The organism is Bacillus cereus group sp. BceL291 (genome assembly GCF_051776705.1).
Classification (GTDB): Bacteria; Bacillota; Bacilli; order Bacillales; family Bacillaceae_G; genus Bacillus_A; species Bacillus_A cereus.
Genome location: NZ_JBPWAP010000002.1, coordinates 114,107 through 170,698, shown reverse-complemented (window position 1 = coordinate 170,698; position 56,592 = coordinate 114,107). Strand labels below are relative to the sequence as shown.

Genomic DNA, 56,592 nt, shown 5'->3' with positions numbered 1-56,592 from the left:
GAATTTCAGTAAATATTTCACAACACCGACTTTAGTTCAGTCTTTACAAAATACGGTATGGATTTCGGGCGCAACAACAATTATTTCAGTTTCAATTGCATTCGTTTACGCATATGCAATTGCCCGTACGAATGTTTTTGGAAAGCGTGTATTTCAGTATGTAGCGTTATTACCATTGTTTGCACCAACGATGATGCACGGTATAGCACTTACATATTTATTTGGTAATCAAGGGCTAGTAACGAAAGGAATGTTTGGGTTATTTGAAGGTATACAAATCCCTTTATATGGACCAGTAGGAATTGTAATAGCTGAAGTTATGTATACATTTCCGCAAGCCTTTCTCATATTACTAATTGCCTTTCAAGGATCCGATTATCGTTTATATGAAGCTTCTAATATGCTAGGGGCGAGTAAAACAAAACAATTTTTCACGGTTACTTTACCTAGTGTAAAGTACGGATTAATTAGTGCAATGTTTGTTGTGTTTACACTTAGTTTCACTGATTTTGGGGCACCAAAAATTGTTGGTGGACAATATAATGTGCTTGCTACTGACGTATACAAACAAGTAATTGGACAGCAAAATATGTCGATGGGTGCAACAGTTGGAATGATTTTATTAATCCCAGCTATATTCGCATTTGCAGTTGATCGTATTACGCAAAGAAAGCAGGCGAATTTCTTATCTTCAAAAGCAGTACCATACAGAATAATAGCTAATAAGAAAAGAGATGTCATCTCATTCATATACTGTAGTGTGATTACATTTATGATCATTCTGTTATTTGTGGCAGTTGGTATTGCTGCAAGTGTGAAAGTATGGCCATATAATATGAGTTTTACATTTGAGCATTTTAATTTTTCGAGTTTAACAGGAGATGGACTTGAAGCATTTAAAAATAGCGTAATTGTTTCAGCAGTTACAGCAGTTATTGGGGCGATTTTAACATTTGTATTTGCATATGCAATTGAGAAAATAGACCAGCTACAATTCTTCCGAAAAACAGGTTACTTTTTCTCTATCGTTCCTTTAGCCATACCAGGTTTAGTACTCGGATTAGGATATGTCTTTTTCTTTAGTCAACCAACGATTCAAATTTTGGGACTATCAGTAACGAACCCGTTTCATTCTTTATACGGAACAATCGCTGTGTTAGTACTAGTAAATATCATTCATTTTTATTCTGTAACATTTGTCACGGCAACGACTGCTTTAAAGAAATTAGATCGAGAGTTTGAGCTTGTTTCACAGTCGATGGGTATTCCGTTTTATAAAACATTCTTTAGAGTAACGGTACCAATGTGTTTACCAGCAATTTTAGAAATGGTAATGTACTACTTCGTAAATTCAATGGTAACTGTATCGGCAGTTGTATTCCTATATGCAGCTGATTTTAAACTAGCTGCCGTATCAATCGTAAATATGGATGATGCAGGAAATGTGGCGCCAGCAGCTGCAATGAGTGTGCTTATTGTTGTTACAAATATTGTAGTAAGAGTTGTATATGAATGGGGAACGAAAGCACTTCGTAACCGAACTTCACAATGGCAAAAAAGATAAGTAAGAAAGGTGATGGACAGAATGAAAATTGAAGCAGTTATTTTTGATTGGGCAGGGACAACAGTTGATTACGGATGTTTTGCACCACTAGAAGTATTCATGGAGATTTTTCATAAACGGGGTGTAGCAATTACAGCAGAAGAAGCTCGTAAGCCAATGGGGTTATTAAAAATAGATCATGTAAGGGCACTTACTGAGATGCCTCGTATTGCGAGTGAGTGGAATCGTGTTTTCCGACAATTACCAACAGAAGCAGACATTCAGGAGATGTATGAAGAATTTGAAGAGATTCTCTTCGCTATTTTACCGCGCTATGCTTCGCCGATTAATGGAGTAAAAGAAGTGATTGCTTCTTTACGTGAAAGAGGAATTAAAATTGGTTCAACGACTGGTTATACGAGAGAAATGATGGATATTGTAGCAAAGGAAGCAGCGTTACAAGGATATAAACCTGATTTTCTTGTTACGCCAGATGATGTTCCAGCAGGCCGTCCATATCCATGGATGTGCTATAAAAATGCAATGGAACTTGGTGTGTATCCGATGAACCATATGATAAAAGTTGGGGACACAGTATCAGATATGAAAGAAGGTAGAAATGCTGGAATGTGGACAGTTGGTGTAATTCTTGGCAGTAGCGAGCTCGGTTTAACGGAAGAAGAAGTGGAGAATATGGATTCGGTAGAACTTCGTGAAAAAATAGAAGTAGTTCGCAATCGTTTCGTTGAAAATGGGGCGCACTTTACGATAGAAACGATGCAGGAACTCGAAAGCGTAATGGAACATATCGAGAAACAAGAACTTATTATTTCATAAAAGGGGAATAGGATCATGACTGAAAATCACTACTTATTATTAACACCAGGACCATTAACGACAACAAAATCAGTAAAAGAAGTTATGCTATACGATTGGTGTACGTGGGATGATGAATATAATACGATGGTGCAAGAAGTAAGAGCTAAACTTGTATCGTTAGCGACGAAGGAAGAAGAGAAATATACAACAGTGTTAATGCAAGGAAGCGGTACGTTTTCAGTTGAAGCAGTAATTGGTTCTGTTATTCCGGCAAATGGGAAGATTCTCGTTTGTACAAATGGTGCGTACGGTAAGCGCATTGTGCAAATGGCAGAGATGTTACAGATTGATGTAGTGGTCAGTCAAACAGAAGAGTGGGAACCTACTAATATTGTAGAAGTAGAGAAGTTATTGCAAGAAGATAAAGAGATTACGCATATTGCAGTTGTTCATTGCGAAACGACGACAGGCATTATAAATCCAATTGTAGATGTATGTAAATTAGGAAAACAGTATGGAAAGGTTACAATTGTTGATGCGATGAGTAGTTTCGGCGGGATTGAAATAGACATTGCTGATTTACAAATTGATTTTTTAATTAGTAGTGCGAATAAGTGTATTCAAGGGGTTCCTGGATTCGGATTTGTAATCGCAAAACGTGATGAATTATTGAAGTGTAAAGGGCAAGGACGCTCTTTATCTCTTGATTTATATGATCAATGGGAAACGATGGAAAAACAAAATGGGAAATGGCGTTTTACTTCACCTACACATGTTGTACATGCTTTTTATCAAGCACTACTTGAACTAGAAAAAGAGGGAGGAGTAAGAGCGCGTTACAATCGATATTACAACAATCAAAAACTACTAGTAAATAGAATGGGAGAAATCGGATTTAAGCCACTAGTAGATGAGGAATACCAATCTCCTATTATTACATCTTTCATTTATCCAAAAGAGGGATTCGAGTTTCAACAGTTATATAACGAATTAAAGCGTTATGGATTTGTTATTTACCCTGGGAAAATTTCGAAAGTAGATACGTTCCGCATTGGAAATATCGGTGATGTACATGAACAAGATATTAATCGCTTAGTTGATAGTATTGCTAAAGGAGCTGTTATTGGGTGAAAGTGTTTTGCTTAGGTGGAGCAGGTAAAATTTGTCGCGAAGCTATTTTGGATTTAGTTCAATTTTCATCTTTTGAGACAATTACAGTAGCTGATTTTAACGAGGTAGAGGGCCGTAAAGTAGTAGAATGGCTCAACGACCCTCGTGTTGATTTTGTAAAAGTAGATGTAACGGATCACGAGGATACGGTTGCAAAAATGATTGGTTATGACATTGTAATGGACGGTACGACGATAAAGTTAAACAGATTGTCGACCCGCTGTATTGCAGAAGCAGGATGTCACGGTGTGAACTTAAATGGATTTGGTGAAGAAAATGAATCGCATGCTATATTTGTTGAAAATGAAAAGATATGTTTACCTGGATTTGGCATGACGCCGGGTGTAACGCAAATGATGGCAATGCATGCAGCAAATCAATTGAATACTGTAGAGTCTGTCCGTGTAAGTCACGGTTCGTATCGTCCGATTGCTTTTTCTGCATCAATTACAGAGACAACGACATATGAATATGATCCATATTTACCATCGCGTACAGTGTATGAAGATGGTGAATTTAAGCAAGTACCTCCGTTTGCGCGTCCGAGAGAAATAGAATTGCCAGAGCCTTATGGTAAGGCAACGCAGTATATCATTCCGCATTCTGAAACGATTACGCTAGCAAAGGCATTAGAAAATAAAGGTGTCAAACTGATAGAGACGAGAGGAACTTGGCCACAGCAAAATATGCAACTTGTACGTGCTTTATATGATTACGGCATATTGCGTAATGATCAGATTGAAATAAACGGGAAAGAAATAGGCATTATGGATTGTATTTCACAGTATTTATTGCAATCGAAAGAAGGGCAAGAAACAGAGCTTTATGGTTATGCACTTCATGTAGAAGTAATAGGTATGAAAAATAATGAGAAGCAAAGACATGTGTTATATCATACACATCCGTTATCTGATGGTTCTGTTGTAGGATGGGAAAAATTAAGAGCGTATACGAGAAACGTCGGTATTCCATTTGGGATTGCTGCAGAGTTAATTGCAAATGGAAATGTAAATAGGGTGGGTGTTGTTACGCCTGAAGAAGCCTTTGAAAATCCACAATTGATTTTTGATGAGCTAGCAAAGCGCGGTATTCATATTCATGAAGAAGTTTCTACTTATAAAGAAAATTATAGCTTTGTATAAGTAAGGACGTTTATAAGGGAGATATAAATGAGGTGAAGCTATGTCTGTAGTAGGAGAAGAAAGAAAGCGAACCATTCTTGAAAAGGTAGAATTTAAAGGGAAAGTAAAGGTTTCAGAATTAGCGAGAGAATTTGCTGTATCAACAGAAACGATTCGTCGATATTTAGAAGAATTAGATCGTGAAAAGAAGCTGAAAAAAGTGTATGGTGGAGCTGTTCAACTTCCAGGCGCTGGAGTAGAGGCACCAATGTTAGAAAGAGAAATGCTACATATAGAAGAGAAGAAAAGAATTGGTTATAAAGCAGCGACATTTGTAGAAGACGGTGATGTCATTGCAATTGATGATGGAAGTACACCGCTTCAAATGGTTCCATACCTTGTTCATCGTAAAAACTTAACGATTGTAACAAGTTCATTTCCAGTCGCAACACAATTAATTTCTTCTATTAATAAAAAGATGTTTCACGGTGAAGTTTTGTTTATAGGTGGAAAAGTATCTCCAAAGCATTCGCGTGTATCAGGGTCTATTTCTCAGCAAGTCATACAGCAATTTCATTTTCATAAAGCGTTCGTTTCGATTGATGGGTTATTACCTAGTTTTGGAGTTTCCAGCTTTGAATTAGAGAAAGCGAAATTGTCAGAGGCGATGATGAAATTAGCTGAGAAAACATATATTTTATGTGATCATACGAAGGTAGGCGTGAAAGGGAATTATCGTATAGCAGCAATTTCGCGTATTCAACACGTAATTTGTGATAAAAAAATGCCATATAGCTTTGAAGAAGAACTTAAGAAGCATAATATTCAGTGGACAGTTTGTTAAATACAGTGAAAGCACATAAACTCCCGCCTAATTTTTAGGAGGGAGTTTTATTATCTGTAAATCGTAAAATAAAAGATTTGCAGTTATGCAAAAAGTGGACACATTTTCTCACCTCTTTCATATAATTTACCAATACAAAAAAAGTTGGTCGAAGGAAAGAAGGGAGAACATGTCAGAACGAATATATAATAAACTTGTATTGTACGCGAATATTTTGCAAAAAATCGGTGTCATCAATGAGAAGGAAAAAAGTGAAATTCTTCATACGATAGGTAAAAAAGCCCTTTGAATAAAGGGCTTTTTTATTTTTTATCTTTAAAAATATAAATTTAATGTAATATTCTCATTGACAATGATAATGATATTCATTATCATTTATTTGTGGACAATTGATAATACTTATCAATTGTAAAGATTATATATGATAGGGGATATTATTTTGAAAAAAAATTACATGAAGGCGCTAGTAGTAGCGACAACATTAGCAATTCCATTTGCTACTTACTCTACTCCAGCATTAGCGGCATTAAAAGTTGAAGCAAATCAATCGGTAGCAGCAGCGAGTGATCGCACGTATGATACTGAGATTAAAATATATAAGGACCAAAAAGATGAGCCATCTATGGTTTCTCAATATATAAAAGATCCTAAAGTAACGATTGCAGCTGGCAAAAAAATTGTCACTGTAACAATGCAAGATAGTGATTATTTTCAATATCTTAGAATAGAAGATAGAAACCAGCCTGGTGTATTTCATGATGTGAAGGTTTTGTCAGAAGATAAGAGGAAGAATGGAACGAAAGTAGTTCAATTTGAAATTGGTGAGTTTGAGAAGAAGCACAATATGCAAATGCATATACTTATTCCAGCTATTGGATATGATCACAAATATCAAGTTCAATTTGAAATTAAAGATCCAACTGTAGGTAACAAAGAAACAGAGAAACCAGATGATAACTCTAATTCAGGCAATACGGAAACGGATAATCCAGTTGATAATCAAAATATGATAACAGATAACAAATTAAGAGAACTTGTGAATAAAAAAGTATTTAATAGAAAAGATTTAAATACACCAATTACGAAAGAAGAGTTATTACAAGTAAAGGATTTGTTTTTAAATACGAATGAGATACTTGATTATAGTGCATTAAAATATATGCCAAATTTAAAATCTTTAACAGTTGCGAATGCGAAGATAAAAGATCCGTCGTTCTTTGCGAACTTAAAGCAATTAAGTCATTTAGCTTTGCGTGGTAATGAATTTTCAGATGTAACGCCACTTGTTAAGATGGATAATTTAGAATCTCTTGATTTAAGTAATAATAAAATTACAAACGTTGCACCACTAACTGAAATGAAAAATGTAAAAAGTTTATTTCTATCAGGCAACCAAATAGAAGATGTAACAGCATTAGCGAAAATGGAACAACTAGATTACTTGAATTTAGCAAATAATAAAATTACGAACGTTGCTCCATTAAGCGCTTTGAAAAATGTAACATACTTAACTTTAGCAGGTAATCAAATTGAAGATATTAAAGCGTTATATTCATTACCTTTAACAGACTTAGTATTAACACGTAATAAAGTTAAAGATTTATCCGGCATTGAGCAAATGAAGCAATTAGAAGAATTGTGGATCGGGAAAAATGAAATAAAAGATGTTACTCCTCTAAGTAAGATGACACAGTTAAAACAATTACACTTACCTAACAATGAGTTAAAGGATATTACGCCATTATCAAGTTTAGTAAACTTACAAAAGCTTGATTTAGAAGCGAATTATATTTCAGACTTATCACCAGTTAGTAATTTGAAAAAATTAGTATTTCTAAGTTTTGTTGCAAATGAAATCCGTGATGTCCGACCAGTTATAGAACTAAGTAAGACGGCTTATATTAATGTCCAAAATCAAAAAGTATTTTTAGAGGAAACAGAAGTAAATAAAGAAGTAAAAGTACCTATATATGAAAAAGATGGTGAGGTTTCTACGAAAATCCGTCTGAAGAGCGATAACGGTACGTATAGTAATGGTGTAGTGAAATGGAGTACACCAGGTGAGAAAATATATGAATTTGGTGTGAAAGATCCATTCGCGGATACAGGAATTTTCTTTACAGGGTCTGTTATTCAAAATGTAGTAGAAAGTAAAGACGGTAATACGTCTAAAGAAGATGAGAAAACAGAAGTGGTAGAATTTAAAGATGTACCAAAGGGACATTGGTCAGAAGAAGCAATTAATTACTTAGCGAAAGAAAAATTATTTATAGGCTATGGAAATGGTGAATTTGGATTTGGTGATAACATTACTCGTGGACAAGTAGCTCTTCTAATACAAAGGTATTTAAAATTAGAAAATAATCTAGTACCAAAAACGGCATTTACAGATACGAAAGGAAATATGTATGAAACGGCTATTGATGCAGTGGTTCAAGCTGGAATTATGACAGGCTATGGAAATGGTATGTTCCGTCCAGATGGAGTATTAACTCGATATGAAATGTCAGTAGTATTACAAAGAGTATTTCAGTTAAAAGAAAATGAAAATAGTGCAGAGAATTTTAAAGATATACCAAATGACCATTGGGCGAAAGGATATGTGAAAGCTTTAGTGGATAATAAAATATCAAAAGGCGATGGGGAAGGGAATTTTTTAGGAGATAATTTCGTAACACGTGAACAATATGCACGGTTTTTATATAATGCAATAAAGAAATAAAGTGAAACTTTAATCAGTGGGGGTTTTGTTCATTCCCCACTGATTATTAGCCCTCACTAATCGGGCTGCCCGTTAATGCGGAATAAAAAATGAGGAAAATACGCTATTCTTTAATTAAAGAGTAGCGTATTTTTATGTACAAAATGAAATAGGAAATAGATAGGAGTATAGACATATGAATAGCCTATTTTAAAGAAGAACCACGAAACTATATTGACAAAAAAGCGTTCTCATGTGATAATTCAATTAATTTTTAGAATAATCAAAAAATATTCCTTTTACATAGAAAGGATTCGAACCTTATATGAATATTATGCCGGGGGTGACGAAATGTTATTTTTTCTGAAGAAATGGAATGAATTAAAAGATGTGAAATCTGAATTGGCACTTCGTGATTGGTTTTATGGTACCAAAATTAGCTTATCGCTATGTACGTCAAAAGAGCCGTTAACATTCTTAGTAAATGTTGAAGGAAGAGATAAAGGGCTATTTTCGGAAGAAGATTTTATTGTCGTAAATTGCATGTGCGAGTCAGTATTTGAAAATGAAGAAAAACCAGCTGCAGAGTCATTTATGCATGCGGATATTTATAAAAAAAGTAGTGCAGGATGTATTTTACAAGTGCAGACTGTAGATAGTCATTTAATATCAGAGTTATATGGGGAAGAAGGAGAAGTAACGTTCGATAAACGCAGTGTGGAGCGTGTTTTCGGAAAAGAAGGTATAACAGAAATGACAATTCCAATTGTAGAAGATGAAAAAAAATTCGCTGATTTATTAGAAAGGAATGTTCCGAATTTCATTGAAGGTGGAGGAGTAGTTCTTGTTCATAATTACGGCATGATTGTGTGGGGAAAAACGCCAGAAGAGGCGAAAAAATGGCTAGAGGGTATAGAATATTTAATGAACTATCATGTAAAGTTATTAATGATTAAGGGGGCAAGGAGCTCTGTTATATAAAAATGGATGTGATATAGCTACAAGTTAATAAATAAATGAAAGCGTTTTAAAAATAATTTCACTCATAAAATATAGGTCTCCTTATTATATATAGATTACATGTTGACATGTAAGGAGGAACATATTTTGCGAGTTAAATATCATTTTCTGCCAAAGCAGCAAGTAACATTTTGCAAAATAAATGATTCTGGTGAAGAGGCACTGCAAATGATGAACGAAACGGGATTTCGAGCCATCCCGGTATTAGCAGAAGATGAGAAGAAATTCACGGGGATTATTTATAAAGTAGATTTATTAGAAAAAAAATGCAATAGCGGATTAGAGCATGTAAGTGCAGGGGATATGCTCGGCGATTCCAATGCATTTATTTTTGAAAAGGATTCCTTCTTCAGAGCCTTTTATGTAATTCGTCGGCTTCCGTTTTTAGCCGTGCTAAATGATTATAATGAATTTGTCGGTATGTTAACGCATTCGAATATATTTGATGTTATTGAAGATTCATTTGGTATGCGAACAGGTGGTTATATATTAACAATTGCAACACAAGATTGTAAGGGAACGATTAAAGAGCTTGGGACATTGTTAAAAGCATATAATATCGGTGGCCTATTTACGCTAGATAACGGTGATCAATATATCCGCCGCGTTATTGTAAATATATCAGATGAGTTAGATGAAACAAAATTAAAGCAATTAATCGGAAAAATAGAGAAAAAAGGATTCAGAGTGAGTCACGTAGATTATATTTAAGTTAAAAAGAAAAGTACCTATCTGTTATATATAGATAGGTACTTTTTTGTCCCACTATTTGTGGGTAGTAAAATCCACGCCTCAAAATTTGGTGAAAGCAAAGAAGTTAGGTGGGCGGGTGTTACCTGTAAAAGCCCAATTGGTGAGGGCTGATTATATGTGAGTAATGAACTTTATTTTGAAACAGGAGGCGGGGATAATGCTAGATCAGATAAGAAAATAAAGTCTGCATGCTCACGAATTTTAGGGATAGAAGTTTCAATAACGCGTGATGTAATTTCACCTGGGGGGCCCACATGCCCGATAGCTACCATAATAGGTTTTTCTTGAATTTTTTTGATGAGTAATTGGGCTTGTTTTGAAATATGTCCTGCTGTATACACATCATCAAAAAATAGTTGGTTTTCAATAATAGGAACTCCTAATTCTTTTCCGATTTTTGGGACGACACTATTAGGATTCGTTTTACTATCTAAGTAAAATAAACCGTGTTTTTTACAAGCAGCAAGTATAAGGCGAACAATTCTTTCATCCGCTGTTACTTTTGACCCCATATGATTGTTCATTCCAATTGCATGCGGTACTTCTTGAATGGCTTGTTCAAGTCGGTTGTTTATTTCTTCATCGCTTAAATCAGTTGTAATTGCTTTCGGCCCAAGCCATTCTTTTTTACCTTTTATAGGTTCCATTGGCATATGTATAATAACTTCATGGCCTTTCTTATGGGCAGCTATTGCGTCTTCTTTTGTGGAAGGAAGAAAAGGCATAACAGCAACAGTGAGTGGAATGGGAAGTGATAACATTTGATTAGTCCCCTTCATATTATTACCGAAATCATCAATGACAATAGCAACTTTATTCGTATGAGCATTTGCTTGAATAGGAAATAAGAAAGACGGTAAAAACAAAACAATGATGAATAATGCAATCGTATATTTTCGCATATAAATATTTCCTTTCTATTGTTATCCTGCTATTTGTGGGTAGTAAGACTCCCACCTCAACATTGGGCTGGATAGGTGGGAGATTCACTGCCTACCCGATTGGTGAATGCTAATTATCAGTGGGGGCTGAACAAAAAAACACTGATTAAAGTTTCACTTTATCAATCATCATTATGTTTTGCTTTTTTATATAAATTAAACAAAAAATGTCGAAGAAAAGTAGGTGGAAAATTAAGAATCCCCGGTTTACGTAGAATTTATAAAAAAAGAAGATGAAAAAAATGTCTATTATTGCGAATGTATTTACAAAGATAGAATAATTTGTAATAATTCTCAAAGTGAGGGTAAAGATTTGTAAATTACAGGGAGAAAATGTTAAATTTTCTGATTCTTCAAATTTGCATATGATTAAGTAGTTAAAAAAAGTCAATGGAGAAGTGAAGTTAAGAGCATGGAAGTATAATAAGGGGGATATGGATGTTTACTGTAAAAAGGAAGTACACATTAGAAAAGCTTTCACGTGATATTCATATGAAACGTGAAGAAATGATTCAACTAGGATTAACAAGTGGGCTAAATAGTAGGGAGACAATTCAAGTTAGTCAAGAATTGGACAAGCTTATTTTACAATATCAATGTTATAAAGAAAAACAAACACCGAAATGGTTTTCAATTATAAAAATACCTATTTTCCAAATCGGGTATGAAGGAAAATCAAATAATTTTTGGCGAATGCTTGTGGCTGGTTTTATGAAATAAGTATAATTACCCTTATAGGATAAGGATAATTATACTATGTGTAACGGAATTTCGATATGAACTGTCGTTCCTTCATTTTCTGTACTGTCGATAAAAATATGCCCATTATACATCTCTACAATTCGTTTACATATGACAAGTCCAAGACCTGTTCCAGTATCTTTATTAGTAAAGAACGGATGAAAGAGGTGTTTTTGAATATGTTGCGGAATCCCTTTTCCAGTATCTGTAATATGCAGTTGTGCGTGTGTTTCATTGTTTTTTACTACAATGGTTAGTGTATCATTAGAAGTCATGGCCTCAATTGCATTTTTGGTAATGTTTAAAACCACTTGTTTCATATGGTCTTTCGAACAACGGATATGAACAGGATGGTCTGGCAAATGTAAATGGAATACAATGTTATGTAAATTCGCCTCAGATTGAATAATTAATGCTACCTCATTTAGAATTGTTCTTACATCATATGTTTGTTCGATGATGGCGGTTGGCTTTCCTAGAATAAGAAATTCACTTACAATTTCATTGATTCGCTCTATTTCTTGTTCAATTACGGAAAAGTAGAACTGATCTTGTTCATCTTTATATTTCTCTTTTAATAGAGCGACGAGTCCTTTAATTCCAGTAAGAGGATTACGGATTTCGTGTGCTGTACTCGCTGCAAAAGTTCCAACTAATTCAATTTTCTGTAGTTCATTTTGTTGTCTTTCAAGTTTTGTTTGACGTTTTAACAACATATATTGAGCAAGCAAAAATAAAATAGACATTAAAAATAAAGTAGCTATACACTCTATTGCAACCCACTGGTATAAGGTTTTTTGATGAATGGGTAATGGAGAAACAGAGACCTTCCAATTTAATCTTTGGAGTGGGGTAGTAAGCATATTAGAATGCGTATCACTTGTGTCGTTATTATCATCGGTTAGAAAAACTACATCATGTTTATCAGTTACCTCAAAATGGTATTGTGGTTTAATGGCATTTAAAGAAGAGGAAATGTAATCAAAGCGTAAACTAGCTAATAATAATCCTGAGAGCTCCTTCTGTTTATTAAATATGGGGGCAGCAATCATAATAGCTTTATGTCCAAGAACGCGATCAGTAATGACTGATGATACAGTGGTTTTTTTAGTTTGGAGCGCGTCTTGAATATATTTACGGTCTGAAACATCTATAGGCTTTGATTCATCTTCAGATGCGATTGTAATGACTCCTTCTGGTGTAGCGTAATATAGACCAGAAAAGCGTGCATCGTTTCCATCTGTATCATGTACAATTTGTTTAATGCCATTTATATTACCAGTCTCGGTGCCTACAACTTTTGCAAGCATGTCTAAAGCAGAAATTGCTTCACCAAGATGATGATCCAAATAATCTCTATATAAAAAGAGAACTGTATGAGCAGATAATTTGTTTTCCTGTTTCATTTTATATGTATGATACGAATAAAATGTAGCACCAATCCCTATTGTCGGTAGGATAACAAGCAATATATATATAATTATGCTTTGGAATTTGACTTTCAAATGTGGTACTCCTTCTTTTTTTATTATCATTATATATAAACTATGTTAAAATTGTCATGTTTTTATTCAAGAATGATTTTTAATATATTAGGGGAGAGGAAATGGATGAGTGAATGCTCATTCGGAATTCACATGAAGTATGAAGTGGTATTTTCTTTTTATTGCTGAGAATTTAAGTGAAGGGTTGAAAGTTGTATGACATCAAATAATGAACGAGAAGATATTTCTCAATCTTTAAAAGTATTTATTGCATTATCTCGTGTACATCGTTCTGTTATGGATACTACAAATAAATCTATACAAAGTAACGGGTTAAATCCAACTGAATTTGCTGTATTAGAACTGCTATATCATAAAGGCGGTCAACCACTCCAGCAAATTGGTGAGCGCATTTTAATAGCTAGTGGCAGCATTACATATGTTGTAGATAAGTTGGAGAAAAAGGGATTAGTAAAGAGAATCCCATGTCCGAATGACAGACGTGTTATTTACGCGCAATTAACTGAGTCTGGCGAGAACTTTATTGCTTCTATTTTTCCGGGGCATGAGAAAGTTATACATCAGTCTTTTGAAATGTTAACGAAAGATGAAAAAGATGAATTACTTGATTTATTAAAAAAAATTGGGAAGTATGAAAAATAATATGTTCCAAAGGAGCTTTGGATAAATAAATCCAAGGCTTTTTTATTTGTAATGAACTCATGGCAGTCACTGCCGAAATTTGTTGAAAATTAAGAGGGGATTCGAGAATACGTATTGAATTATAATAAAGGTATGTAATGGAGAGGAGGCTCGTTCATGTCATTTAAAGACTATGAATATAAACGCCCAAATATTGAAGAGTTAAAAGAGAAATTTACTGTTGCTTTAGAGAAGTTTGATAACGCAAAAACTGTAGAAGAACAAAAACAAGTCATTCATTCAATTAATGAGATTCGCAACGATTTTGGTACAATGGGAAACCTTTGTTACATTCGCCATTCTGTTGATACGACGGATACTTTTTATAAGGAGGAGCAGGATTTCTTTGATGAATTCTCTCCAGTTGTACAAGGATATGGTACAAAATATTATAAGGCACTCATTAATTCTCCATTTCGTGAAGAATTAGAGGCGTATTATGGAAAACAATTATTTGCTCTAGCAGAATGTGATTTAAAAACATATTCAGATGAAGTCGTGAAAGATTTACAATTAGAAAATAAATTATCATCGCAATATACACAGTTATTAGCATCTGCAAAAATTGACTTTGCTGGAGAAGAAAGAACGTTATCGCAACTGATTCCGTTTATGCAAGGAAAAGAAAGAAGCGAACGTAAAGCAGCAAGTGAAGCATACTACGGATTTTTAGCTGGAAATGAGGAAGAACTAGATCGTATTTATGATGAGCTTGTTAAAGTGAGAACGAAAATCGCAAAATCTTTAGGTTTCAAAACCTTTGTTGAACTTGGATATGCAAGAATGTACCGTACAGATTATAATGCGGAGATGGTGGCTAATTACCGTCAGCAAGTGCTAGATTATATCGTTCCCGTTACAACGGAATTAAGAAAGCGACAACAAGCACGTATCGGTGTAGAGAAGTTAGCTTATTACGACGAAAACTTTGAGTTTGCTACAGGTAACCCAACTCCAAAAGGAGATGCGGATTGGATTGTTGATCATGGAAAGACAATGTATAAAGAGTTATCGATTGAAACAGATGAATTTTTCAATTTCATGCTAGATAATGATTTATTAGATTTAGTTGCGAAAAAAGGAAAAGCTGGTGGCGGATATTGTACATATATTGAGAATTATAAAGCGCCATTTATTTTCTCAAACTTCAATGGAACATCTGGTGACATTGATGTATTAACACATGAAGCAGGTCATGCTTTCCAAGTATATGAAAGTCGTAAATTTGAAATTCCAGAATATAATTGGCCAACATATGAGGCATGTGAAATCCACTCTATGAGTATGGAATTCTTTACATGGCCATGGATGAAGCTATTCTTTGAAGAAGATGCAGATAAATATTACTTCTCTCACTTAAGTTCAGCACTTCTGTTTTTACCTTATGGTGTATCTGTTGATGAATATCAACATTATGTATATGAAAATCCTGAAGCATCACCTGAAGAGCGTAAGACAGCATGGCGTAACATAGAGAAGAAATATTTACCACATCGTGATTATGAGGATAATGATTATTTAGAGCGCGGTGGTTTTTGGCAACGTCAAGGGCATATTTATAGCTCACCGTTCTATTATATTGATTACACGCTTGCTCAAATTTGTGCGCTACAATTTTGGAAACGTGCAAGAGATAATAGACAAGAGGCTTGGGAAGATTATGTGAATCTGTGCCAACAAGGTGGAAGTAAATCGTTCTTAGAATTAGTAGAAGTTGCAAATTTAACATCACCATTTGCTGAAGGCTGTGTGAAAAGTGTTATTACAGAAATTGAAGCATGGTTACATGCGATTGACGACACAAAATTGTAAAAAACATGCGCTTTTTTTCACATGTTTAACATCGACATAATGGGAAAATGATGAGATAATAAAAGAAAATTCAGAATACTAAAGAGGTGTTTCTAATAAGGAGCACCTCTTTTCACAAACAAAAGGGGGGAACAAGTATGCTTCAATCTAATATGGATGTAAGTTTAGAAAGTTTAGTAAACTCATTACAGTCTACTCGAAGCACGCTATTATCAGAAATTGAGATGTTAAATGACACAGAAGTGAATGTAAAGCCACGCCGTGATAAATGGAGCATTATTCAAATTTTACACCACTTGCATTTAGTTGAACAATCTGTCACGTCTGCCCTTGTATATGCTTTACAAAAAAAGGAAAGAAACATGACTCCATTTAAAGACCTCCAACTTACGCTTGATCGCACACATAAACGAGAAGCTCCTCAGCAAATGCAACCAACAGAAACTTTAATGAAAAAACAGCAAGGAATTCAATTGCTAGAACATTCACGCCAAGAACTATTACACGCGCTTCATAGTGTTATAGATGAAAAAGATTTATTTGAAAATGGATTAAAGCATCCTGTTTTTAATGATCTGAATTTGTATCAATGGGTTCAATTTCTTGATTTGCATGAACAAAGACATCTTACGCAGTTAAAAGAGGCGAAACATGCAATTTTGCAACGCTAAAGTGGAAGAAGTGGGAAACCACTTCTTTTTTGATACGTGCATAGTTTTCTTTCTTATTTTGGAATACTACATGGAGAAAGAAAAGAAGGAGTTGAAAAAACATGTCTAAGAAGAAGCGAGAAGAAGAGCGCGCCTGGAAAGCACGTAAAGAAAATCAACAACCGCACGGAAAAGTGAAAGCTTTTGCTGAATTAGTTGAAGGAACAGAAAAAACGTGATGAGTATTTCATCACGTTTTTTGTATGAGTGGAAAAGTTAATAAAAAGGTTGTACCGATTCCTTTTTCACTTATAATATCAATTTTTCCATTCATAGCTTGAACAACACTGAATACGACCATCATTCCAAGTCCAGTACCTTTTTCTTTCGTTGAATAAAAAGGAGAGCCAAGACGTTTTACTTGTTCTGAATCCATACTGACTCCTGTATCTTTTATATATAACTGAATATGCTTATGATCAGGAACTAATGTGAAATAAAGATCACCGCCTTTTGGCATAGCCTCAATGCAATTTTTTAAAATATTTAATAAACATTGATTTAGTTTTTGCTTTTCACCAGCGATAAAAAAAGAAGTGCTTTGCTTTATATAATGAGTACGTACATTTGTTAAATTAGTAAGCGGTGTAATTAACGACAATGCATGTAGTAATTCTTCTTCTAACTGTAATGTTTGTTCTTTTTCAATGCTTGGTTTAGCAAAGGTTAAATAATCTGTAAGAACATGATTTGCTTGTTCGATGCCGTTAATGGCAATGTCGATATACAATTTTCGTTCCTGCTCAGTACAGGTATCTGATTGTAACAGTTGTAAAAAACCTTTCGTTGAAGTTAATGGATTGCGAATTTCATGAGAGATAGACGCTGCCATTTCACCAATTAAATGAAACTTTTCAGCATTTATAAGTTCGTTTTGGAGACGAACTTGAGTTTGTAATATGTGCAGTAAATATAAAATTAGAATCGTACCAAGCATTGAACATAACTCATACACAATAATATGCAGTATATAATCAGTCTTATTTGTAACCTTTGAAAGGAAGAAGGGTATCCAACTAAATCCGTATGTGAGACTGTAGATAATAGCAAGTGTTATTTTTATACGATTAGAAGTTTGATTAAAAAATTTATATGTTAATAGTAGAACAATAAATAGAAGAACAGAACCGATAAGAGATGGGAAAACACCTACCCCACCTAATAATAAGCGATATATGTTTAATACAACTAAGATAGAACCACCAGCAATAGGCCCTCCCGTTAATGTACCGACAATTAATACAATATGGCGCATATCAAATTGAAAACCATTATTTGTTTTTGCTGCAAATGTAATACAGAGTACGGTAGCAAGGCAACAGAGTACAATGAATATAGCTGAATTTAATTTAGGAGAGCGTTTCCCTTTTTGATTCCAAAATAAATGATATACGAGCATTGTAATCAGGATGAATAATATATTTAAAAAGAGATAAATAATAAAGGATTTCAGTGGGATGCCTCCTCTCTTCTTAGATTAAATTAATCATACTATAAAATGAAAGAAATGAAATAATAAATAGCGGAAAAATCAGAAATTTTTACGCTAGTATACAATATGTTACAATAAGCTGTGTCAATGAAAGAAGAAATTCCGTGCATCGCGCGGGAGAGGTTCGCGAACTCCCTCTATAAAAAACTATGGAAACAACAATATCCTTAGGTATTGTTTTGTTTTTTTATTGTGACAGTTCAAGAACGTTCTTTCTTCTTATTTATAGTAGAGAAGGAGAATGAGTGAAATGAAAAAAGAAAAAGCAGTTGTTGTTTTTAGTGGAGGACAAGATAGTACGACATGTTTATTTTGGGCAATAGAGCAGTTTGCAGAGGTAGAAGCTGTAACGTTTAATTACAATCAACGTCATAAGCTAGAAATTGATTGTGCAGCGGAAATTGCAAAAGAACTAGGAATAAAGCATACGGTACTAGATATGAGTCTATTAAATCAACTTGCTCCAAATGCGTTAACCAGAACGGATATGGAGATTACACATGAAGAAGGTGAATTGCCATCGACATTTGTAGATGGACGAAATTTACTCTTCTTATCATTTGCTGCTGTATTAGCAAAACAAGTTGGAGCACGTCATATTGTAACGGGTGTATGTGAAACTGATTTCAGTGGTTATCCAGACTGCCGTGACGTGTTTGTGAAATCGTTAAATGTTACTTTAAATTTATCTATGGATTACCCGTTTGTCATTCACACGCCACTTATGTGGATTGATAAGGCTGAAACATGGAAATTATCAGATGAACTTGGAGCATTTGAGTTTGTTCGAGAAAAAACATTAACATGTTATAACGGAATCATTGGTGATGGTTGCGGTGAATGTCCAGCATGTCAACTTCGTAAAGCAGGATTAGATACGTACCTACAAGAACGCGAAGGAGCGAATAACTAATGGATAACTTTTTTGGATTTCGCATCGTAGAGAATTTGCAAAAAATGGACAAGGATATTCAGCGTAAACAACTCAAATACCATAATAAAAGAGTAATGGTCAGCAAGGAATTTACATTTGATGCAGCACACCATTTACACTGTTATGAAGGGAAATGTAAAAACTTACACGGTCACACATATAAAGTTGTATTTGGAATTAGTGGATATGTAAATGAAATAGGTCTTGCAATTGACTTTGGAGATATAAAAGAAATTTGGAAAAATGAAATCGAAATTTATCTAGATCATCGTTATTTAAACGAAACGTTACCTGCAATGAATACGACTGCTGAAAATATGGTCGTTTGGATTTATGAAAAGATGGCAGAAGCACTAACAAAAGAGAATCGAGTGAACGAATATAAAGGAGCTCGCGTTGAATTTGTTCGTCTATTTGAGACGCCGACTAGTTATGCGGAAGTAAGACGGGAGTGGATGCTTGATGAGTAAAATCCCTGTCTTAGAAATATTCGGTCCGACTATTCAAGGTGAAGGAATGGTTGTAGGGCAAAAAACAATGTTTATCCGTACAGCTGGTTGTGATTATAGCTGTGCTTGGTGTGATTCTGCTTTTACGTGGGATGGATCAGCTAAAGATCAAATTAGACAGATGACACCAGAAGATATTTGGGATGAGCTTGTTGCAATTGGAGGAGAAAATTTTTCTCATGTTACGATTTCAGGTGGAAATCCGGCATTACTGAAAAATATTGAGTTTCTTCTTTCTATATTAAAAGAAAATGGAATGCGAACGGCAATTGAAACGCAAGGGAGTAAATGGCAAGATTGGTTACTTCAAATTGATGAGGTAACAATTTCTCCAAAACCACCAAGTTCAACGATGAAAACAGATTTTCATAAGTTAGATGCTATTATTCAGAAACTAGCAGGAAAAGATATTAGTTTAAAAGTAGTAGTATTCGATGATCATGATTTTGAATATGCAGTTAAGATGCACGAACGTTATCCAAAGGTACCATTTTTCTTACAAGTAGGAAACGATGATACAAAAACAGTGGATGATGCGATGCTTATAAAAAAATTATTAGATAAGTATGAATGGCTGATTGATAAAGCTGTAAATTGTAAAGAGATGAATGATGCAAAAGTATTGCCTCAGCTTCATGCGTTAGTATGGGGAAATAAGCGCGGCGTATAACGAGAAGGGATGTTTAAAATGACAGGAAGATTAGATGAAGATTTAAAAGATGTAACATTACTAGGGAATCAAAATACAAAATATTTATTTGAATATAGCCCAGAAATATTAGAGGTATTTGATAATAATCATCCAAACCGTGATTATTTTGTAAAATTCAATTGTCCTGAATTTACAAGTTTATGCCCGAAAACAGGACAACCAGATTTTGCAACAATTTATATTAGCTATATTCCAGAGCAAAAAATGGTAGAGAGTAAATCTTTAAAGTTGTATTTATTTAGTTTCCGCAATCATGGTGATTTCCACGAAGATTGCATGAACGTTATTATGAACGATTTAATTAAATTAATGGATCCGCGTTATATTGAGGTATGGGGGAAATTCACACCACGTGGTGGCATTTCAATTGATCCATACTGCAACTACGGGCGCCCAGGTACGAAGTATGAACAAATGGCTGACTACCGCATGATGAACCACGATCTATATCCGGAAACAATTGATAATCGTTAATAGAAAGAAAGGGCCTGTATAGTATACAGGCCCTTTCTTTCTATTATATTATGCATTTTGATTAATGACAGTATAGTTTTTATGACTTACAACTGTAAGAGGTTCCATATCTAGTTCTCTAAAATTCTTCATAATTGTTATATCAACAATAACAGAGTTTTGATTTACTTTTTGAACACGGCCTTGCATTCCACCTTTAAATTCGATGATATCTCCAGTTTCTGCGATCTGCATAAGCAACTCTCCTTGTTACAGTTTTCCCAAAAAAAGAATAAATTTGGGTTTTTTTATTTCCTCCTATTTTGAACCATATTTCCTACTTTGTAAATGTTTCCAAAGTAAAAATTCGAAAAATATTCACTTTTTGTAAGAAAATATGTAGAAAATCCATGTTTTTTAGAAAAAATAGCAAAAATGCGAGAATCTTTATATCGAGGTATAATGAAAAAGTAGAATAACCTGCTGAAGTGGGAGAAATTAGAGGCGGTAAAATGATGTTTGAATTTGTGGGGAGTGTTATAGCTTTAATTTTATTTTTATTTTCTTATATGCATTTAAAAAAGATTCGTCAATATGATACGAGTACATATTTTGATGGGATGGATGGTATCCATGCTTCGATAACACATGATAGTGGTGGGGAGATGTAAAGGTATATAACTTTATTTTCTTGCGTGGTATGATGTTTAGAACTAGTGCATAATAGAGTTCATAAGTGATGAATGGAGAGTGAAAAGAATGAAGATTTCTTTTATTCGTCATGGTTGTTTAAGTCGTATAAGAGAACCGATGACAATTAATTCATTTCACGAATGGATGAAACAGTATGATTCCGAGTCAATGATACAAAAAGCTAAAATGCCGATAGAAACAATAGAGGCAATTGAAGCAGCGAAATTTGTCTTAACAAGTGATCAAAGGCGTGCTGTACAATCAGCAGCTGAATTGACGGATTCTTTATCTTTTATGCAAAATTCTCTTTTTAGAGAAGCTGAAGTTCCTTCATGCTTTTTTGCTCCGAAGTGGTTGAAATGCACAATTAAGGTATGGATGTTCATTGGACGAACATTATGGATACTTGGCTACCATAAAGATGTTGAGTCTTATAAGGAAGTAAGAGAGAGGGTAAAGCAAGCGGCTTACCTGTTACATCGTTATGCTCTCGTACATGGAAGTATAGCTCTTGTAGGTCATAATTATGTGAATGTAATGATTGGTGCCGAACTGAGAGCGATGGGATGGTCTGGTTCTCCTATTTTGCACAGAGAGCCATGGGGATGTACAACATATACGTTTCACGAGGCGATGGATGGAAATATATTAAATACAAATTTAACATAAAAGCACACGATTTATATAAATCGTGTGCTTTTATGTTAAGATATAGAAATTTTGACGTTTAATGGTTTTACGAGATGAGCATAAGGTTCCCCTACTAGCATAACAATTTCATCTTTTTTATAACCTAACTTTTCGTATAGTGAATAGGCGCGTTTGTTTTCTAAATTAACAAGTAAAGCGATTTTTTTATGCCCTTTTTCAGTTGCATAGATTTCGGCAGCTTCAATTAATTTAGAACCTATACCTTTTCCGCCGTGTGCACTTGAAACTGATAATGTATCAATGTAATACTCATCAAGCTCAGCTTCTTTTTCTAACGTAATTGATTCATCTTTATGTAATGCTCTTAAGTGATGTACAATTGGTGCGTCAAGCTGTGTTGCTTCACTACCGTGATAAGCGACAATAATTCCAACTGCACTCTCGTCTTGTTCATAGACAAAACAGTTTTCGTAGCTCAGACGGTTATTTTCTTTTGAGAACCATGTCTCAAGTCCTAGTAATACTTCTGCTTCAACTGTGCTACCTGTGATTTTTTCAGCAATTTCATGCAGAGCATTATACAATAAAGGAGCTATTGCCATTGCATCTGTCTTTTTTGCTTTCCGAATCATAGTATCCCTCCTAGTTCTATTTGTATATTGTAGCATAGTGGTATGGAACTTTGCATAATTGAATGCCGAAATGTTTGATATAGAGAAGTAGCTATGTTAGTATATGATATTTAGTGGACATATAGTAAAACAATATTGTTTGCGAAATAACGAAAATAAAATCATGGCATAACAACGAGATAAAGTGAAACGTTAATCAGTAAGATTTTTTGTTCATTCTACGACTGATTAGTAGTCAACACCAATCGGACTACCTGCAAATAGCGGGATAAATTTACAGTTGTTGACCTATAGAATATAAGATAAAATAAAATATTGCAGAGAGGTGAAATACATGGATAAAGAATTAGCAAATACAATTTTAGATCAGCTAAAAAATGGTGAAATAAAGGAGTATGTTGTTACGAAAGATGTATTTTATACGTTCAGAGAAGTTGTTGTAAATAGAGAAGACTTTAAGCATTTCATTGGTAACGCACAGCGAGGCGGGCAAGTGATTTATACATATTCAGAAACGCCACGTTCATAAAGGAGAATTTTGATCAGCAGGGCATCTCTCACTGATTAGTAGCCTTCACCAAACGGACGTTTCATGCGGGATAAATAAAAGATAAAGGAGAGGGGAATTATGGGCGATTTTAAACAAGGCATTTTACCACATTGGGATTATATGTGGAAAGATAGAGCCGGCAATCGATTTATGGGAATGGTTATGTATCCAGAGAAACGAAAATGTTCAGCAAAAATGCTTCAGAAAATAAAAAGAGCATATGAAGAAGCAATAGAAATTAAAGTAACTGTACAAGTTCAACATACATATCAGTACGTAGAAGGACTGATTGTATACTTTGATGAAGAGGCTCCTGTATGTACAATGCTTGATAAAGATGAAAATCCACATCATATATTTGTAAAAGATATTTTGCGCATTGAGTACTCTGAATAAACTTTTCATAAATAAATTGAAGTTCCATAATAATAATCTTTTTCTATAATAGTTATCTTTTAGTATGTAACGAAAAACGAAAGTATATGTATAATATATTTAATAAGGTAAATTTGATAAATGTAATCGTTTTTTAGAGCAGATTATAGTTTCATATCTGTTCTTTTTTGCGTGATGCTGGAGAAATATATTTCTTCAGCATCTACCGTTTTATGACAAAATATATTGTTAACTTTTTTAAAAATAAGGTTAAATTCGTTGACAACTTTTTTGAAAAGCACTTTATTGACATGAGTTTTAGAATGTTGTTTCATAGTCATTGTATTGAAAAAAAACGGCTATCATGTCGAAAAGTAAAAGTTAAAAAAAGAAAGAATTTATACATATATCTTGTGTCTTATTTTGAAACGTAATACAATATATAGAGAAATCAAGAACAACATATAGAGAATATAGATTTGAGAGGGAGGGTCGGAAATGTTAGTTGCATATGATTCTATGACAGGAAACGTGAAGCGTTTCATTCACAAATTAAATATGCCGGCCGTTCAAATTGATGAAGATCTAGTAATAGATGAAGACTTTATTCTTATTACGTATACAACAGGTTTTGGAAATGTACCAGAACGTGTTTTAGACTTTTTAGAGCGCAATAATGAAAAATTAAAAGGCGTATCTGCAAGCGGCAATCGTAACTGGGGAGACATGTTCGGTGCAAGTGCTGACAAGATTTCTACTAAATATGAAGTGCCTATTGTATCAAAATTTGAGTTATCTGGAACAAATAACGATGTAGAATATTTTAAGGAAAGGGTGCGGGAGATTGCGACACATTGAACTGAATAATGAAATCACGCAAATGCAGGACGGTTTTTATCAGCTTCATAAAGATAAAGAGGCATTAGAAGTCTTTATGGAAGAAGCTAGAGAGAATACCGTTCCTTTTAATAGCGTGGCAGAGCGAATGGAGTATATGAAAGAACATGATTACTATTACAACGTTCTGGACGAGTATAGCTTGGAGGAAGTAGAGGAAGTATATAACATCGCTTATGGTGAAAACTTCGAGTTCCAATCTTATATGGCAGCATCTAAGTTCTACAAAGATTATGCGTTAAAAACGAATGATCAAAAACAATACTTAGAAAGCTATGAAGATCGTGTAGCAATTGTTTCATTATACTTAGGACGCGGTGATGTTTCGAAAGCAAGACAATTCGCAAGCATGATTGTAAAACAAAACTACCAACCAGCGACACCAACCTTTTTAAATGCGGGAAGAAGCAGAAGAGGAGAAATGGTGTCTTGTTTCTTGTTAGAGATGGATGATAGCTTAAATTCAATTGGCTTTAACATTAATACTGCGATGCAATTATCAAAAATCGGCGGGGGAGTAGCTTTAAACTTATCTAAGCTACGCGCACGTGGTGAGCAAATTAAAGGTATCGACAACGCTGCAAGTGGCGTAGTACCTGTTATGAAATTGCTTGAAGATTCGTTTTCATATGCGAATCAGCTTGGCCAACGAAAAGGTGCCGGTGCAGTATATTTAAACATTTTCCATTGGGATATTATTGAATTCCTTGATACAAAAAAAATAAATGCCGATGAGAAGAGCCGTATTCAGTCTCTATCAATCGGAATTATCGTTCCAAGTAAGTTCTTTGAGCTTGCTGAGAAAAACGAACCTTTCCATGTTTTCGCGCCTTATACGGTTTATAAAGAATATGGCAAGCATTTAGATGATATTGACATTGATGAAATGTACGATGAATTAATGAGCAATCCGAAAGTGAAGAAGAAGCCACTAGATATTAGTGCACGTGATATGCTTATTAAAATCGCTATGATTCAGCTTGAGTCTGGTTACCCATACTTAATGTTTAAATCAAATGCAAATAATCAACATCCATTGAAGGATATTGGAACTGTGAAGATGTCGAACTTATGTACAGAAATCTTCCAGCTTCAAGAAACTTCAGAAATAAATGATTACGGTACAGATGACATTATCCGTCGTGATATTAACTGTAACTTAGGATCGTTAAATATCGTAAACGTAATGGAAAATAAAGAAATTCGTGAAGCAGTTCATGCGGGAATGGAAGCTTTAACAGCTGTTTCTGATATGACGATTATTCCGAATGCACCAACTGTGAAAAAAGCAAATGACGAGCTTCATTCAGTTGGACTTGGAGCAATGAACTTACACGGATATTTAGCAAAAAATAAAATCGCTTATGAAAGTGCAGAAGCGAAAGAATTCGCTCGTACATTCTTTATGATGTTAAATTACTATTCTATTGAGAAAAGTATGGAAATCGCTACAGAAAAAGGCGAGACATTTAAAGACTTCGATAAATCTGATTATGCGAATGGCACATACTTCGAAAAGTATGAAACGACAGATTACAGTCCTGTAACTGAAAAAGTTCAGCAACTATTTGAAGGAATTCATATTCCGACAAAAGAAGATTGGACAAGTTTAAAAGAGCAAGTGCAGAAGAATGGTTTATACAACTCATATCGTCTTGCCATTGCTCCAACACAATCAATCAGTTACGTTCAAAATGCAACTTCAAGCGTAATGCCGATCGTAAGTCAAATCGAATCAAGAACATATGCGAATGCGACAACATATTATCCAATGCCGTATTTATCAAAAGATACGTTCTGGTACTATAAATCTTCTTACGATATGAATCAGTTTAAATTAATTGATTTAATCGCAGAAATTCAAGAACATATTGACCAAGGAATTAGTACAATTCTTTACGTTAATAGTGATATTTCAACACGTGAATTAGCACGTTACTACATCTATGCACATAAAAAAGGCTTAAAGAGTCTGTATTATACGAGAACACGTAAATTAAGCGTGGAAGAGTGTGTGGCTTGTACCGTTTAATGGCATATTGCCATACTAAATGAATAACCCAATAGTATGAGCAGGGTTATGAACCCTGCTCATACTTGGTTTGTTCTACTAAACGGTTAGCTTTTCATTGTTAGATGGAAATTTAACCGTTCAGTAGAACAATAATAGATATAGGGGTGATTCAATGCGCGCTGTTAACTGGAATAAAAAGGAAGATGATTTCAGTTTAATGTTTTGGAAGCAAAACATCGCTCAGTTTTGGACAGAAGAAGAAATCGCGGTTTCGTCTGACAAAAATACTTGGGTGCAATTATCGAAAGAAGAGCAAATTGCTTATAAGCGTGTATTAGGTGGTTTAACACTTTTAGATACGAAACAAGGTGGCGAAGGAATGCCACTTGTACTTGTTCATCTTGAAAATTTACAAGCGAAAAGTGTATTAGCTTTCATGGGAGCTATGGAAGAAGTACATGCGAAAAGTTATAGTCACATTTTCACAACATTAGCTACAGAAGAAGAAATTGATGATATTTTTGACTGGGTAGACAATCATCCGTTACTTGAGAAAAAAGCTGGTATTATTACTAGTTACTATCGTCGTTTATTAAAGCCTGAAGTAACGAAAAAAGAGTTATACATGGCAATGGTAGCAAGTGTGTTCTTAGAAAGTTACTTATTCTATAGTGGATTTTTCTATCCACTTTACTTAGCTGGTCAAGGTAAACTGACGGCAAGTGGTGAAATTATTAACCTTATTATCCGTTAACTTATGGCGGCTTTTGGTAGAGATACCAATTGAAAAACCCTTTTAATTGCTGGGACCCCCTATTGTAAATTTATCTGTATTATTATTGATGAATATATGCATTCAGGTTATTCTCTAACTATCAATAGATGGAAAGGAGAATAGCTGATAGGGCAATCAGCAGCGAAGCCTTTATCTAGCGATAACATGTACGGAATTTACTATTTAAAAATCAATGGGAAGTATTATATTGGTAAAGATGTGAACGTTTCAAATTTAAAACGAATTAGGGAACATATGTGGATGTTAAAGAGTGGTACACATTATAATAGGTATTTACAAGCAGTATACTGTAAATATGAATCCACTTTAGAATATGGAATTCTAGAGGAAATAGAATGTTCATTGGAAGAATTGAGTGAGATTGAGCAACAGTATATTTGGCTGTATGATTCTTATAATAATGGCTATAACTTGACGTTAGGCGGAGAAGGATTGGGTGGAATTAAATTCACTGAAGAACAATTAGAGAAGAAAAGGCAACGTGTTATAGGTGAAAAAAATCCACAATCAAAAATTACAGATGCACAATTTTTTGAGATTGTAGAACTACTAAAGTGCGGAAAGACAAATCCAGAAATTGCTGATATGTATAATCTTCATCCTAATTATGTATCTTTAATTCGACATAAGAAACGTTATAAATATCTTTGGGGAAAAGTGCAAAATTATATGCCGGTTAAATCTGAACACCAACTGAAAACAAGGGGACGTGTGACTCTTGAAATGTTTTTGGATATCGTTCAGATGCTACAAGCCGGTGAATCTAATGCATCCATTGAAAGAAAACATGGGTTATCGAGCGGCACAGGAAGCCGTATCAGACATCGAAAACTGTATAAACAGTGGTGGGTGCGATACGTAGATAAAGGAACGTTCAACGACTATCCCAATGGCGGTGAAATTCCGCAAGAGGAGTAGGGCCAAGCGGTGGGTGAGAATCCCTTAAATCGAAATGGAGGGCTACCTGAGAAGGTAGATGATATAGTCTCTTCTTACAGGAAACTGTAAGCTGTATAAACGGCATAGGAGTAGCGAACTTATGTGAAGGTAAAAGGATGAGTCAATTCACGGCGTATTCGTCGGTATTTTAGCACAACAAATCTTCGCAGAACTTTCTGTAGAAGAGCAACAAGAAGTGCAAAAAGAAACACAAGAGTTATTAATGGAACTATATGAAATTGAAATGGCCTATACAGAAGAAATTTACACTTCTATCGGTCTTGTAGAAGATGTAAATCGTTTCGTTCGTTACAATGCAAATAAAGGGCTTATGAACTTAGGACTTGAGCCGAAGTTTGAAGAAGAAGAAATTAACCCAATCGTTTTAAATGGTTTACGTACAGATACGAAAAACCATGATTTCTTCTCTGTAAAAGGAAATGGTTACGTAAAAGCAACGAACGTTGAAAAGTTAGCTGACGATGACTTCGTGTTTAACTTTTAATATAGGATTATAAGGAAAAGCTGTCTTATTGATTGATAAGACAGCTTTTCTTTATAATTTTGTTTACATAACACTATTATTTTTGTATAGCGATTTATATTTGGGAAGTTCTATTCGGTTAACGGATAGAACTTTTTTGTAATTAAATGGGTATTTACAAACCTTTTGTATCAGTGTATTATTTAACTAGTACACCGATACAAAAGGAGGGAAGAAATGAAAATAGAGTTTTCTCCAAATACACCAATTTACATTCAGGTAATGGAATACATAAAAAAGGAGATCGTAACAGGACATTTATTGCCTGGTGATAAAATTCTCTCTGTCCGTGAATTAGCGAGTGAATTACAAGTGAATCCAAATACGATTCAGCGTACATTTCAAGAGCTAGAACGGGATGGAGTTGTTGTCACACGTAGAGGAATGGGACGGTATGTAACGAATGAAGGGGAGAAAATTATGGAGCTGCGAAAAGAGATGGCGAAAGAATTACTTCATTCTTTTATAGATGGAATGGACAATTTAGGTTTTTCAGAAGAAGAAATTCTTACAATTCTTCGTTCTTCATTACATGATAAGAGGGAGGAGAGCCAATGACAGAGCTATTGAAAATAGAAAACTTATGGAAGAGATACGGATTAAAAGCAGTGATCCGTGAATTAAACATAGAGATTACGGAAGGGAAAATCGTTGGGCTTGTTGGAGATAACGGGAGCGGGAAAACGACGTTATTGAAAATGATTGCAGGCTTGCAACACCCTTCTGAAGGTAGTATTACAATAGACGGTAAAAAGGTAGGATTACAGACGAAAGAAATCGTTTCATTTATGTCTGATAAGCCAGTCTTTGATGATTGGATGACTGTAAAAGATGCTTTATTTTTTTATCGAGATTTTTATAAAGACTTCGATATTCAAAAAGCGGTAGATACGATTGCAGAATTTAAAATACCGTTAGAAGAAAAAATTACAGCATTGTCAAAAGGTATGATAGAGAAGCTGCAAATCATTTTAACATTTTCTCGAAAAGCGAAGCTATACGTACTGGATGAGCCGTTGGGCGGGATAGATCCTCTTTCTAGAGAACATGTATTGGATTTAATTCTACAGTTCTATAGGGAAGATTGTACGATATTAATTTCCACTCACTTAATAAATGAAATTGAAAATATTTTTGATGAAGTGATCTTTTTAAAAGATGGAGAAATGGTTCTATATGAAAATGTAGAAGAAATTCGTTTTCAGAGAGGAAAAGCAGTTCATGAATTGTTTAAGGAGGTGTTTAGTAAGTGAAGTCAGTACTTTCCTATTTATGGAATGTAAATAAGAAAAGATATATTGTTACTTTTTTATTCTTTGTGCTAATTGAAGCTGTGTTATTTTCACAAATGATTGTAAGAAAAAGTGATGCGGCTATCAGTAGACAAGAGGGTATATTTGGAATCATTATGATTATATTTTTCTTTTATATTGTTTATATGTTTATACAAACAATGAAATCATATTCACGCTTACTAACTAATCCAATGTTACGACTTACAGCAATATCTGGGAAACAATATGTAATTTCTATGCTTATTTTCTCATTTATCGCAATGGCTATATGGTATGGGATATGTGGAATTCTTTTCTACGTAAGTTATGTATTAGCTTTTCCTACGACTTCTGTATATGTAGAGGCAAAAGAGATTATGCAAGTAGGCATAATTAATAATTTAATATATACGATAAGCGATTTATTTGAGTTTTTGTTTAGTGTGTTACAAATCATATTAGTAATTACTCTAGTTAAGTTACTTACCAAAAAGAAAAAGGCGCAAAATATACTGATCGTTATTATTTTTCTAGTAATAAATATAGCGATTACTTTAGCGACAACCTTGCTAGGAAAATTAGCTCCAGCTTTCCAAGTATTGCGAAGAGTAGAATATCATAGTGAAAGCAAGAGTCTGTTTATTAATATGTTTCAAGAAAATGGATTTAACATTTTTAATATAAGTTTCATGGTAATGGTTAGTGCTCTAATAATATATGTAATTGCTTATATTATCGATAAAAAACTAGAAGTCTAAAGGAGGAATCAGCATTGGGAAACGTAGTAGTAAAGTTAGAGAATGTTCGAAAAAGGATTGGTGGAACGGAAATTATTCGTGGTTTATCATTTGAGGTTCGTGAAGGAGAAGTATACGGATTCCTTGGGCCGAACGGTAGCGGTAAGACGACGACGATCCGTATGATGACAGGTCTTATTTCAATGACAGAGGGCGATATTACAATTTGTGGACATAGTATTCGCTCGGAGCGTGAAAAGGCACTAGAGCAAATTGGAGCGATTGTAGAAAATCCTGAACTATATGATTATATGACAGGAATGCAAAACTTAAAGCATTTTGCGAATATGGCCATTACACCAATTAGTAAAGAGCGCATTGCTGAGATTGTAAAGCTTGTTGAATTAGAGCATGCGATTCATAAAAAGGTGAAAACATATTCACTTGGTATGAAACAACGTTTAGGAATTGCACAGGCATTACTTCATCAGCCGAAAATCTTAATTTTAGATGAGCCGACAAATGGATTAGATCCAGCTGGTATTCGCCAAATTCGTGATTATTTACAACGTTTAGCGAAAGAAGAGAATATTGCTGTAATCGTATCAAGTCACTTATTGAGTGAAATTGAATTAATGTGTGATCGCGTTGTTATTATTAAACAAGGTGAGTTTGTACAAGAGTACAACTTACATGAAAAAGTGAAACATGATGAGGCAGTCGTTGTAGCGTTTGAAGTAGATGAAGTTCAGAAAGCAAATGAAATCATTAAAGGCAAAGCAAAAGGGAATGTAATTGTAGCATCTGTAACAAAAGACAACATTCCGCAACTTGTAAAAAAACTTGTTCATGCTGATGTGCTTGTATATGGCGTTACTGTTCAAAATAAAACTTTAGAGGATGAGTTCTTAGCGATTACTGGGGGAGTGAAAGCGTAATGTTTAAATTAATTCAAAATGAATTTTTAAAGTTGCATGCGAAAAAAGGTATGTATATTTTAATTGGTGTCATTGCGGCACTCGAAATTTTAGGTACTTTAGCAATGTTGAAGTGGGGAAAAGGTGATGAGTTTAAGGGGTCATATTTAGATTATGCAAACTCAGAGATTGACTTAATTGTTTTATTTACAACGATTTTTGGGATTACACTTGCTGCCCGTACTCTTACTGATGAGTTCCAAAAAGGTACAATTAAACAATTGTTAATCCGTCCAAGAAAAAGACTTGCAGTTTTATTTTCTAAATATATTACAGTGTTATTAGCAATGTTATTTATCGTATTAGCTGGTATGCTAATTGCAATGATTATTGGCGGTATTGTAATGGATGGTAGTAAAACAGAATTAACGTTAGGAATCGTAATGAAGTCAACTTTATATCAACTACTTTCACCGTTCTTTTTTGCAACACTTGCATTTTTCCTAGCAAATGTCTTTAGAAAATCTGTATTACCATTAATTATTACGATGTTCCTATTCTTCTTACAAGGTGCAATTAATATGGTATTAATAATGTTTGCAAAAGGTGTAGCGAAGTTTGTAGTATTCAACCATTTGGATTTAAGAGCTTACGATAGTAATAAATTAATCAATGGTGGAATGGAACCAACATTTACAGAATTTACGTTTACAACTTCATTATTACTTGTAGTTGCATACTTTGTTGTGTTACTTGTAGCATCAAGTGCATTATTCCAAAAACGTGACGTATTATAATAAAAGAAATCCCCGCTTGTAAAAACGGGGATTTTTATTACATAAAATTCACTTAGATTGCAACAAGTATGCAATTTTTCGGTGGAGAAGAAAGTGGTACAATCTCAATTACTGAATTACAAGCGCAAAGTAATTTATGGATTGGTATCGGTCTTACAGTTGTTGGATTACTTTGGTTAATTCCTTATGTTTGGAAACAATGGCGTACAGTAAAAGAAGTTGGCGTGCCACCAGTACGTTTTATAAATGAGCAAAAAGTAGTGAGTTCATCACAAGAAAATGAAGTGTATAGTCAAGTGATCGTAACCGATAGATTGATGGCCATAGAGTTACCAGATGAGGCTGTAAATAAGCTTCGGTTAGAAGAAAATGATTATGTAACAGTATCTGTAGAAGAAGATAAAATCGTTATAAAGAAAGCACATAATAGATAATTAAAAAGTAGCTCCTTAGGAGCTACTTTTTAATTTGTAATAATTTCTACACGGAAATTATTACCGTTCTTTACATATTTAATATCTGTAACAGTGCGGACCGTCTTTAAAATCTCCACTTTTTCACCAATTCGTGGGATGGTCGGAACATTGTCCCAAATACCAAGCAAGTCATCTAATTGTGCCGTTTTTTCATAAAACCAGATTTTCAATGTAAAGCCCCTTTCTCGAACTTTATGTATTTTAATACATAATATATTATTTTTATTCTTATTGTAAGGGGTTTTTTTATATTTTATGAATAAAAATAAATTAATCTTCTGGGAAGATATGTTCAATATCAGGAGTAAGAGATACTTCTGATAATACGATATGAGAAACGGTCGTTGCATATGAAGAAACATCATTGATAAATTCTTCCAGTTCAACGAGTGAAGGAACAGAAATTTTTACAATGTAGCATAAGCTTCCTGTTACTCGGTAACAAAAACTTGCAGATGGATAAGATTGAATAAACTGTTGCATACGTGTTGTATCACCATTTTTTAAAGTGATTTCTAAAATACAATCTAAAACGAGTCCTGCTTTTTTATAATCAATATCGATTGTGTATTTTTGAATAACACCTTCGCTTTCGAGCTTACGAACACGTTCTGAAGTAGATGGAGCAGATAAGTTTACTCGTTTCGCCAATTCACGCATCGAAAGGCGACTATCATTATATAATTCATTTAAAATTTTTCGATCAACACGGTCTAATTGCATTTGTAAATATACCTCCAGTAAAATAATGATTTTTGTAAAGGGAAAATATAAATTAAGATTCATATGAAATGTAAAGTGAACGTTATTTATTTTACAATAAAACAGAAGGAAATAGGAGGGGAAATGATGGAGAGAATTTCATTATCAAATGTAGGAGATACAAAGTTTCAAAAGTTATTAGGGCATAATTCGGATATATTACATTCGTGGAGTACGTTAGAAGATACACTGTACAATAAAGGAACTCTTTCAGCAGAGTTGAAGGAGCAAGTGAGAAGAACATTAGCGTATGGGAATGAATGTCCGTACTGTATGGCAAAAGGAAGACCTGATGATGTGCAAAAGGCAGAGGAGATTGGTGTAGCCGTTACTTTTGCGCATACATTTGTTCATGACCGAAAAGCAATAGATGATACTATGTTTCACGTATTAAAACAATATTGGACAGAAAAAGAAATTGTAGAGCTTTGCGCCTATGTTTGCTTTATTACTGCGTCACAACAACTTGGTTTTCTATTTCAATTACAGCCAAATTAAGGGGGAAATGATGACAAATCAAATAGCACTTATCATAATTGATGTACAAAAGGCATTTCAATTACCAGATTGGGGCGAGAGAAATAATATTTTTGCTGAAGAAAACATGAGAATTTTGTTAGAAGAATGGAGAAAAAGGAAACGACCAGTTTTTCATATTCAACATGTAAATAAAGAAAATGCTCAGTCAATGTTTTATGAGAGAGCGGAAACGGTAAACTTTAAAGAAGAAGTGCAACCACTACTTGGTGAAGTGGTTATTCAGAAATTCGTTAACAGCGCGTTCATTGGCACAAATTTAGAAGAACAATTAAGAAAGAACAAATGTAATGCAGTAGTGATTGTAGGATTAACGACAAATCACTGTGTGGAAACTACGACACGAATGGCAGGGAATTTAGGATTTACAACATATTTAGTGAGTGATGCAACGGCTACTTTTAACCGTAAAGGTTTAGATGGTAAGGAGTATAGTGCAGAAGATATTCACAATATGACACTTGTAAATTTACATGAAGAGTTTGCTACGATTGTGACGACAAAAGAAGTATTAAAATTATTTTAAGAAAATAATTGCAAATTATGTAGAAAAAAATAAGAATATTTCGTATAATCTAAGTACAATCATTTTGAAAATAGGGGTGGCATCATATGGAGCAAATTTCAGTAAAGAAATTAGAAGAGGTACTTGTTGTAGCAGGTGATGATAAACAGAAGCAAAAGGAATTTTATGAATTGCTCTTATCTACTGAGTTTTATGTTGCTGGTTCACTAGAAGCAGAGGACGGGGCAACAGAGGGAATACTTCGTTTGCGTCATTTCCAAGGAGAAGGTAGATGGATCGTTCCGTTCTTTACACAAATGGAATTTGTAAAAGATGTGTTGCCAGAAGGAACGCCCCTTATTACGATACGTGGGAAAGAGTTATTTGGTAGCATTGAGAAAGATGCTACAGCTGTATTAAATGTTGGTACTGATATAAGTAAAACATTTATTCCAGAAGAAATTGCAGATATCTCATCTGGACGAATTTTTAATTATTATAAGTAAAAGGAAAAGCGTAATCGCTTTTCCTTTTTAATTTGAATATGGAGTGGCTATACCGGAAGAAATAGAGACTGTTTTATTATTCGTGTTTATTGTCGCTGTAGCTCCAAGTGGAATACCGATGTTTGGACTTATATGTCCAATTGGTAAACCGAATAGGACCGGTATATGATATGGTGCGAAATATTCATATAATATTGCTTGCAATGATTGAGATGGCTTTGAAGGAGTGCAGTCGTGACAACTTGTGAAAATAACGCCCCTACATTCATTAAACTTTCCAGATAAAAGTAGCTGATTTAACATACGGTCAATGCGGTACGGTTCTTCACCAATGTCTTCAAGTAATAAAAGTGTATTGTCCGTATTTATCTCGTAGGGCGAGCCGATTATACTTGTTAACACAGCTAAATTTCCTCCAACTAACGTACCTGTAACTGTACTGTGAGAGCTAGATACGATACATTCTGATGCAGATAAAATGGTTGAATACGGATGGAATAGCTGATTGAAAGAGGATAAAGATAGGGAATCAATACCTTTTCCTAGTTCTTCAATCATCGGACCATGAAATGTTATAAGCTTTGCATAACGTGAAACAGCAGTATGTAAAGCTGTAATATCGCTATATCCCCAAAAGATTTTAGGGTTTTGCCGAATGATTTCATATTGAATGTGAGGGAGGAGACGAGCACTTCCGTAACCACCTCGTGCACAGAAAACGGCCTTCACTTCATTATTTGTAAATGCTTCATGTATATCGTCAAGCCGAACTTGATCACTTCCGGCTAAAAATCCATATTTCTCGTAAACGCTCTTCCCGATTATTACGGATAACCCCATCTCTTGTAATACATTCACACCTTGTAATACATTTTCGATTGTAGGTGGACCAGATGGTGCAATGATCATTACTGTATCACCTTGTTTTAATGCATTTGGATAAATCATTAAGCTCAGCCTCCTTCTCTTTCAATATATTCGCTTCATATGAAGTTCAACCCTTGCAAAAGCAGGGGAAAGCTTATCAAATAAAGAAGATATAAAGGAAATAGGAGGGGAAATGATGTTTACAAGTCGAGTAACAGACATATTAAAAATTGAGTATCCCGTTGTTCAAGCCGGTATGGCAGGCGCGATTACGACGCCAGAACTTGTTGCAGCAGTAAGTAATAGCGGAGGATTAGGGACGCTTGGAGCGGGCTATATGAGCCCAGAACAAATTCGTGAAGCGATTTATAGAATAAGAGAACTAACAGATAAGCCGTTCGGTGTTAATTTACTTGTAACGAAAGAGATAGAAATAGAAGAAGAGAAGGTAAATGAGGCGAAAGTATTACTAAGCGGAGTAAATAGAGAATTAGGTATAGAAGTAGAAGGAACGTTAAAGCTTCCAAAAAGCTATAAGGAACAATTACAAGTGCTATTAGATGAAAAAGTACCGGTCGTTAGTTTTGCATTTCAAACGTTAGAAAAAGAAGAAATAAATGATTTAAAAAGAAGTGGAATAAAAGTTATCGGAACAGCTACCCATGTGAAGGAAGCGAAAGTACTTGCCGAGTTAGGAGTAGATATTATTGTCGGGCAAGGAAGCGAAGCCGGAGGGCATAGAGGAACGTTTATTGGGAAAGAACGAGATGCTATGATCGGTACTTTTGCGTTAATACCTCAGTTAGTAGGGGCTATTCCGCATATCCCAATTGTCGCAGCAGGTGGTGTAATGAACGGACAAGGGCTTGTTGCGGCATTGGCACTAGGAGCAGAAGGTGTTCAAATGGGATCGGCCTTTTTAACAAGTGAAGAGAGTATTACGCACGATGTGTATAAAGAAGCGGTTTTACATAGTACAGATACGAGCACAACTGTAACTCGTGCGTTTTCCGGGAAATATGCACGGGGTATTCGGAATGAATTTATAGAGAGACATGAAGGAAAAGAAGAAGGGCTTCCGATGTATCCAGTGCAAAACGTATTAACTTCTAAAATACGCAAAGAGGCAGCGAAGCAAAATAAGGAAGAATATATGTCGCTTTGGGCAGGACAGGCAGCATCATTAGCTCGAATCGAATCAGCTCAGTATGTAGTGGAGCGAGTTATGAAAGAAGCAGAGAATGCAATCGAACAATTACAAAATATATACAAAAAGACCACTTGAGTAATTCAAGCGGTCTTTTCACTAGTTTGCTTTATAAAATTGTTGGATGGCTTCGTCGATGTAAACCCAGCCTTTCCAACCTAAGTGCATATGATCTTTTAAGAAGTATTTATCATATTCATGATTTGAGAAGTCGGCAATTGGATAACCAGCTTTTTCAATTTGCTCATGAACTTTCTTATAGTATGCTTCGCGGCGTTCTTTCGGGAAGCCAGCGTAGTCGTACCAAGGACCTTTGACAGGAACAGAAATGAAGAGTGGTTTTGCACCAGATTGTTTTAATAAATCAAGTACAATTTGTAAATCTTCATATTCTGGCGATTGGTCGTAAGCATCATTTTTTAAGTAACCTTCACGTTGCTTTAATTTTTTCTTAATTTTGCTATTGAAGTAACCATCTTCGATACCATATTGATTAGATCCAGATTCTGCTGCACCTGTTTGATCCGCATGTTTACGAGCTTCTTCCCAGTTCATTTGTTTTAATGAAGGATCGAGCTTCTCTTTGTGCGGTTTAATATTAAACATAGCTGTAAATAAATCTTTACGATCTAAAATGTTACGGTAAATATAAGCGAAAGGTTTAGCAGCAATTGCTTTTACTTTATACTTCGTATCATCATAAGCGATACCTTCAAGCGAGATTTTTAATAAAGTTTCTTTTTTTACAATCTCAAAGTTTAATAAACGCTTTGCAATTTGTTTTTTCATTTCAGGTTTTAAATCATTGTTGAAAATGAAGTGGTAACCTTGTTGTTTTGAAAAGTTAGGTGCAAAGTGCGTTTCATCAATACCTTGTGGTACAAACCATTGCGGAGAAAGAACGAATACCATTTTCTTATCTTTCAATTGATCCATTGTAGATGCAAAGTTTAACACATGTACAAGGTCTTGTGTTCCGCCGCGTCCAAGAAGGAATGGTGTAAACCCTTCAGGCTTTACTTTAAAATAATTAGATGGATGGAAAGCATCCATACGTGCGAATTCCGATGAACCGTACATCGGAAGATATTTTGGATCTGCTAACATCTTTTGCTGTAAAATCATACTTTGAATTTTTTCTTCTTTTAAAGAAGTGGCAGCTTGTTCTACTTTTTCATCACTTAAAAGTGGAAGTAGGAAGCGCGTTGGAATAAGTAAGAATACAGCAAAAAGGGCCAATGCTAAAAGCATCGGACCAAATTTTGCTTTGTTCATCGGATTTCTTCCAACTTTTTAATAACCATGTTTGGTGTAGCCCACTCGTCACGGTCAAAATCAGAAATAGAAACTTCAATATCTAAACGCTCTTGGAATTCAACTAATAAAGATACTACAGCAAAAGAATCAAGAATACCTTCTTCAAATAATTGAACATCTAAGTTTTCTTTCACAATATCGTTTTCACATACTTCTTCTAAAATATCTAATACTTGCTCTTTGAATTCTGCCATTTTTAAAATCTCCTTTATATCCGAAATATATTATATGTGCAACTTCTTAATGGAATAAGAAGGGTGCATTAAAAGTATCTGTTAAGGTGTCCAGAGAAGATTAGGAAACCGAAACATACAATGTGGAACGTAATTACAATCGCAAGGATGCGTGTGAATTTATTGTTTGGCCAAAATTTATGCTTCTTGTTTTTTCGTTCGAAAATATCGAATAAAATAAACAGTGCGGCATGATATAGACCATAAATAATATACTGCGCAACAGCGCTTCCTTGGATATGCCAAATTCCCATAATGAAGAAGTTTAAAAATGCACCGATATACGAAATTGTGTAACGGTTCTTAATTAACTTTTTCTTCGTTGCAAAAAATACGAAACGCATGTAGATGAAGTCACGGAACCAGAATGATAAACTCATGTGCCAGCGGTTCCAGAAGTCTTTAATATTACGACTAAGGAATGGCTTATTAAAGTTTTCTGGCGTTTTAATTCCCATCATATAACTTACACCAATTACAAAAGAGCTATAACCAGCAAAATCAAAGAATAGATATAAGCTATAGCTATACATGTAAATCATATTTGAAAAGATTGTATCGTGTTGAGCGAATGCTGGATCCATACAATATTGCTTTATTAAGTAAGCAATAATAAATTTATACAAGAAACCTTGGAAAATACGATTTAGTCCTGTATATAGTAAATTTTGATATTCTTCAGCGCTAGGTGGCTTTTGAATATCTTTTTGGAATCTACGGTAACGATCGATAGGTCCTGTTGAAATCGCAGGGAAAAATAAAACGAATTCCCAGAAGTTAAAGAAAGAAAGCTCTTTAATTAAACCATCACGAACTTCAAATACCATTTGAACTGCTCTGAATGTTACGTAAGATATACCTAGAAAAACAACAAGTTTTAACTCAGGTAGTAACGATGCAAATGGTGCGATTTTTGCCAAAATAAGAGGCAAAATCGATAAAATAACAGCTATGCAAAATGTGAATGTACTATTATTTTGTTTTCTTAAAATTAAATAGCCTTTAATTAGGGCATATTGCCAAATAATAAATGCGGCTAACATCATTGCTTGCTTTGGTTTATCTGAGAAGATAATAGCAAGCATGACTAATGTTAAAACGGCATTATATTTACGCAACATTTTACCTTTTAATCCAGCTATGATAGTAGGTATTAATAAAATGCCCACTATAGCGAAAAAATAAAATGATCCATATGCGGTCATGCTGTAACCTCACTCAATAATTTTTTGCGATCTACCTTTCCATTTGGTGTCATTGGAATAGAAGATTGATACATGAATTTACGTGGAATCATGTAGTTTGGTAATCGCTCATTGAGTTCTTTTTTGATTGCAGATGTTAATTTGAATTCTTTTTCAAACGAATGCTCCCCAGGAACAACAACCGCTAATAAATAATCGTATTTCTCACCTTTTTTAATTGGAACGATAACTGCTCCTTCTACGTAAGAACACGCACGAAGGTGATGCTCAATTTCTTCTAATTCCATTCGATAACCATGCAACTTAATTTGGAAATCAAGACGACCATTATAGAATAGAAGACCATTTTCAACATAGCCAGCATCGCCTGTTTTATAGGCGCGCTCACCGTCAATCATAGTAAATGCTTTTTCTGTTAATTCAGGGCTTCCTAAATATCCAACGCTTACGCTTGGACCGACAATTACGATTTCACCTTTTTCACCATCAGGTGCAATCGTGCCATCTTCTTTCATAATAAGAAGGCGACAGTCTGATTTACAATAGCCAACTGGAAGTGATTTGTATTGATTAAGCACTTCTTCTGTAACGTGAATACCTGTTACAGCGACAGTAGCTTCTGTTGGACCGTAAGTATTCATAATTGTTGCTTTTGGGAAACGCTCAATTAATTTTCTAGCCACTTCATTTGGTAACACTTCACCGCAGAATAAGAATGTTTTCATGTTCGGTAGCATACTTTCAGAGAAGGATGCTTCCATTAAACACATTTCAGCGAAAGAAGGTGTCGAAGTCCATACTTGAATATCCGATTGCTCTAAAGAAGCAAACAAGTCTTTTGGACGCGCAATCATATCTTTATCGATTGCCCAAAGTGTACCACCTGTTACTAATGATGGGTAAATATCCATTACAGATAAATCGAATGAGAAAGGTGCTTGATTTAAGAATACTTGCCCTGTTTGTAAGTTGAAATCTTCTACAGCCCATTTTGTAAAGCTAACAAGGCAGTTATAAGTAATCTGAACCCCTTTCGGATTACCTGTGCTTCCTGATGTGTAAATAATGTAGAAGTTCTCATCACCTTTTACCGCATGTTCAGGATTTGGAGTGTTCCCTTTATGAGTAAAGAAAATATCTTTTAAGTTGTCTTCACTTACGATGCGAACTGGTAAATCAGTTACAGTTACTGCTGTTGCCGATAAAAGTAATTTCGCACCAGAATTTTCAGCAATACGTTGTACACGATCAGCTGGGATAGATAAATCTACAGGAATGTAAGCATGTCCAGCTTTTACACATCCTAAAAAGTTAACAATCATTTCAGGTTGCATATGGCCATACACCATAATTGGTGAACGATCGTCTGGATACTCAGAAGAAATCCAATGTGCCAACGCATCAGAATCTTCCTTTAATTGTTTGTACGTAATTTTCGCATCTCGCCAAACAAAAGCGGTTTGATCAGGCGTTTCTGCAGCCCACTTTTCAATTTGTTCTAATAACTTCATAACGTTCCCACCCTAGAATTCATTGTAAATAAATGTACTTGTGTTTGTATCATGGAATCCATACAACCAAAGTAATGCAAATAAAATTGCAAGATAATAAACCGTCTTTGCAACCCATTGTGTGAGTGGTCGAGACCATATCTCTTTTAATCTTTCCATGTCTTTCCCTCTCTTAATGAAATAATAGCTCTTTGTAGGTATCATGTCCTACATTATTGTGAAAAAAACAAAATCCCACATTTTAGGTAAAAATAAGTCAAAAGGCTCTTTTTTGATATTAGCACTAAATACTAAAAAAGAAAATCCCTAACTTAGCAATTATATTACATTCAGCATGAATTTGTAATGGGTTTGACATGTAAATAGAAAGTGGATTGTGTGAATACATAAAAGTGGACTATAAGAATACGTAAAAATACAGTATTTGTTTTTATTAATCATTCAAGACGGAGTAAACTTTTAAATTTCTAGTTCTTTTGAAAAGGAGGAAATTATCATGAATAGAGTGTGGAAGAATCTAATTTCGGAAGAAAATATCGTGAAATGGAGAAGGCACTTCCATAAGTATCCGGAATTATCATTTCATGAAAAAGAAACTTCGCAATTTATATATGATACATTATGCTCATTTTCTTCTTTTGAAGTAACGAGACCGACGAAGTATAGTGTACTAGCAATTAAAAGAGGTGTGAAGCAAGGGAAAGTAATTGCGATTCGAGCTGATATAGATGCTTTGCCAATTCAAGAGGAGACAAGTAAATCTTATACATCTGTGAATAAAGGAATGATGCATGCATGTGGGCACGATGCTCACACAGCTATTTTATTAAGCACAGCAGAGGTGCTATCAAATATAAAGGAAGATTTTGCAGGTGAGATTCGTCTATTCTTTCAGCACGCAGAAGAGGTGTATCCCGGTGGGGGACAAGAAATGGTTGAGGCAGGTGTAATGGACGGTGTTGATTATGTAATAGGTTTACATGTTATGTCTGGATTAGAAAGCGGAAAGATAGGAATTGTGTATGGGCCGATGATGGCGGCACCAGACGTATTTACAGTTGAAATTCAAGGCAAAGGAGGACATGCGGCGCGACCAGAAGAAACGATAGACCCTATTGCTATCGGAGCACAGATTATTACAAATTTACAACATATCGTATCAAGAAATACGAGTGCTTTTATGCAAAGGGTTATTTCAGTTACACAATTTCATGGGGGAACGGCTGACAATATTATTCCTAGTACAGCAACTTTAATGGGAACCGTTCGTTCATTTAATCAAGCATTGAGGGTGGAAGCAGAAGGGAAAATCGAGAAAATTGTGAAAGGAATTACAGAAGCACATGGAGGATCGTATACATATACGTATCGATATGGATATGATCCGGTTATTAATGATGAATATATTACGAAAATAGTAGAAGAAAGTGCACTACATTTGTTTGGGAATGAGCGTGTTGTGAAGCTTGAACCTTCTATGGGTGGGGAAGATTTTTCAGCATATTTAAGAAAAGCACCCGGTTGTTTCATTAAATTAGGAACAGGTAATGAAAATATATATACTTGTTATCCACATCATCATCCGAAATTTGACGTGGATGAATCAGCATTAATTTGTGGAGTGGAGCTATTTTTAGAGACGACTATAAGATTACTAAAATCATAGAAAAACAAAAAAAGGCAACTGCACTCTATTGCAGTTGCTTTTATTTCTTTCCGTCAGAGAGGGCTGAGAAAGAACTATGCTCATTCATAGTATATGAATAGCTAACGGACAAGCTTGTACATTTTAATCATTTTTTTAAAAATAGTTGTTGACATTGATAATCAATGTCAATTAATCTAAAAGTAGTTGAAATTGATAATTATTATCAATAGGATGGATGCGACATGTTAATGAGAAAAAATTTTCACCTTCTGCGGAGGGGATTAAAAGATAAAAATAAAGATAAAGATGTTGATCAGCATATGGAATGGCAAAGAAATGTAATTCGGTCTGAATATGTAGATGAGAAGAAGAGCATTCAAACAGAAAAAGAGATACAAAGTAAAGGGAGAGGTTCAGTTGAGTAAGTTAGTAATGATTTTTGCAAGTATGAGTGGAAATACAGAGGAAATGGCTGACCACATTGCCGGCGTAATTCGTGAAACAGAAAATGAAATTGAAGTTATTGATATTATGGATTCACCAGAAGCTTCTATATTAGAACAGTATGATGGAATTATTTTAGGTGCATATACTTGGGGAGATGGTGATCTTCCTGATGATTTCTTAGATTTTTATGATGCAATGGATTCTATTGATTTAACTGGGAAAAAAGCGGCAGTATTCGGATCGTGTGATTCGGCTTATCCGAAATACGGAGTGGCAGTTGACATTTTAATAGAAAAGCTACAAGAGCGCGGGGCAGCAGTTGTGTTAGAAGGACTAAAAGTAGAATTAACGCCAGAAGATGAAGATGTAGAAAAATGTTTACAGTTTGGAGCTGAATTTGTAAAACACCTTTCTTAATGGCAGAAGGGAGATGAAGAGCAAGTGCATGAGAAAATCTCAATCAAAACGATGACAGATTATCATTTGTATGATTTTATGCGTTGTCCGCATAAATTTTATTTTCGTCATATAAAAAGAAGAGAACCTTCTTCATTTGAATGGCAACAAATAGCACAAATGATTGTCAATCAAATTATTAACGAGTATTACACGCTACCTGCGGGTCAACAAACGAAAATTGTACTTTTAATATTAATAGAAAAGTATTGGAAAAAAGTAAGGATTAATATGTTTGCTTCGAAGACGGAGTACTATATTGTATTAGCTAAGCTAACGGATCACTTATTACAGTTTGTTGAAAAGGATGATAGTCAGACACCACCATTGTTTTTATACGAGAAGTTTCAAACATATATGGAAGAGTTAGGTGTCCACATGTCATTGACATTTGAAGTTGGTGAGTGGAGTGCTGGGTCGTTTGTAATTAAAAAGTATGTCGTCGATGCGGATGAGGAAATGCTTGCTCTTTGTCAGAAGCTAATGACAGTATTTAGTTATAAAGCTTTCGGCGTTCTTCCAGGAAAGATTGAAGTTATTAATTTAATAGAAGGAACTAAGTATGAGTACATTCCAAAACAGGAAGATATTATAACTGGAATGGCTGATTTATCTAGAATGAAAGAAATGTTGCAACAACCTGAGCATTATACAGAGCGTCATTTTCGTTCTGAGTGTATAAGTTGTGCATTTCGTAGTGAATGCCAAGGGGAAGAAGTAAAGAAAGAAGCGGAGCAGAAGAAAAATATCGTACATTAAAGGATGCAACTTTGCATCCTTTTTTGTTGTTGACATGAAAAGCTTTTCATCATTTACCGTATATTTATAGCAGATTTTAATAAAGTGAATCTTTAATCAGTGGGGGTTTTGTCAATCCCCCACTGATTATCAGCCCTCATTAATCGGGCTACCCGCGAATAGCAGGATAAAGGGAGGAATAATCAATGAAAGATGAAACGAAAGTATTTCAATGGTTAAAAGAACAAAATGCTCCTTTTGAAATTCAACTGCAAATTTTACAGGCATTTCAATTGTATAAAGTCATTGTTGAAATGGATAAAAAGTTAATGTTGTATGAGGAGAGAGTATATAGGGAGAGAATGTAATCTCATCCCTGTAATATCGTTTTTAGCTGTTCTGTGCCTGTAATGAATTCGAGTTTATTCTCTGACTCAAAGTTATAAATAATATTATGTAGTAAAGGACTGTATTGATAGAAGATAGTAATGCGATGAATGAGTAATGGATCATGATGAGAAATAAGTGTACTGTACTGTTCATATACAGATGTAGTAAACTCATGTCCGAAATCATAATATAGTCCTGCAAAATCAAAAGCAGGATCGCCAATTTGCGCATCACCAAAATCGATAACACCTGAAATACTTTTGTTATGCTTGTTAAATAAAATGTGATGATGAGTAAAATCAGTGTGAATGATTGTGTTTTGAAAAGTGGATATAGCTAAACATGCAAAGAAATTTTCAAATAAGCGATTTAAGGCTAGTTTCTGTAATGAAGTAAGGCTAGTAGTGAGATATTGGTTTAATTTTGTTTGTAGCTCTTTCCAGTAGGTACATGTTTTTTCAATAGGGAAACATAGCGTTGTAACTTGGTGTAAAGGAATGCTATGTAGTACCGCAAGGAAAGTAGCTAATTGTGTAATAATTGCTTTCAGCTCTGGATCCTCCAGCGTGGCAACTGTGTCTGTTTTTAATGGTTCACCATGAATGAGAGTATAGTAACTACAAAGAGGAACCTCATCAGATTCATTTTTATAAATTAGGTGATATTGTGGAACTTCGATTTCTTGTAGTGATTGAGTGAGAATTGCGCATAGTTTTTTTTCTAACGGAATTCGCATCGCATATTCCTGTTTTCGCGGGAAACGAAACAATAGCTCATCATTTACTATAACTGCTACATTATCCCATCCTTCTTCATTTTGTTTATATGAATGTATAGAAAGATTAGGCAAAGCTTCTTTTATATAATGTTTGTAAGAGTCCATAATTGTTCCTCGTTTCTAAGTTAAGTTATTCCACTTTATGATATCAGAATTTTCTTTCTATATGTTAAAATATAGCTATCATTATTAAGAAGGGCGGGAGTATTACGAAAAAAAGACTGTTAATCAGTTCTCTATGTATCGCTTTTATATTGTTATGGTCATATAAAGAGGAGGTTTTTGCTACCTTTAAACCGATTGATCAGTACGAGTTAAATAAGGAGTTAAAGAACAAAAGTATAGAAAATTTAACTCATAATGAAATGAAAAAGGTAGGAGAGCATTTTGTGACCGAGCAACTATCAGTGTTTGGGTCTACTAATAAAGAAGATGTGAAACGAAAAGGTGAAGAACTATTTTTAAATAGAGGGTATGAACAATTAATGGGAAATTATTATCCAAATCGTTTTCGAGATTTAGAGTATAAATTTACAAACGAGGAGATACGTGAAGAGACCGATGAGAGTTTTCTTTATCAAGCTGTAGCGTACGTTGCGGGTACTGAAAATGGTAAGAGAAGCGAAATGAAATTGAATTATGAAGTGAAAATTGTAAAGGTTAATAATATATTTATGGTGCTAGAACAAAAGCAGCGCGTACAATAAAGGAAATTCATTGCTCAATAGAACATTTTGGGGTGTGTACTACTTAATGCGGAATAAAAAGGCCCTCAAGGAATAAAGGGCCTTTAAAGATTTTCATTTTGTTGACCAAGTTCTTTTTGAGCAATATATAAATTTCCTTGCTCGACTTGTTTAAGGGTATGAACAGAATCTCCTGCATATCCTTTTTGTGTTTTAACAGTTCTTTTTGAACGATTGGAATCTTGTTTCTTCATATAATAGGCCACCTTTCATCAAAAATAAACGAAAATGATAAGTATGAGTAATACAGCAGCGAAAATGGTAATGCCCATTAAAAACGAAGTGTTTTTATATTTAGGTGGCTTATGTACATCTTGCCGATATCCAGGTGAAATTTCAGGGGCAAATTCTTCATCGAATGATTGCTTTTTTTCTTTGTCGTCCATATGTACCCACCTTCCTTTTTCATTATATTATACGTTACAAGAAAAAATATGCATAAAGAAAACAGCCGCTTTATTATTAGCGGCTGTTTTGTGTTGTATATTTTCGTTGTACTTGAAAGAGACGGATAAGTAGGAAGGCAGCGCCAAATGCTAGACCGATAATAAGACCGATCCAATAGCCTTTTGCGGCCCATTCTGTATACGTTGCTAATATATAACCTAGTGGTAGACCTATTATCCAATAAGCAATTAAAGTCATAATTAGAGCGACATTTACATCTTTATAACCACGCAGAGCTCCTTGTACAGGGGTTGCAATTGCATCTGAAATTTGAAATAAAATCGCAAAGATAAGAAATTCTTTTGCTAAATGATGAACTTTTGCATCTGTCGTATAAATAGAAGCAATTTGATCATCAAAGAAGTAGAGAAGAATCGAATATAATAAAGCAAAGGTAAGGGCTAATCCAATTCCAATCAGTCCGTATTGTTTTGCATTATCGAAACGTTTTGCACCAACTTCGAATCCGACCGCAATAGTCATTGCCATTGCTAAACTTAGCGGAGTCATATATAACAAGGAAGCAAAGTTCATAGCTGCTTGGTGAGCTGCAATAGTTGTCGTACTAAAATTACTCATCATAAGCGTTACCGCAGCGAAAATACTCGTTTCAAAAAAGATAGCAAATCCGATAGGGACGCCAAGCTTTAAGAATGCTGTCCAACTCGAAAGAGAAGGGCGGTATAATTGTTTGAAAATGTTGAAAGAGGCAAAAGGCTCTTTCGTCTGAATAATAATGACTGTAATAATTAAAATGCACCAATATGTTGCAGTGGAAGCAATTGCCGCTCCAACACCACCAAGTTTTGGGAAACCGAAGTTACCAAAGATTAATAAGTAATTTAATATTACGTTAATTGGTAATGATAGTAATGTAATAATCATCGTTGTTCGAGTTTTTCCTAATGCATCAATAAATCCACGTAAAACCGTGTAAGTGAATAAAGGTATAATTCCTATTGCGATAATACTTAAAAATTGAGCTGCAATACGTTCCACAGGTTCTTCTAAGCGCATGCCGTTTAAAATAGGTGAAACGACGAAGAAACCGATGAGGATAACAACGAAACTAGCACAAATTGCTAAATAAACTGCTTGTATGACAACGTGGGGAACGTCCTCTTTTTTCTTGGATCCAACGAGCTGTGCAACAATGGGAGTCGTGGCCATTAAAATTCCTGTTAACCCAGTACTAACTGGAATCCATATACTTGTTCCAATTGCGACACCTGCTAAATCAGCTGGGCTTGCATGTCCTGACATTGTTGTATCGAAAAAGCTCATCGCAAATAATGACATTTGCGTTACGAAAATCGGAAAAAATAGTAATACAAATTGCTTTAACTTTTGTGAGAATGAAGTAGTTTCTTTCATAAAATCCCCTTTCCGTATAAAAAAACAAACTCTTACTATCATACAATTTAATCAAAGATTAGAAAAGAAATACGCGCCTACAACATATGAAGCCAATAAAAAAAGGATGCACTTTGAAAAGGGATAAGGTATTATGATAAGGTGTGAAAAAATTACATATTATTTGTTATTAAGGAGGCACTACTTGTGGCTGATTGGTTAATTGGTTTAATCATGGGTGCTGTTGAAGGGTTAACAGAGTTTCTACCAGTATCATCAACAGGACATATGATTTTAACAGGACATTTAATTGGATTTGAAGACGAGAGAGCAAAAGTTTTTGAAGTTGTAATCCAATTGGGATCGATTTTAGCGGTTGTAGTTGTATTTTGGAAACGATTATGGTCGTTAGTTGGAATTGGGAAAGTAAAAGAAGGGCCATCGTTAAATTTATTACATATTATTATTGGGATGATTCCTGCCGGGGTACTCGGTGTATTATTCCATAGTGCAATTAAAAAGGTTTTATTTGGTCCAGGACCAGTTGTCATTAGTTTAGTAGCTGGTGGTATTTTAATGATTGTTGCTGAGAAGTTTTCAAAACCAAGTACAGCAAGAACGTTAGATGAAATCACATATAAGCAAGCATTTACAATTGGAATGTTCCAATGTTTAGCACTTTGGCCAGGATTTTCTCGTTCTGGTTCTACAATAAGTGGTGGTTTATTAGCTCGCGTGTCGCATACAGCGGCAGCTGAATATACGTTCATTTTAGCAGTACCGATGATGGTAGCTGCAACTGGATTAGATTTAATTAAAAGCTGGGATGTATTAAGCTCGGCAGATGTAACGCTATTTGCAACAGGATTTGTAACTGCATTCGTTGTTGCGATGCTTGCAATTGTCTCATTCTTAAAATTATTAGCTCGTGTAAAACTAACACCGTTCGCTTATTATCGTTTCATTTTAGCTGCGGTATTCTATTTCTTCATTATGTAAAATAAAAACCTGCCGAGCTCGGCAGGTTTTTATTTTACTAATTTTTCTATCATGTTTTCCATTACATGTTCCCAAAGAGAAGTATCATCAGCTAATGTAGCACGGAAATTAGCATACATTTCTTTTTGTTTTTCTTCAAATGTTGGATCTTCTTTTTCAGGTAATGTAGCGCGCATTGAAGTTACTAATTCTTGTACTTTTGGAGCGCGTGGTCCAAAGACGGCTTGTTCATTTCCATCTTTATCAATGAAAATAAAGATTGGAATCGCACGTGCTGTTCCATTTGTTAAATATTGATCCATTAATTCTAAGTTTTCATCGCGAATTAATAAACGCATATCAATATTTGCAACTTCAGAAATTCGTTTCATAACAGGTACGCATAAAAGAGCATCGCCACACCAATCAGCAGTTAATACGATAACACGCCAGCCATCATTTTGACGTTCTTCTAATACAGGAAGTAATTCATTTGGAATTAAAAAATTATTGTAAATGTGTAGTAGCTCGTATTGGTTTACTTGCATTTCATTCACATATGTATCAAAGGACATACCTTTATCAGCCCATTGTTGTAAGTTCATAATTAACACCTCTTTAGTAAGATTTGCTTTCATTGTACCAATTTTTATATAGAAAAGCTTGTATTCTTACTCTTTCTTGTCACTTAATAATTATTATTTTATCTTTTTGGCTGAGATTTGAGAACCTCTCCTCCTCACGCATTAAAATCCCCCTTTTTCTGGAAGTTGACTTCATTTTATCATGAAATACATATTAAAAAACTACGAATTATGGGAAAATAAGATGACAAAAAGTAAGATTTCATGTAAAATTATTAATAAGGTTTTTATTTAACTAAATGAAATAAAAGGAGCTGTCAATGTTGTCTCAAAATCGAGAGCAATTAATGGAAGAACTATCGACAAATGTGTTTGCTATGTTTCGCACATTGCGTAATGATATCGGAAAAATATTCGGTGGTTACATACCGTGGAATGAATTCATCGTTCTGAGAATATTAAATCGTACGAATAAAGAAATGGTATCGCGTGTAGCAAATGAATTAAATGTGTCGAATAGTCATATTACAGCTGTTACAGAAAAATTAATTAATAAAGGTTTTGTAACTCGTTCACGTTCTACATCAGATCGCCGAGTTGTGTATTTAGAGATTACAGAACAAGGGAAAGATTTAGTTGCGAAAATGGAAGATGCGAAAAAACAATATTTACAAGAAAGATTCTCTGCACTTTCAGAAGATGAAATGAATGTAATGATTTCAATTTCCAAAAAACTTATTTAAGTGATTATAAATAAGAAAACGCTTACGTGATGAAATAGAAGGTCTTCCTTATATATGGGAGGTCTTCTTTCGTGTGTAATAGATGTTAAAAAATAAAATGTGTATGAAAAAAGATAGAGCGCCATACTACTAATACAAGGAAGGGAGGGAGAAATATGACGAATCGTAACGGTAGTAAAGGGAGCGGTAATCAAGGATCACCAAAGTCCGGCCAGTTTAATCAGGAATTTAGCACTGAATTTGAAACTGGTAATGATAATAAAGGGAAAGAATATCGTTCTAAAAAAGGGAGTAAATCAAAAAAGGAGTGAATTAATTCACTCCTTTTTTGATTTACGATGCTGCCGATTGATCCGTATTATATTTTTCTTCTGATTTTGCGACAATCATTGCGCAAATTGCATCGCCAGAAATGTTTACAGCTGTTCTAGACATATCTAGAATACGGTCAATACCGATAATTAAAGCGATACCTTCTACTGGTAGATTTACTTGATTTAAAACCATTGTAAGCATTACAAGTCCAACACCAGGTACACCAGCAGTACCGATACTAGCGAGTACAGCAGTTAATACGACCATAGCTAATTGCGGTAATGTAAGTTCAACTCCGTATACTTGAGCGATAAATACAGTGGCTACTCCTTGCATAATGGCAGTACCATCCATATTAATAGTTGCCCCTAGTGGTTGTACAAATGAGCTTATCGCTTTTGGAACGCCAAGCTTATCTTGTGCTGTTTTCATTGCAAATGGAAGCGATGCATTAGAGCTAGATGTACTAAATCCAATTGCCATTACTGGCCCGAAATGTTTAAAGAAACGAACAATACTTTCTTTTGCTAATATCTTTAATAAGCCACCATATACAAAGACCCCGTGAATAATGAGTACTAACATAACGACAATCATATACTTGAACATCGCAGCGACGCCTGCAAGCCCCATTTTACCAACGGATGAAGCGAGCAAACCGAATGTTCCAATTGGGGCTAATTTCATAACGAGATTAACAAGATACATCATTAATTCGTTGCCCTGTTCAAGTAATGAATGGATACCTTGAACTCGTTTTCCTAAAATAGCTATACCGAGTCCAATCAATACGGCAAAGGCAATGATTTGTAACATGTTTCCGTCAGCCATCGCTTTTGCTGGGTTATCTGGTACGATATTTAGCAATGTGTCAACGAAAGATGTTTCAGTTTTTGCACCTTCATACTTAAGACCTTCTGTTTTAAAATTACCGCCAGCTCCTGGTTTTATAATAAGTGCAAATGTAACCGCTATAGAGATGGCAACCGCAGTTGTTACGAGAAAGAATGAAATTGATTTTAAACCGATTCTTCCAAGTTGTTTCGGATCTCCAAGGCCGGCAGCACCAAGTACGATAGAAATAAACACAACAGGAACAACTAGCATTTTAATAAGTCGAATAAATAATTGACCAATTGGGTTGAACACATATTGATTTAGTGGCTCAAAGATAGATGGAGCAGCTAAATTTAGAGTGAGTCCAACAACTAGACCTAGAAATAATGCGATTAAGATTGCTTTTGTTTGTTTCAATAAAATCCCCCTTTTGTTTTTGCGAAATTTCTTTCTAAAGCAATTATACCGAAAAAATACCTAATTTGACAATATTTTCTGAATTTTTTGATTTTTAGGTGTAGATAGACTGATTTTGTGTTTGGAAAATAAAATAGACCATCACATAGGATGGTCTAGGGAAGGGGACAATTTATGTCAATTTAATTAGGGATGGAAGTTGCTTTAAGACACTGGGGAATGTCTTATAAATTAGGGAGGAACAACTTCAATACATATACTATAAAAGGTAGGTGTGACTCTCATGTGAACATAGGGTGAAAGAGAGAGGGAGTTTTAAATAAAAGATAGAAAGACAAAAAAATAAGACCATCACATAAGATGGTCAAGGAAGGGGACAATTTATGTCAATTTAATTAGGGATGGAAGCTGTTCAAAGACACTGGGGAATGTCTTATAAATTAGGGAGGAACAACTTCGATACATATACTATAAAAGGTAGATGTGACCTCTGTGTGAACATAGAGTGAAAGAGAGAGGGAGTTTTAAATAAAAGATAGAAAGACAAAAAAATAAGACCATCATTTATAAGATGGTCAAGGAAGGGGACAATTTATGTCAATTTAATTAGGGCTGGAAGCTGTTCAAAGACACTGGGGAATGTCTTATAAATTAGGGAGGAACAACTTCGATACATATACTATAAAAGATAGATGTGACCTCTGTGTGAATATAGAGTGAAAGAGAGAGGGAGTTTTAAATAAAATGAAAATTTAATGAGTGTTTTTTGTTCATCCCCTGTTGATTATTAGCCTTAACCAATCGGGCGTTTATTGCCCACAAATAGCGGAATAAAAGATAAAGCAAACAAAAAATAAGACCATCATTTATAAGATGGTCAATGGAAGGGGACAATTTATGTCAATTTAATTAGGGATGGAAGCTATTCAAAGACACTGGGGAATGTCTTATAAATTAGGGAGGAACAGCTTCGATACATATACTATAAAAGGTGGATGTGACCTCTATGTGAACATAGAGTGAAAGATATGGGAATTTGAAAGATAGTACATATGAAATTGTTATTGCTAGCAATATAGAATTAGGATATAGAGTTTTCCAGCATAAAACGAAAAGGAATCTGAATATAAATAAAAGTTGTAATCTATGAAAAAAAAGATTATGCTCAACTATATTATGAGAATATAAGGTTTGTCCCAATTATTTAAGGGCTTTTAAAAAGCTTTTTATTGTATGAGGGGAAGCTTCACTTTAATAAGGGAGTTAGTGATATGGACGTAACAAAAAAACAAGGGCTGTATAATCGTCTTATACGATTAAACCCACCACAAATATTAGCATTAGGCTTTTTCTGCTTAATTGTGGTTGGCGGTTTGTTATTAAAATTACCATTCGCAACGAAAGTACATATTAGTTGGGTAGATGCTTTCTTTACAGCAACGTCAGCAGCGACCGTAACTGGTTTGGGAGTAGTGGATACAGCAAGTACATTTACGATGTTTGGCGAAATTGTTATTATGTTTTTAATTCAAACAGGTGGTCTAGGCCTTATGACAATTGCCATTTTAATTGTTTGGGTACTAGGTAAAAAAATTGGATTACGCCATCGTTTATTAATTGGAGAAGCATTTAATCAAACAAATATAGGTGGTCTTGTAAAATTAGTAAAACGTGTCTTTATATTTTCGATTTGTATTGAACTTATTGGGGTCATCTTTTTATCGTTTCGCTTTATTCCAGAGTTTGGTTTTGGAAAAGGTTTATACTATAGTATTTTTCATGTAATTGCATCTTATAATAATGCAGGGTTTGCTTTATGGCCAGATAATTTAACAAGATATGTAGGGGATCCCATTATTAATATTGGGATTTGCTCTTTAATTGTAATTGGTGGACTCGGTTTTACCGTATTAATTGATATATGGTATAGTCGCAGTTTTCGAAAATTATCACTTCACTCAAAAATAATGATTATTGGAACAGTAGTACTAAATGTTATAGCAATGATTGTGATTTTTGTATTGGAATATAATAATGTGAAGACGTTAGGGAATTTATCTTTAAATGAAAAACTATGGGCTTCCTTCTTTCAAGGTATTACTCCGCGGACAGCTGGATTTAATACGGTTGACTATGGAGGTATGGAAGAATCATCTATATTATTTACGATGATTTTAATGTTTATTGGTGCAGGAAGTGTATCAACAGGTGGAGGAATTAAATTAACGACGTTTGTTATCTTAATTACATCTGTCCTTTCTTTCTTTAGAAAAAAGGAGGAAATTGTTTTATTTCAGCGTACAATTAAAATGTCGACAGTAACGAGGGCCTTAGCGATTGCTGTTGCCAGTCAAATACTTATTTTAGCAGCGGTATTCATATTAATGCTTACAGAAAACTTCAGCTTTATTCAATTATTATTTGAGACAATATCAGCGTTTGGCACAGTCGGATTAACGATGGGAATTACTGCACAGCTATCGGCATTCGGAAAATGTATTATTATGTTTGTTATGTTCTGCGGATTAATTGGACCATTAACACTTGTGTTCTCTTTAGCGCGACCAGCAAAACAAAAAATAAAATATCCATCGGAAGATGTGTTTACAGGATAAGGTATCCCGCGTTAAGCGAGATACCTTTTTCTTTTTTAGAACAGGGAGAACAATAGACCAATAAGTGCTACTCGGAATAAAATTGCGATAAGTGCAGCAATTCCACCGACAACTGCAGCGATACCGCCAGTTACAGTAGCTCCGCGATTATAAGCGTAAATACCGAGTAAAACAGAAACAAGACCAAATAGTGTTGGAAATGTAAATAGCGATAAGATAGATAGCGCAAGAGCGATAAAACCAGCAGTTGATCCAGCAGCGGACGATTTTACAACATCTTTATCGTCTTTATCATCGTAATCATAATCAATGCGTTGTGGTGCGACCTCAGCGGCGTACTCTTCTTTATAGTCACTATAATCACTATCTATTCTATCTCTTTTTTTATAATCATCAAATTTCTCAGTCAAAGTCATGACTCCTTTCATAACAAGGTTCAATAGTAGTATGTATCTCTTTTTCTTTTTTATCCCGCTATTTGTGGGAGTCGAGCTACGTACACATCCCACTGATTAAAGTTTCACTATACCGGAGCATGTACAGGGAGTAGTATCTTTTAAAAGAAGGAAAATGTTTTTTTAAAATAGGAAAAGTTAGTATGACTTCCTCTATTTTGGAAAATATAAAAAGGAATAATGAGGAAAGGGTGCAATACATAATGGAACATCCAATTGAAAATTTAATGAAAACGGCAATGACAAATTTAAAAGAGATGGTAGATGTAAATACAATTGTTGGGAGCCCGGTTTCAACAGCTGACGGAAATGTAGTATTAACAGTATCTCAAGTGGCTTTTGGTTTTGGAGCTGGTGGAAGTGATTTTAAAGGGGATTTCATCACTGAAAAACATAACGGTGGGCAAAATCAGCATAAAGAGAACAAACAAGGGCATCCATTTGGAGGAGGAAGCGGGGCTGGGGTTTCCATTAGTCCAGTAGCTTTTTTAGTAGTTGGTTCTAATGGGGTGCAAGTATTACATCTCAACAGCAGTACACATTTAATTGAAAAGGCCTTAAATACTGTACCAAGCACTGTAGATAAATTTGTGAATGGTCGTCAAAAGTGAACTTGCATTTTTTAGGAATTATGATATATTAGAAAAAGTGCGCTTTAGGATGATCGGAATAATTGAAATGTAAATATATATGATGTGTGGAATAAGGGAGAGGAATTTATGATTAATATCAAAAACTTAGTAGTTGGCTTATTTATGTTAGTAAGTGGCTTTGTTGTATATGTAATAAAAGAAAAAGCTCCATTTTAAAACAGACAAACCGTTAATGTCTGTTTTTAATTTGCGGAAAAAAGTTGACAAGTTATTGTATTGGTGTTAAAATTTTAATTCGTGTCTCGGTTACAGCTAGTGTAAAGTAAATATCTCTTATGAATGCAATACGAAAAGTTTGCGAAAGATCGGGTAATTTTATCAACAACTTTTGTGAACAAACCCTATAAATTGTATTTGTAAGCTATATATGTATACTAGTGAATCAAGGAGCGGTCAGTGGAACCGTAATGATGAGAGAGAGGTAGGGCTTTCATCCAGTATATGTTACTTTCCCGTTAGGTGAATATAAAAAAGAGGACTCCTTTTAAAAGGGGTCCTCTTGCATTTTTTAAGTGCGACTTTCAACTTGTTGACAAATTTCATCCGTTGTTAAACCGTGAGCTGTAATGACTGATCCTTTAATTGATGT

General features: G+C 34.6%; 66 protein-coding genes, 3 pseudogenes and 1 riboswitch (2 of these 70 only partly in view). Of the genes and pseudogenes, 48 read left to right on the top strand and 21 right to left on the bottom strand.

The genetic code is table 11. The features are described from left to right. The 8 genes from ACS2CR_RS02775 to cbpA all read left to right on the top strand — a co-directional run. Nucleotides 1-1,564: the 3' portion of a putative 2-aminoethylphosphonate ABC transporter permease subunit gene (locus tag ACS2CR_RS02775; RefSeq protein WP_000425514.1), read on the top strand. The gene continues 194 nt to the left of window position 1, outside the view; the window shows 1,564 of its 1,758 coding nt (coding positions 195-1,758); the start codon falls outside the window, past its left edge; it ends in the stop codon at nt 1,562-1,564. Between the two features lie 21 nt (nt 1,565-1,585). Continuing rightward, entirely contained in the window at nt 1,586-2,380 is a 795-nt protein-coding gene (gene phnX / locus ACS2CR_RS02770; RefSeq protein WP_000687366.1) for a phosphonoacetaldehyde hydrolase, read from the top strand. 15 nt (nt 2,381-2,395) lie between these two features. Then, on the top strand, nt 2,396-3,493 hold the full coding sequence (gene phnW, locus ACS2CR_RS02765; protein WP_000138230.1) for a 2-aminoethylphosphonate--pyruvate transaminase: 1,098 nt from the start codon (nt 2,396-2,398) through the stop codon (nt 3,491-3,493). Further along, nucleotides 3,490-4,674, top strand: a complete 1,185-nt coding sequence (locus tag ACS2CR_RS02760; RefSeq protein WP_284559051.1) for a saccharopine dehydrogenase family protein — start codon at nt 3,490-3,492, stop codon at nt 4,672-4,674. The genes phnW and ACS2CR_RS02760 overlap by 4 nt, the downstream gene beginning before the upstream one ends. Nucleotides 4,675-4,714: 40 nt before the next feature. Then, the gene (locus tag ACS2CR_RS02755) at nt 4,715-5,497 is read left to right on the top strand and encodes a DeoR/GlpR family DNA-binding transcription regulator (RefSeq protein ID WP_000117667.1); all 783 of its coding nucleotides are present in this window, start codon (nt 4,715-4,717) and stop codon (nt 5,495-5,497) included. Between the two features lie 421 nt (nt 5,498-5,918). Next, entirely contained in the window at nt 5,919-8,219 is a 2,301-nt protein-coding gene (locus ACS2CR_RS02750) for an NEAT domain-containing leucine-rich repeat protein (RefSeq protein ID WP_074643941.1), read from the top strand. A gap of 330 nt (nt 8,220-8,549) precedes the next feature. After that, entirely contained in the window at nt 8,550-9,179 is a 630-nt protein-coding gene (locus ACS2CR_RS02745) for a class II aldolase/adducin family protein (RefSeq protein ID WP_000896005.1), read from the top strand. Between the two features lie 126 nt (nt 9,180-9,305). Beyond that, nucleotides 9,306-9,929: a cyclic di-AMP binding protein CbpA gene (gene cbpA, locus ACS2CR_RS02740; protein ID WP_053513474.1), complete on the top strand. Its 624-nt coding sequence runs from the start codon at nt 9,306-9,308 to the stop codon at nt 9,927-9,929. Between the two features lie 173 nt (nt 9,930-10,102). Here cbpA and ACS2CR_RS02735 read toward each other — a convergent pair whose 3' ends face one another. Further along, entirely contained in the window at nt 10,103-10,873 is a 771-nt protein-coding gene (locus tag ACS2CR_RS02735) for a divergent polysaccharide deacetylase family protein (protein WP_001234107.1), read from the bottom strand. Between the two features lie 477 nt (nt 10,874-11,350). On the opposite strand from ACS2CR_RS02735, the gene ACS2CR_RS02730 reads away from it, so the two are divergent. After that, nucleotides 11,351-11,632, top strand: a complete 282-nt coding sequence (locus tag ACS2CR_RS02730; RefSeq protein WP_000495536.1) for an aspartyl-phosphate phosphatase Spo0E family protein — start codon at nt 11,351-11,353, stop codon at nt 11,630-11,632. Nucleotides 11,633-11,661: 29 nt separating this feature from the next. Here the strand turns inward: ACS2CR_RS02730 and ACS2CR_RS02725 are convergent, their stop codons facing one another. Beyond that, the gene (locus tag ACS2CR_RS02725; protein ID WP_000865053.1) at nt 11,662-13,158 is read right to left on the bottom strand and encodes a DUF3149 domain-containing protein; all 1,497 of its coding nucleotides are present in this window, start codon (nt 13,156-13,158) and stop codon (nt 11,662-11,664) included. A gap of 195 nt (nt 13,159-13,353) precedes the next feature. Between ACS2CR_RS02725 and ACS2CR_RS02720 the strand changes: the two genes are divergently transcribed. From ACS2CR_RS02720 to ACS2CR_RS02705, 4 genes are all read left to right on the top strand, one after another. After that, the gene (locus ACS2CR_RS02720; protein WP_000203336.1) at nt 13,354-13,800 is read left to right on the top strand and encodes a MarR family winged helix-turn-helix transcriptional regulator; all 447 of its coding nucleotides are present in this window, start codon (nt 13,354-13,356) and stop codon (nt 13,798-13,800) included. Between the two features lie 156 nt (nt 13,801-13,956). Continuing rightward, on the top strand, nt 13,957-15,651 hold the full coding sequence (locus tag ACS2CR_RS02715; RefSeq protein WP_153602441.1) for a M3 family oligoendopeptidase: 1,695 nt from the start codon (nt 13,957-13,959) through the stop codon (nt 15,649-15,651). A 137-nt stretch (nt 15,652-15,788) separates the two neighbouring features. Beyond that, nucleotides 15,789-16,322: a DinB family protein gene (locus ACS2CR_RS02710; protein ID WP_000941970.1), complete on the top strand. Its 534-nt coding sequence runs from the start codon at nt 15,789-15,791 to the stop codon at nt 16,320-16,322. Between the two features lie 101 nt (nt 16,323-16,423). Beyond that, complete coding sequence (locus ACS2CR_RS02705; protein ID WP_000038355.1) at nt 16,424-16,540, top strand: DUF6254 family protein; 117 nt, start codon at nt 16,424-16,426, stop codon at nt 16,538-16,540. An 11-nt stretch (nt 16,541-16,551) separates the two neighbouring features. Here ACS2CR_RS02705 and kinB read toward each other — a convergent pair whose 3' ends face one another. Next, entirely contained in the window at nt 16,552-17,760 is a 1,209-nt protein-coding gene (gene kinB, locus ACS2CR_RS02700) for a sporulation sensor histidine kinase KinB (protein ID WP_153602442.1), read from the bottom strand. Nucleotides 17,761-17,966: 206 nt separating this feature from the next. Next, a riboswitch (PreQ1 riboswitch) is annotated at nt 17,967-18,010 on the top strand. Between the two features lie 93 nt (nt 18,011-18,103). Here kinB and queC point away from each other — a divergent pair. From queC to queF, 4 genes are read left to right on the top strand one after another with little or no spacing between them, the layout of a single operon-like run. Further along, nucleotides 18,104-18,766, top strand: coding sequence for a 7-cyano-7-deazaguanine synthase QueC (gene queC / locus ACS2CR_RS02695; protein ID WP_000711595.1), 663 nt, complete (start codon nt 18,104-18,106; stop codon nt 18,764-18,766). Then, nucleotides 18,766-19,257 carry a 6-carboxytetrahydropterin synthase QueD gene (queD, locus tag ACS2CR_RS02690; RefSeq protein ID WP_000368414.1) on the top strand — a complete coding sequence of 164 codons (492 nt, stop codon included), beginning with the start codon at nt 18,766-18,768 and terminating at the stop codon, nt 19,255-19,257. The genes queC and queD overlap by 1 nt, the downstream gene beginning before the upstream one ends. Further along, on the top strand, nt 19,250-19,966 hold the full coding sequence (queE, locus tag ACS2CR_RS02685; RefSeq protein WP_000036297.1) for a 7-carboxy-7-deazaguanine synthase QueE: 717 nt from the start codon (nt 19,250-19,252) through the stop codon (nt 19,964-19,966). The genes queD and queE overlap by 8 nt, the downstream gene beginning before the upstream one ends. Before the next feature lie 18 nt (nt 19,967-19,984). Further along, the gene (gene queF, locus ACS2CR_RS02680; RefSeq protein WP_001986050.1) at nt 19,985-20,482 is read left to right on the top strand and encodes a preQ(1) synthase; all 498 of its coding nucleotides are present in this window, start codon (nt 19,985-19,987) and stop codon (nt 20,480-20,482) included. Nucleotides 20,483-20,530: 48 nt separating this feature from the next. Here queF and ACS2CR_RS02675 read toward each other — a convergent pair whose 3' ends face one another. Continuing rightward, nucleotides 20,531-20,716, bottom strand: a complete 186-nt coding sequence (locus ACS2CR_RS02675; protein WP_001165082.1) for a YkvS family protein — start codon at nt 20,714-20,716, stop codon at nt 20,531-20,533. Nucleotides 20,717-20,976: 260 nt separating this feature from the next. On the opposite strand from ACS2CR_RS02675, the gene ACS2CR_RS02670 reads away from it, so the two are divergent. Then, nucleotides 20,977-21,132: a hypothetical protein gene (locus ACS2CR_RS02670; protein WP_000461432.1), complete on the top strand. Its 156-nt coding sequence runs from the start codon at nt 20,977-20,979 to the stop codon at nt 21,130-21,132. An 88-nt stretch (nt 21,133-21,220) separates the two neighbouring features. Further along, the gene (locus tag ACS2CR_RS02665) at nt 21,221-21,823 is read left to right on the top strand and encodes a phosphoglycerate mutase (RefSeq protein WP_053513477.1); all 603 of its coding nucleotides are present in this window, start codon (nt 21,221-21,223) and stop codon (nt 21,821-21,823) included. Between the two features lie 35 nt (nt 21,824-21,858). Here the strand turns inward: ACS2CR_RS02665 and ACS2CR_RS02660 are convergent, their stop codons facing one another. Continuing rightward, on the bottom strand, nt 21,859-22,437 hold the full coding sequence (locus ACS2CR_RS02660) for a GNAT family N-acetyltransferase (protein WP_000619548.1): 579 nt from the start codon (nt 22,435-22,437) through the stop codon (nt 21,859-21,861). Nucleotides 22,438-22,771: 334 nt separating this feature from the next. Between ACS2CR_RS02660 and ACS2CR_RS02655 the strand changes: the two genes are divergently transcribed. The 13 genes and pseudogenes from ACS2CR_RS02655 to ACS2CR_RS02595 form a co-directional block, all read left to right on the top strand. Continuing rightward, entirely contained in the window at nt 22,772-22,966 is a 195-nt protein-coding gene (locus ACS2CR_RS02655; RefSeq protein WP_000356684.1) for a hypothetical protein, read from the top strand. 99 nt (nt 22,967-23,065) lie between these two features. After that, the gene (locus ACS2CR_RS02650) at nt 23,066-23,383 is read left to right on the top strand and encodes a hypothetical protein (RefSeq protein WP_000502197.1); all 318 of its coding nucleotides are present in this window, start codon (nt 23,066-23,068) and stop codon (nt 23,381-23,383) included. 477 nt (nt 23,384-23,860) lie between these two features. Continuing rightward, nucleotides 23,861-24,220, top strand: coding sequence for a class Ib ribonucleoside-diphosphate reductase assembly flavoprotein NrdI (gene nrdI, locus ACS2CR_RS02645; protein ID WP_000959447.1), 360 nt, complete (start codon nt 23,861-23,863; stop codon nt 24,218-24,220). Beyond that, nucleotides 24,207-26,291 (top strand): class 1b ribonucleoside-diphosphate reductase subunit alpha, encoded by a 2,085-nt coding sequence (gene nrdE / locus ACS2CR_RS02640; RefSeq protein ID WP_001215839.1) that lies wholly within the window; start codon nt 24,207-24,209, stop codon nt 26,289-26,291. Before nrdI ends, nrdE begins: the two co-directional genes overlap by 14 nt. A 154-nt stretch (nt 26,292-26,445) precedes the next feature. Then, a pseudogene (locus tag ACS2CR_RS02635) lies at nt 26,446-27,024 on the top strand (ribonucleotide-diphosphate reductase subunit beta); the annotation flags it as partial. A 189-nt stretch (nt 27,025-27,213) separates the two neighbouring features. Next, complete coding sequence (locus ACS2CR_RS02630; RefSeq protein ID WP_000274263.1) at nt 27,214-27,987, top strand: GIY-YIG nuclease family protein; 774 nt, start codon at nt 27,214-27,216, stop codon at nt 27,985-27,987. A 133-nt stretch (nt 27,988-28,120) separates the two neighbouring features. Further along, nucleotides 28,121-28,513 (top strand): annotated as a pseudogene (locus ACS2CR_RS02625) (ribonucleotide-diphosphate reductase subunit beta); the annotation flags it as partial. Nucleotides 28,514-28,729: 216 nt separating this feature from the next. Beyond that, the gene (locus ACS2CR_RS02620) at nt 28,730-29,110 is read left to right on the top strand and encodes a GntR family transcriptional regulator (RefSeq protein WP_053513479.1); all 381 of its coding nucleotides are present in this window, start codon (nt 28,730-28,732) and stop codon (nt 29,108-29,110) included. Beyond that, nucleotides 29,107-29,805: an ABC transporter ATP-binding protein gene (locus ACS2CR_RS02615; protein WP_000137747.1), complete on the top strand. Its 699-nt coding sequence runs from the start codon at nt 29,107-29,109 to the stop codon at nt 29,803-29,805. The genes ACS2CR_RS02620 and ACS2CR_RS02615 overlap by 4 nt, the downstream gene beginning before the upstream one ends. Further along, nucleotides 29,802-30,584: a hypothetical protein gene (locus ACS2CR_RS02610; protein WP_000843921.1), complete on the top strand. Its 783-nt coding sequence runs from the start codon at nt 29,802-29,804 to the stop codon at nt 30,582-30,584. The genes ACS2CR_RS02615 and ACS2CR_RS02610 overlap by 4 nt, the downstream gene beginning before the upstream one ends. Before the next feature lie 14 nt (nt 30,585-30,598). Beyond that, the gene (locus ACS2CR_RS02605) at nt 30,599-31,501 is read left to right on the top strand and encodes an ABC transporter ATP-binding protein (RefSeq protein ID WP_000528820.1); all 903 of its coding nucleotides are present in this window, start codon (nt 30,599-30,601) and stop codon (nt 31,499-31,501) included. Further along, complete coding sequence (locus ACS2CR_RS02600) at nt 31,501-32,277, top strand: ABC transporter permease (protein ID WP_438905939.1); 777 nt, start codon at nt 31,501-31,503, stop codon at nt 32,275-32,277. The genes ACS2CR_RS02605 and ACS2CR_RS02600 overlap by 1 nt, the downstream gene beginning before the upstream one ends. A gap of 56 nt (nt 32,278-32,333) precedes the next feature. After that, a pseudogene (locus tag ACS2CR_RS02595) lies at nt 32,334-32,711 on the top strand (AbrB/MazE/SpoVT family DNA-binding domain-containing protein); the annotation flags it as partial. A gap of 29 nt (nt 32,712-32,740) precedes the next feature. Here the strand turns inward: ACS2CR_RS02595 and ACS2CR_RS02590 are convergent. Together ACS2CR_RS02590 and ACS2CR_RS02585 are read right to left on the bottom strand one after the other, a co-directional pair. Continuing rightward, on the bottom strand, nt 32,741-32,923 hold the full coding sequence (locus tag ACS2CR_RS02590; protein WP_000707107.1) for a DUF3913 family protein: 183 nt from the start codon (nt 32,921-32,923) through the stop codon (nt 32,741-32,743). Nucleotides 32,924-33,023: 100 nt separating this feature from the next. Then, the gene (locus ACS2CR_RS02585; RefSeq protein ID WP_001175505.1) at nt 33,024-33,476 is read right to left on the bottom strand and encodes an Lrp/AsnC family transcriptional regulator; all 453 of its coding nucleotides are present in this window, start codon (nt 33,474-33,476) and stop codon (nt 33,024-33,026) included. Nucleotides 33,477-33,602: 126 nt separating this feature from the next. Between ACS2CR_RS02585 and ACS2CR_RS02580 the strand changes: the two genes are divergently transcribed. The 3 genes from ACS2CR_RS02580 to ACS2CR_RS02570 all read left to right on the top strand — a co-directional run bounded on the left by ACS2CR_RS02580 (nt 33,603) and on the right by ACS2CR_RS02570 (nt 35,063). Beyond that, nucleotides 33,603-34,013 (top strand): carboxymuconolactone decarboxylase family protein, encoded by a 411-nt coding sequence (locus ACS2CR_RS02580; RefSeq protein ID WP_000439757.1) that lies wholly within the window; start codon nt 33,603-33,605, stop codon nt 34,011-34,013. 10 nt (nt 34,014-34,023) lie between these two features. After that, complete coding sequence (locus ACS2CR_RS02575) at nt 34,024-34,578, top strand: cysteine hydrolase family protein (protein ID WP_000184435.1); 555 nt, start codon at nt 34,024-34,026, stop codon at nt 34,576-34,578. A gap of 86 nt (nt 34,579-34,664) precedes the next feature. Continuing rightward, entirely contained in the window at nt 34,665-35,063 is a 399-nt protein-coding gene (locus ACS2CR_RS02570; RefSeq protein ID WP_000435266.1) for an SseB family protein, read from the top strand. Between the two features lie 27 nt (nt 35,064-35,090). On the opposite strand, the gene ACS2CR_RS02565 is transcribed toward ACS2CR_RS02570, so the two are convergent. Further along, nucleotides 35,091-36,011: a S66 peptidase family protein gene (locus tag ACS2CR_RS02565; protein WP_000640075.1), complete on the bottom strand. Its 921-nt coding sequence runs from the start codon at nt 36,009-36,011 to the stop codon at nt 35,091-35,093. A 115-nt stretch (nt 36,012-36,126) separates the two neighbouring features. Between ACS2CR_RS02565 and ACS2CR_RS02560 the strand changes: the two genes are divergently transcribed. Next, on the top strand, nt 36,127-37,215 hold the full coding sequence (locus ACS2CR_RS02560; protein WP_000495281.1) for an NAD(P)H-dependent flavin oxidoreductase: 1,089 nt from the start codon (nt 36,127-36,129) through the stop codon (nt 37,213-37,215). Between the two features lie 21 nt (nt 37,216-37,236). Here the strand turns inward: ACS2CR_RS02560 and dltD are convergent, their stop codons facing one another. From dltD to ACS2CR_RS02535, 5 genes are all read right to left on the bottom strand, one after another. Then, nucleotides 37,237-38,412 carry a D-alanyl-lipoteichoic acid biosynthesis protein DltD gene (gene dltD, locus ACS2CR_RS02555; protein ID WP_053513481.1) on the bottom strand — a complete coding sequence of 392 codons (1,176 nt, stop codon included), beginning with the start codon at nt 38,410-38,412 and terminating at the stop codon, nt 37,237-37,239. Next, nucleotides 38,409-38,648, bottom strand: coding sequence for a D-alanine--poly(phosphoribitol) ligase subunit DltC (gene dltC, locus ACS2CR_RS02550; protein ID WP_000807310.1), 240 nt, complete (start codon nt 38,646-38,648; stop codon nt 38,409-38,411). Before dltC ends, dltD begins: the two co-directional genes overlap by 4 nt. Before the next feature lie 68 nt (nt 38,649-38,716). Further along, nucleotides 38,717-39,892, bottom strand: coding sequence for a D-alanyl-lipoteichoic acid biosynthesis protein DltB (gene dltB / locus ACS2CR_RS02545; RefSeq protein ID WP_000127953.1), 1,176 nt, complete (start codon nt 39,890-39,892; stop codon nt 38,717-38,719). Next, nucleotides 39,889-41,403 (bottom strand): D-alanine--poly(phosphoribitol) ligase subunit DltA, encoded by a 1,515-nt coding sequence (dltA, locus tag ACS2CR_RS02540; protein ID WP_000770512.1) that lies wholly within the window; start codon nt 41,401-41,403, stop codon nt 39,889-39,891. Before dltA ends, dltB begins: the two co-directional genes overlap by 4 nt. 12 nt (nt 41,404-41,415) lie before the next feature. After that, a complete protein-coding gene (locus ACS2CR_RS02535) occupies nt 41,416-41,562 on the bottom strand; it encodes a teichoic acid D-Ala incorporation-associated protein DltX (protein ID WP_000440293.1) in 147 nt (48 codons plus the stop codon). 337 nt (nt 41,563-41,899) lie between these two features. Between ACS2CR_RS02535 and amaA the strand changes: the two genes are divergently transcribed. The 5 genes from amaA (at nt 41,900) to ACS2CR_RS02510 (ending at nt 45,060) form a co-directional block, all read left to right on the top strand. After that, nucleotides 41,900-43,069 carry an N-acyl-aliphatic-L-amino acid amidohydrolase gene (gene amaA / locus ACS2CR_RS02530; protein ID WP_001082787.1) on the top strand — a complete coding sequence of 390 codons (1,170 nt, stop codon included), beginning with the start codon at nt 41,900-41,902 and terminating at the stop codon, nt 43,067-43,069. Nucleotides 43,070-43,293: 224 nt separating this feature from the next. Then, a complete protein-coding gene (locus ACS2CR_RS02525) occupies nt 43,294-43,476 on the top strand; it encodes a hypothetical protein (RefSeq protein WP_000929021.1) in 183 nt (60 codons plus the stop codon). Next, entirely contained in the window at nt 43,469-43,915 is a 447-nt protein-coding gene (locus tag ACS2CR_RS02520; protein ID WP_000041153.1) for a flavodoxin, read from the top strand. Before ACS2CR_RS02525 ends, ACS2CR_RS02520 begins: the two co-directional genes overlap by 8 nt. A 24-nt stretch (nt 43,916-43,939) precedes the next feature. Continuing rightward, nucleotides 43,940-44,713, top strand: a complete 774-nt coding sequence (locus ACS2CR_RS02515) for a hypothetical protein (RefSeq protein WP_000544577.1) — start codon at nt 43,940-43,942, stop codon at nt 44,711-44,713. Nucleotides 44,714-44,898: 185 nt separating this feature from the next. Beyond that, complete coding sequence (locus ACS2CR_RS02510; protein ID WP_000651084.1) at nt 44,899-45,060, top strand: hypothetical protein; 162 nt, start codon at nt 44,899-44,901, stop codon at nt 45,058-45,060. A 2-nt stretch (nt 45,061-45,062) separates the two neighbouring features. Here ACS2CR_RS02510 and ACS2CR_RS02505 read toward each other — a convergent pair whose 3' ends face one another. Beyond that, complete coding sequence (locus ACS2CR_RS02505; protein ID WP_053513483.1) at nt 45,063-45,965, bottom strand: aminoglycoside phosphotransferase family protein; 903 nt, start codon at nt 45,963-45,965, stop codon at nt 45,063-45,065. A gap of 83 nt (nt 45,966-46,048) precedes the next feature. Between ACS2CR_RS02505 and ACS2CR_RS02500 the strand changes: the two genes are divergently transcribed. Continuing rightward, on the top strand, nt 46,049-46,567 hold the full coding sequence (locus ACS2CR_RS02500; RefSeq protein WP_000715262.1) for a hypothetical protein: 519 nt from the start codon (nt 46,049-46,051) through the stop codon (nt 46,565-46,567). Between the two features lie 83 nt (nt 46,568-46,650). On the opposite strand, the gene ACS2CR_RS02495 is transcribed toward ACS2CR_RS02500, so the two are convergent. From ACS2CR_RS02495 to ACS2CR_RS02485, 3 genes are all read right to left on the bottom strand, one after another. Then, nucleotides 46,651-46,800: a hypothetical protein gene (locus ACS2CR_RS02495; RefSeq protein ID WP_000743742.1), complete on the bottom strand. Its 150-nt coding sequence runs from the start codon at nt 46,798-46,800 to the stop codon at nt 46,651-46,653. 18 nt (nt 46,801-46,818) lie between these two features. After that, the gene (locus tag ACS2CR_RS02490; RefSeq protein WP_000341062.1) at nt 46,819-46,992 is read right to left on the bottom strand and encodes a hypothetical protein; all 174 of its coding nucleotides are present in this window, start codon (nt 46,990-46,992) and stop codon (nt 46,819-46,821) included. Between the two features lie 76 nt (nt 46,993-47,068). Next, nucleotides 47,069-48,427 (bottom strand): MATE family efflux transporter, encoded by a 1,359-nt coding sequence (locus ACS2CR_RS02485; protein WP_053513486.1) that lies wholly within the window; start codon nt 48,425-48,427, stop codon nt 47,069-47,071. Between the two features lie 186 nt (nt 48,428-48,613). Between ACS2CR_RS02485 and uppP the strand changes: the two genes are divergently transcribed. Continuing rightward, on the top strand, nt 48,614-49,405 hold the full coding sequence (gene uppP / locus ACS2CR_RS02480; protein ID WP_000796264.1) for a bacitracin resistance undecaprenyl-diphosphatase: 792 nt from the start codon (nt 48,614-48,616) through the stop codon (nt 49,403-49,405). A gap of 29 nt (nt 49,406-49,434) precedes the next feature. Here uppP and ACS2CR_RS02475 read toward each other — a convergent pair whose 3' ends face one another. After that, nucleotides 49,435-50,022, bottom strand: a complete 588-nt coding sequence (locus tag ACS2CR_RS02475; RefSeq protein WP_001999429.1) for a thioredoxin family protein — start codon at nt 50,020-50,022, stop codon at nt 49,435-49,437. A gap of 269 nt (nt 50,023-50,291) precedes the next feature. Between ACS2CR_RS02475 and ACS2CR_RS02470 the strand changes: the two genes are divergently transcribed. Together ACS2CR_RS02470 and ACS2CR_RS02465 are read left to right on the top strand one after the other, a co-directional pair. Then, entirely contained in the window at nt 50,292-50,711 is a 420-nt protein-coding gene (locus ACS2CR_RS02470) for a MarR family winged helix-turn-helix transcriptional regulator (protein ID WP_000081432.1), read from the top strand. 155 nt (nt 50,712-50,866) lie between these two features. Beyond that, nucleotides 50,867-51,022, top strand: a complete 156-nt coding sequence (locus tag ACS2CR_RS02465; RefSeq protein WP_000184928.1) for a hypothetical protein — start codon at nt 50,867-50,869, stop codon at nt 51,020-51,022. 22 nt (nt 51,023-51,044) lie between these two features. Here ACS2CR_RS02465 and ACS2CR_RS02460 read toward each other — a convergent pair whose 3' ends face one another. Continuing rightward, nucleotides 51,045-52,280 (bottom strand): dicarboxylate/amino acid:cation symporter, encoded by a 1,236-nt coding sequence (locus tag ACS2CR_RS02460; RefSeq protein ID WP_000814807.1) that lies wholly within the window; start codon nt 52,278-52,280, stop codon nt 51,045-51,047. Nucleotides 52,281-53,551: 1,271 nt separating this feature from the next. Between ACS2CR_RS02460 and ACS2CR_RS02455 the strand changes: the two genes are divergently transcribed. Continuing rightward, a complete protein-coding gene (locus ACS2CR_RS02455; RefSeq protein WP_048568831.1) occupies nt 53,552-54,895 on the top strand; it encodes a TrkH family potassium uptake protein in 1,344 nt (447 codons plus the stop codon). Nucleotides 54,896-54,930: 35 nt separating this feature from the next. Here the strand turns inward: ACS2CR_RS02455 and ACS2CR_RS02450 are convergent, their stop codons facing one another. Then, nucleotides 54,931-55,305, bottom strand: coding sequence for a hypothetical protein (locus ACS2CR_RS02450; RefSeq protein ID WP_000136535.1), 375 nt, complete (start codon nt 55,303-55,305; stop codon nt 54,931-54,933). 188 nt (nt 55,306-55,493) lie between these two features. Here ACS2CR_RS02450 and ytfJ point away from each other — a divergent pair, with 188 nt between their 5' ends. Together ytfJ and ACS2CR_RS02440 are read left to right on the top strand one after the other, a co-directional pair. Next, nucleotides 55,494-55,961, top strand: coding sequence for a GerW family sporulation protein (ytfJ, locus tag ACS2CR_RS02445; RefSeq protein WP_000204234.1), 468 nt, complete (start codon nt 55,494-55,496; stop codon nt 55,959-55,961). Between the two features lie 108 nt (nt 55,962-56,069). After that, nucleotides 56,070-56,159, top strand: coding sequence for a hypothetical protein (locus ACS2CR_RS02440; RefSeq protein WP_000608227.1), 90 nt, complete (start codon nt 56,070-56,072; stop codon nt 56,157-56,159). A gap of 352 nt (nt 56,160-56,511) precedes the next feature. Here ACS2CR_RS02440 and ACS2CR_RS02435 read toward each other — a convergent pair whose 3' ends face one another. Beyond that, nucleotides 56,512-56,592: the final stretch of a YkuS family protein gene (locus ACS2CR_RS02435; protein ID WP_000101022.1), read on the bottom strand. The gene runs 159 nt beyond the window's last position; 81 of the gene's 240 nt are visible here — the last part of the coding sequence; its start codon lies off the right edge, out of view; its stop codon occupies nt 56,512-56,514.

Coding starts and splice junctions, on each gene's coding strand:
- ACS2CR_RS02525 (WP_000929021.1), top strand. CDS start 43,294: ATGTTAATGAGAAAAAATTTTCACCTTCTGCGGAGGGGATTAAAAGAT.
- ACS2CR_RS02495 (WP_000743742.1), bottom strand. CDS start 46,800: ATGAAGAAACAAGATTCCAATCGTTCAAAAAGAACTGTTAAAACACAA.
- ACS2CR_RS02705 (WP_000038355.1), top strand. CDS start 16,424: ATGTCTAAGAAGAAGCGAGAAGAAGAGCGCGCCTGGAAAGCACGTAAA.
- ACS2CR_RS02505 (WP_053513483.1), bottom strand. CDS start 45,965: ATGGACTCTTACAAACATTATATAAAAGAAGCTTTGCCTAATCTTTCT.
- ACS2CR_RS02650 (WP_000502197.1), top strand. CDS start 23,066: ATGGGCGATTTTAAACAAGGCATTTTACCACATTGGGATTATATGTGG.
- ACS2CR_RS02575 (WP_000184435.1), top strand. CDS start 34,024: ATGACAAATCAAATAGCACTTATCATAATTGATGTACAAAAGGCATTT.
- ACS2CR_RS02510 (WP_000651084.1), top strand. CDS start 44,899: ATGAAAGATGAAACGAAAGTATTTCAATGGTTAAAAGAACAAAATGCT.
- dltC (WP_000807310.1), bottom strand. CDS start 38,648: ATGGCAGAATTCAAAGAGCAAGTATTAGATATTTTAGAAGAAGTATGT.
- ACS2CR_RS02600 (WP_438905939.1), top strand. CDS start 31,501: ATGTTTAAATTAATTCAAAATGAATTTTTAAAGTTGCATGCGAAAAAA.
- ACS2CR_RS02560 (WP_000495281.1), top strand. CDS start 36,127: ATGTTTACAAGTCGAGTAACAGACATATTAAAAATTGAGTATCCCGTT.
- ACS2CR_RS02535 (WP_000440293.1), bottom strand. CDS start 41,562: ATGGAAAGATTAAAAGAGATATGGTCTCGACCACTCACACAATGGGTT.
- ACS2CR_RS02715 (WP_153602441.1), top strand. CDS start 13,957: ATGTCATTTAAAGACTATGAATATAAACGCCCAAATATTGAAGAGTTA.
- ACS2CR_RS02710 (WP_000941970.1), top strand. CDS start 15,789: ATGCTTCAATCTAATATGGATGTAAGTTTAGAAAGTTTAGTAAACTCA.
- queF (WP_001986050.1), top strand. CDS start 19,985: ATGACAGGAAGATTAGATGAAGATTTAAAAGATGTAACATTACTAGGG.
- ACS2CR_RS02745 (WP_000896005.1), top strand. CDS start 8,550: ATGTTATTTTTTCTGAAGAAATGGAATGAATTAAAAGATGTGAAATCT.
- ACS2CR_RS02730 (WP_000495536.1), top strand. CDS start 11,351: ATGTTTACTGTAAAAAGGAAGTACACATTAGAAAAGCTTTCACGTGAT.
- phnW (WP_000138230.1), top strand. CDS start 2,396: ATGACTGAAAATCACTACTTATTATTAACACCAGGACCATTAACGACA.
- ACS2CR_RS02585 (WP_001175505.1), bottom strand. CDS start 33,476: ATGCAATTAGACCGTGTTGATCGAAAAATTTTAAATGAATTATATAAT.
- nrdI (WP_000959447.1), top strand. CDS start 23,861: ATGTTAGTTGCATATGATTCTATGACAGGAAACGTGAAGCGTTTCATT.
- queD (WP_000368414.1), top strand. CDS start 18,766: ATGGATAACTTTTTTGGATTTCGCATCGTAGAGAATTTGCAAAAAATG.
- ACS2CR_RS02475 (WP_001999429.1), bottom strand. CDS start 50,022: ATGAAAGCAAATCTTACTAAAGAGGTGTTAATTATGAACTTACAACAA.
- ACS2CR_RS02720 (WP_000203336.1), top strand. CDS start 13,354: ATGACATCAAATAATGAACGAGAAGATATTTCTCAATCTTTAAAAGTA.
- ACS2CR_RS02485 (WP_053513486.1), bottom strand. CDS start 48,427: ATGAAAGAAACTACTTCATTCTCACAAAAGTTAAAGCAATTTGTATTA.
- queE (WP_000036297.1), top strand. CDS start 19,250: ATGAGTAAAATCCCTGTCTTAGAAATATTCGGTCCGACTATTCAAGGT.
- dltD (WP_053513481.1), bottom strand. CDS start 38,412: ATGAACAAAGCAAAATTTGGTCCGATGCTTTTAGCATTGGCCCTTTTT.
- ACS2CR_RS02750 (WP_074643941.1), top strand. CDS start 5,919: ATGATAGGGGATATTATTTTGAAAAAAAATTACATGAAGGCGCTAGTA.
- ACS2CR_RS02615 (WP_000137747.1), top strand. CDS start 29,107: ATGACAGAGCTATTGAAAATAGAAAACTTATGGAAGAGATACGGATTA.
- ACS2CR_RS02455 (WP_048568831.1), top strand. CDS start 53,552: ATGGACGTAACAAAAAAACAAGGGCTGTATAATCGTCTTATACGATTA.
- ACS2CR_RS02655 (WP_000356684.1), top strand. CDS start 22,772: ATGGATAAAGAATTAGCAAATACAATTTTAGATCAGCTAAAAAATGGT.
- ACS2CR_RS02570 (WP_000435266.1), top strand. CDS start 34,665: ATGGAGCAAATTTCAGTAAAGAAATTAGAAGAGGTACTTGTTGTAGCA.
- ACS2CR_RS02670 (WP_000461432.1), top strand. CDS start 20,977: ATGTTTGAATTTGTGGGGAGTGTTATAGCTTTAATTTTATTTTTATTT.
- ACS2CR_RS02580 (WP_000439757.1), top strand. CDS start 33,603: ATGGAGAGAATTTCATTATCAAATGTAGGAGATACAAAGTTTCAAAAG.
- dltB (WP_000127953.1), bottom strand. CDS start 39,892: ATGACCGCATATGGATCATTTTATTTTTTCGCTATAGTGGGCATTTTA.
- amaA (WP_001082787.1), top strand. CDS start 41,900: ATGAATAGAGTGTGGAAGAATCTAATTTCGGAAGAAAATATCGTGAAA.
- ACS2CR_RS02565 (WP_000640075.1), bottom strand. CDS start 36,011: ATGATTTATCCAAATGCATTAAAACAAGGTGATACAGTAATGATCATT.
- ACS2CR_RS02630 (WP_000274263.1), top strand. CDS start 27,214: ATGTACGGAATTTACTATTTAAAAATCAATGGGAAGTATTATATTGGT.
- ACS2CR_RS02490 (WP_000341062.1), bottom strand. CDS start 46,992: ATGGACGACAAAGAAAAAAAGCAATCATTCGATGAAGAATTTGCCCCT.
- ACS2CR_RS02675 (WP_001165082.1), bottom strand. CDS start 20,716: ATGCAGATCGCAGAAACTGGAGATATCATCGAATTTAAAGGTGGAATG.
- dltA (WP_000770512.1), bottom strand. CDS start 41,403: ATGAAGTTATTAGAACAAATTGAAAAGTGGGCTGCAGAAACGCCTGAT.
- ACS2CR_RS02440 (WP_000608227.1), top strand. CDS start 56,070: ATGATTAATATCAAAAACTTAGTAGTTGGCTTATTTATGTTAGTAAGT.
- ACS2CR_RS02755 (WP_000117667.1), top strand. CDS start 4,715: ATGTCTGTAGTAGGAGAAGAAAGAAAGCGAACCATTCTTGAAAAGGTA.
- ACS2CR_RS02665 (WP_053513477.1), top strand. CDS start 21,221: ATGAAGATTTCTTTTATTCGTCATGGTTGTTTAAGTCGTATAAGAGAA.
- ytfJ (WP_000204234.1), top strand. CDS start 55,494: ATGACTTCCTCTATTTTGGAAAATATAAAAAGGAATAATGAGGAAAGG.
- ACS2CR_RS02465 (WP_000184928.1), top strand. CDS start 50,867: ATGACGAATCGTAACGGTAGTAAAGGGAGCGGTAATCAAGGATCACCA.
- ACS2CR_RS02660 (WP_000619548.1), bottom strand. CDS start 22,437: ATGATTCGGAAAGCAAAAAAGACAGATGCAATGGCAATAGCTCCTTTA.
- ACS2CR_RS02735 (WP_001234107.1), bottom strand. CDS start 10,873: ATGCGAAAATATACGATTGCATTATTCATCATTGTTTTGTTTTTACCG.
- queC (WP_000711595.1), top strand. CDS start 18,104: ATGAAAAAAGAAAAAGCAGTTGTTGTTTTTAGTGGAGGACAAGATAGT.
- phnX (WP_000687366.1), top strand. CDS start 1,586: ATGAAAATTGAAGCAGTTATTTTTGATTGGGCAGGGACAACAGTTGAT.
- ACS2CR_RS02620 (WP_053513479.1), top strand. CDS start 28,730: ATGAAAATAGAGTTTTCTCCAAATACACCAATTTACATTCAGGTAATG.
- kinB (WP_153602442.1), bottom strand. CDS start 17,760: ATGCTCGTATATCATTTATTTTGGAATCAAAAAGGGAAACGCTCTCCT.